Annotated in this window: 54 protein-coding genes, 1 tRNA gene and 1 pseudogene (2 of these 56 running past the window's edge); 43 read left to right on the top strand and 13 right to left on the bottom strand. The window is 35.1% G+C overall.

All coding sequences use genetic code 11. The annotated features are described in order from the left end of the window. On the bottom strand, positions 1 to 244 hold the 5' portion of the coding sequence (locus DTUR_RS02035) for an RNA recognition motif domain-containing protein (RefSeq protein ID WP_012582790.1). The gene continues 35 nt to the left of window position 1, outside the view; only the first 244 of its 279 coding nucleotides appear in the window; the start codon lies at positions 242 to 244; its stop codon lies off the left edge, out of view. 643 nt (positions 245 to 887) lie between these two features. On the opposite strand from DTUR_RS02035, the gene DTUR_RS02040 reads away from it, so the two are divergent. The 3 genes from DTUR_RS02040 to DTUR_RS02050 all read left to right on the top strand — a co-directional run bounded on the left by DTUR_RS02040 (position 888) and on the right by DTUR_RS02050 (position 4,671). Then, positions 888 to 2,216, top strand: coding sequence for a glycoside hydrolase family 140 protein (locus DTUR_RS02040; RefSeq protein ID WP_012582791.1), 1,329 nt, complete (start codon positions 888 to 890; stop codon positions 2,214 to 2,216). A 252-nt stretch (positions 2,217 to 2,468) separates the two neighbouring features. Continuing rightward, complete coding sequence (locus tag DTUR_RS02045) at positions 2,469 to 3,434, top strand: radical SAM protein (protein ID WP_242603730.1); 966 nt, start codon at positions 2,469 to 2,471, stop codon at positions 3,432 to 3,434. A 343-nt stretch (positions 3,435 to 3,777) separates the two neighbouring features. Beyond that, positions 3,778 to 4,671: a fumarylacetoacetate hydrolase family protein gene (locus DTUR_RS02050; RefSeq protein WP_012582793.1), complete on the top strand. Its 894-nt coding sequence runs from the start codon at positions 3,778 to 3,780 to the stop codon at positions 4,669 to 4,671. Here the strand turns inward: DTUR_RS02050 and bcp are convergent. The 4 genes from bcp to DTUR_RS02070 all read right to left on the bottom strand — a co-directional run bounded on the left by bcp (position 4,666) and on the right by DTUR_RS02070 (position 7,854). Next, positions 4,666 to 5,130 (bottom strand): thioredoxin-dependent thiol peroxidase, encoded by a 465-nt coding sequence (gene bcp / locus DTUR_RS02055; RefSeq protein WP_012582794.1) that lies wholly within the window; start codon positions 5,128 to 5,130, stop codon positions 4,666 to 4,668. The genes DTUR_RS02050 and bcp overlap by 6 nt on opposite strands. Positions 5,131 to 5,145: 15 nt before the next feature. Continuing rightward, complete coding sequence (locus DTUR_RS02060) at positions 5,146 to 6,219, bottom strand: NAD(P)H-dependent flavin oxidoreductase (RefSeq protein WP_012582795.1); 1,074 nt, start codon at positions 6,217 to 6,219, stop codon at positions 5,146 to 5,148. 24 nt (positions 6,220 to 6,243) lie between these two features. After that, positions 6,244 to 7,011 carry an enoyl-ACP reductase FabI gene (locus tag DTUR_RS02065; RefSeq protein WP_012582796.1) on the bottom strand — a complete coding sequence of 256 codons (768 nt, stop codon included), beginning with the start codon at positions 7,009 to 7,011 and terminating at the stop codon, positions 6,244 to 6,246. 69 nt (positions 7,012 to 7,080) lie between these two features. Then, positions 7,081 to 7,854, bottom strand: coding sequence for a DeoR/GlpR family DNA-binding transcription regulator (locus DTUR_RS02070; protein ID WP_012582797.1), 774 nt, complete (start codon positions 7,852 to 7,854; stop codon positions 7,081 to 7,083). A gap of 224 nt (positions 7,855 to 8,078) precedes the next feature. On the opposite strand from DTUR_RS02070, the gene DTUR_RS02075 reads away from it, so the two are divergent. The 17 genes from DTUR_RS02075 to DTUR_RS02155 all read left to right on the top strand — a co-directional run bounded on the left by DTUR_RS02075 (position 8,079) and on the right by DTUR_RS02155 (position 26,896). Continuing rightward, positions 8,079 to 9,107: a LacI family DNA-binding transcriptional regulator gene (locus DTUR_RS02075; RefSeq protein WP_012582798.1), complete on the top strand. Its 1,029-nt coding sequence runs from the start codon at positions 8,079 to 8,081 to the stop codon at positions 9,105 to 9,107. A gap of 22 nt (positions 9,108 to 9,129) precedes the next feature. Next, a complete protein-coding gene (locus DTUR_RS02080; protein WP_012582799.1) occupies positions 9,130 to 10,950 on the top strand; it encodes an L-fucose isomerase in 1,821 nt (606 codons plus the stop codon). Between the two features lie 43 nt (positions 10,951 to 10,993). Then, a complete protein-coding gene (locus DTUR_RS02085) occupies positions 10,994 to 12,478 on the top strand; it encodes a sugar ABC transporter ATP-binding protein (protein ID WP_012582800.1) in 1,485 nt (494 codons plus the stop codon). Positions 12,479 to 12,495: 17 nt separating this feature from the next. Then, positions 12,496 to 13,482 (top strand): ABC transporter permease, encoded by a 987-nt coding sequence (locus tag DTUR_RS02090; RefSeq protein WP_012582801.1) that lies wholly within the window; start codon positions 12,496 to 12,498, stop codon positions 13,480 to 13,482. A 73-nt stretch (positions 13,483 to 13,555) separates the two neighbouring features. Beyond that, positions 13,556 to 14,494 (top strand): ABC transporter substrate-binding protein, encoded by a 939-nt coding sequence (locus tag DTUR_RS02095; RefSeq protein ID WP_012582802.1) that lies wholly within the window; start codon positions 13,556 to 13,558, stop codon positions 14,492 to 14,494. A 230-nt stretch (positions 14,495 to 14,724) separates the two neighbouring features. Continuing rightward, the gene (rhaS, locus tag DTUR_RS02100) at positions 14,725 to 15,729 is read left to right on the top strand and encodes a rhamnose ABC transporter substrate-binding protein (RefSeq protein WP_012582803.1); all 1,005 of its coding nucleotides are present in this window, start codon (positions 14,725 to 14,727) and stop codon (positions 15,727 to 15,729) included. Between the two features lie 70 nt (positions 15,730 to 15,799). Beyond that, positions 15,800 to 17,311 carry a sugar ABC transporter ATP-binding protein gene (locus DTUR_RS02105; protein WP_012582804.1) on the top strand — a complete coding sequence of 504 codons (1,512 nt, stop codon included), beginning with the start codon at positions 15,800 to 15,802 and terminating at the stop codon, positions 17,309 to 17,311. A 15-nt stretch (positions 17,312 to 17,326) separates the two neighbouring features. Further along, complete coding sequence (locus DTUR_RS02110; protein ID WP_242603731.1) at positions 17,327 to 18,337, top strand: ABC transporter permease; 1,011 nt, start codon at positions 17,327 to 17,329, stop codon at positions 18,335 to 18,337. Continuing rightward, positions 18,334 to 19,290, top strand: coding sequence for an ABC transporter permease (locus tag DTUR_RS02115; RefSeq protein ID WP_012582806.1), 957 nt, complete (start codon positions 18,334 to 18,336; stop codon positions 19,288 to 19,290). The genes DTUR_RS02110 and DTUR_RS02115 overlap by 4 nt, the downstream gene beginning before the upstream one ends. 22 nt (positions 19,291 to 19,312) lie before the next feature. Then, a complete protein-coding gene (locus DTUR_RS02120) occupies positions 19,313 to 19,687 on the top strand; it encodes a sensory rhodopsin transducer (RefSeq protein WP_012582807.1) in 375 nt (124 codons plus the stop codon). A gap of 112 nt (positions 19,688 to 19,799) precedes the next feature. After that, on the top strand, positions 19,800 to 22,184 hold the full coding sequence (locus DTUR_RS02125) for an alpha-ketoacid dehydrogenase subunit alpha/beta (RefSeq protein ID WP_242603732.1): 2,385 nt from the start codon (positions 19,800 to 19,802) through the stop codon (positions 22,182 to 22,184). Between the two features lie 17 nt (positions 22,185 to 22,201). Next, the gene (locus DTUR_RS02130; protein WP_164930979.1) at positions 22,202 to 22,462 is read left to right on the top strand and encodes a biotin/lipoyl-containing protein; all 261 of its coding nucleotides are present in this window, start codon (positions 22,202 to 22,204) and stop codon (positions 22,460 to 22,462) included. A gap of 13 nt (positions 22,463 to 22,475) precedes the next feature. Then, on the top strand, positions 22,476 to 23,180 hold the full coding sequence (locus DTUR_RS02135) for a dihydrolipoamide acetyltransferase family protein (RefSeq protein ID WP_164930980.1): 705 nt from the start codon (positions 22,476 to 22,478) through the stop codon (positions 23,178 to 23,180). Positions 23,181 to 23,182: 2 nt separating this feature from the next. After that, entirely contained in the window at positions 23,183 to 24,454 is a 1,272-nt protein-coding gene (locus DTUR_RS02140) for a zinc-binding dehydrogenase (RefSeq protein ID WP_012582809.1), read from the top strand. Next, on the top strand, positions 24,447 to 25,244 hold the full coding sequence (srlD, locus tag DTUR_RS02145; protein WP_012582810.1) for a sorbitol-6-phosphate dehydrogenase: 798 nt from the start codon (positions 24,447 to 24,449) through the stop codon (positions 25,242 to 25,244). Before DTUR_RS02140 ends, srlD begins: the two co-directional genes overlap by 8 nt. Positions 25,245 to 25,248: 4 nt before the next feature. Then, positions 25,249 to 26,238 carry a sugar phosphate isomerase/epimerase family protein gene (locus DTUR_RS02150; protein WP_012582811.1) on the top strand — a complete coding sequence of 330 codons (990 nt, stop codon included), beginning with the start codon at positions 25,249 to 25,251 and terminating at the stop codon, positions 26,236 to 26,238. Further along, entirely contained in the window at positions 26,228 to 26,896 is a 669-nt protein-coding gene (locus tag DTUR_RS02155) for a class II aldolase/adducin family protein (protein WP_012582812.1), read from the top strand. The genes DTUR_RS02150 and DTUR_RS02155 overlap by 11 nt, the downstream gene beginning before the upstream one ends. Here the strand turns inward: DTUR_RS02155 and DTUR_RS02160 are convergent, their stop codons facing one another. Then, a complete protein-coding gene (locus tag DTUR_RS02160; protein ID WP_012582813.1) occupies positions 26,897 to 27,622 on the bottom strand; it encodes an SDR family oxidoreductase in 726 nt (241 codons plus the stop codon). It lies immediately after the preceding gene. 147 nt (positions 27,623 to 27,769) lie between these two features. On the opposite strand from DTUR_RS02160, the gene DTUR_RS02165 reads away from it, so the two are divergent. The 21 genes from DTUR_RS02165 to DTUR_RS02265 all read left to right on the top strand — a co-directional run bounded on the left by DTUR_RS02165 (position 27,770) and on the right by DTUR_RS02265 (position 51,809). Then, entirely contained in the window at positions 27,770 to 27,949 is a 180-nt protein-coding gene (locus tag DTUR_RS02165) for a hypothetical protein (protein WP_164930981.1), read from the top strand. A gap of 190 nt (positions 27,950 to 28,139) precedes the next feature. Then, positions 28,140 to 29,333, top strand: coding sequence for an L-rhamnose isomerase (gene rhaI, locus DTUR_RS02170; RefSeq protein WP_012582814.1), 1,194 nt, complete (start codon positions 28,140 to 28,142; stop codon positions 29,331 to 29,333). An 11-nt stretch (positions 29,334 to 29,344) separates the two neighbouring features. Then, positions 29,345 to 30,826 (top strand): rhamnulokinase, encoded by a 1,482-nt coding sequence (locus DTUR_RS02175; RefSeq protein WP_012582815.1) that lies wholly within the window; start codon positions 29,345 to 29,347, stop codon positions 30,824 to 30,826. 74 nt (positions 30,827 to 30,900) lie between these two features. Continuing rightward, positions 30,901 to 31,290 (top strand): class II SORL domain-containing protein, encoded by a 390-nt coding sequence (locus DTUR_RS02180; RefSeq protein WP_012582816.1) that lies wholly within the window; start codon positions 30,901 to 30,903, stop codon positions 31,288 to 31,290. Positions 31,291 to 31,429: 139 nt separating this feature from the next. Next, positions 31,430 to 32,437 (top strand): pectate lyase family protein, encoded by a 1,008-nt coding sequence (locus DTUR_RS02185; RefSeq protein WP_012582817.1) that lies wholly within the window; start codon positions 31,430 to 31,432, stop codon positions 32,435 to 32,437. Between the two features lie 233 nt (positions 32,438 to 32,670). After that, positions 32,671 to 34,251 (top strand): pectate lyase family protein, encoded by a 1,581-nt coding sequence (locus tag DTUR_RS02190; protein WP_164930982.1) that lies wholly within the window; start codon positions 32,671 to 32,673, stop codon positions 34,249 to 34,251. 75 nt (positions 34,252 to 34,326) lie between these two features. After that, the gene (locus DTUR_RS02195; RefSeq protein WP_012582819.1) at positions 34,327 to 35,349 is read left to right on the top strand and encodes a fibronectin type III domain-containing protein; all 1,023 of its coding nucleotides are present in this window, start codon (positions 34,327 to 34,329) and stop codon (positions 35,347 to 35,349) included. 65 nt (positions 35,350 to 35,414) lie between these two features. After that, a complete protein-coding gene (locus tag DTUR_RS02200) occupies positions 35,415 to 36,788 on the top strand; it encodes a pectinesterase family protein (protein WP_012582820.1) in 1,374 nt (457 codons plus the stop codon). A gap of 23 nt (positions 36,789 to 36,811) precedes the next feature. Continuing rightward, positions 36,812 to 37,795 carry a hypothetical protein gene (locus DTUR_RS02205; protein WP_012582821.1) on the top strand — a complete coding sequence of 328 codons (984 nt, stop codon included), beginning with the start codon at positions 36,812 to 36,814 and terminating at the stop codon, positions 37,793 to 37,795. Between the two features lie 58 nt (positions 37,796 to 37,853). Further along, positions 37,854 to 38,981 (top strand): pectate lyase family protein, encoded by a 1,128-nt coding sequence (locus DTUR_RS02210; RefSeq protein ID WP_012582822.1) that lies wholly within the window; start codon positions 37,854 to 37,856, stop codon positions 38,979 to 38,981. Positions 38,982 to 39,060: 79 nt separating this feature from the next. Continuing rightward, positions 39,061 to 40,236, top strand: a complete 1,176-nt coding sequence (locus tag DTUR_RS02215) for a lipoprotein (protein ID WP_012582823.1) — start codon at positions 39,061 to 39,063, stop codon at positions 40,234 to 40,236. Positions 40,237 to 40,403: 167 nt separating this feature from the next. Beyond that, positions 40,404 to 41,678, top strand: coding sequence for an ABC transporter substrate-binding protein (locus tag DTUR_RS02220; protein WP_012582824.1), 1,275 nt, complete (start codon positions 40,404 to 40,406; stop codon positions 41,676 to 41,678). Positions 41,679 to 41,739: 61 nt separating this feature from the next. Next, on the top strand, positions 41,740 to 42,648 hold the full coding sequence (locus DTUR_RS02225) for a carbohydrate ABC transporter permease (protein WP_012582825.1): 909 nt from the start codon (positions 41,740 to 41,742) through the stop codon (positions 42,646 to 42,648). Continuing rightward, positions 42,648 to 43,487: a carbohydrate ABC transporter permease gene (locus DTUR_RS02230; protein WP_012582826.1), complete on the top strand. Its 840-nt coding sequence runs from the start codon at positions 42,648 to 42,650 to the stop codon at positions 43,485 to 43,487. Before DTUR_RS02225 ends, DTUR_RS02230 begins: the two co-directional genes overlap by 1 nt. A gap of 16 nt (positions 43,488 to 43,503) precedes the next feature. Then, positions 43,504 to 44,886 carry an alpha-glucosidase/alpha-galactosidase gene (locus DTUR_RS02235; RefSeq protein ID WP_012582827.1) on the top strand — a complete coding sequence of 461 codons (1,383 nt, stop codon included), beginning with the start codon at positions 43,504 to 43,506 and terminating at the stop codon, positions 44,884 to 44,886. Positions 44,887 to 44,898: 12 nt separating this feature from the next. Beyond that, complete coding sequence (locus DTUR_RS02240) at positions 44,899 to 46,035, top strand: hypothetical protein (protein WP_012582828.1); 1,137 nt, start codon at positions 44,899 to 44,901, stop codon at positions 46,033 to 46,035. Between the two features lie 17 nt (positions 46,036 to 46,052). Beyond that, positions 46,053 to 47,012, top strand: a complete 960-nt coding sequence (locus DTUR_RS02245; RefSeq protein ID WP_164930983.1) for a sugar kinase — start codon at positions 46,053 to 46,055, stop codon at positions 47,010 to 47,012. Further along, positions 47,009 to 47,773, top strand: coding sequence for an IclR family transcriptional regulator (locus DTUR_RS02250; protein WP_012582830.1), 765 nt, complete (start codon positions 47,009 to 47,011; stop codon positions 47,771 to 47,773). The genes DTUR_RS02245 and DTUR_RS02250 overlap by 4 nt, the downstream gene beginning before the upstream one ends. Positions 47,774 to 47,786: 13 nt before the next feature. Next, positions 47,787 to 48,959 carry a 4Fe-4S binding protein gene (locus DTUR_RS02255; protein WP_012582831.1) on the top strand — a complete coding sequence of 391 codons (1,173 nt, stop codon included), beginning with the start codon at positions 47,787 to 47,789 and terminating at the stop codon, positions 48,957 to 48,959. Continuing rightward, positions 48,946 to 50,715: an FAD-binding protein gene (locus tag DTUR_RS02260; RefSeq protein WP_012582832.1), complete on the top strand. Its 1,770-nt coding sequence runs from the start codon at positions 48,946 to 48,948 to the stop codon at positions 50,713 to 50,715. Before DTUR_RS02255 ends, DTUR_RS02260 begins: the two co-directional genes overlap by 14 nt. Next, positions 50,712 to 51,809 carry a zinc-binding dehydrogenase gene (locus DTUR_RS02265; protein ID WP_012582833.1) on the top strand — a complete coding sequence of 366 codons (1,098 nt, stop codon included), beginning with the start codon at positions 50,712 to 50,714 and terminating at the stop codon, positions 51,807 to 51,809. The genes DTUR_RS02260 and DTUR_RS02265 overlap by 4 nt, the downstream gene beginning before the upstream one ends. A 126-nt stretch (positions 51,810 to 51,935) precedes the next feature. Here DTUR_RS02265 and DTUR_RS02270 read toward each other — a convergent pair. Both DTUR_RS02270 and DTUR_RS02275 read right to left on the bottom strand, forming a co-directional pair. Further along, a pseudogene (locus DTUR_RS02270) lies at positions 51,936 to 52,100 on the bottom strand (DUF996 domain-containing protein); the annotation flags it as partial. Between the two features lie 226 nt (positions 52,101 to 52,326). After that, entirely contained in the window at positions 52,327 to 52,518 is a 192-nt protein-coding gene (locus DTUR_RS02275; protein WP_012582834.1) for a YgaP family membrane protein, read from the bottom strand. A gap of 124 nt (positions 52,519 to 52,642) precedes the next feature. Between DTUR_RS02275 and ltaE the strand changes: the two genes are divergently transcribed. Both ltaE and DTUR_RS02285 read left to right on the top strand, forming a co-directional pair. Next, positions 52,643 to 53,674 (top strand): low-specificity L-threonine aldolase, encoded by a 1,032-nt coding sequence (ltaE, locus tag DTUR_RS02280; RefSeq protein ID WP_012582835.1) that lies wholly within the window; start codon positions 52,643 to 52,645, stop codon positions 53,672 to 53,674. 72 nt (positions 53,675 to 53,746) lie between these two features. Then, positions 53,747 to 54,454 carry a polysaccharide deacetylase family protein gene (locus DTUR_RS02285; RefSeq protein WP_012582836.1) on the top strand — a complete coding sequence of 236 codons (708 nt, stop codon included), beginning with the start codon at positions 53,747 to 53,749 and terminating at the stop codon, positions 54,452 to 54,454. Between the two features lie 63 nt (positions 54,455 to 54,517). Here the strand turns inward: DTUR_RS02285 and DTUR_RS02290 are convergent, their stop codons facing one another. From DTUR_RS02290 to DTUR_RS02310, 5 genes are all read right to left on the bottom strand, one after another. Continuing rightward, positions 54,518 to 56,401 carry a family 16 glycosylhydrolase gene (locus tag DTUR_RS02290; protein WP_012582837.1) on the bottom strand — a complete coding sequence of 628 codons (1,884 nt, stop codon included), beginning with the start codon at positions 56,399 to 56,401 and terminating at the stop codon, positions 54,518 to 54,520. 184 nt (positions 56,402 to 56,585) lie between these two features. Continuing rightward, positions 56,586 to 56,909, bottom strand: a complete 324-nt coding sequence (locus tag DTUR_RS02295; protein ID WP_012582838.1) for a YbjQ family protein — start codon at positions 56,907 to 56,909, stop codon at positions 56,586 to 56,588. Positions 56,910 to 56,924: 15 nt separating this feature from the next. Beyond that, positions 56,925 to 57,128: a hypothetical protein gene (locus tag DTUR_RS02300; RefSeq protein WP_012582839.1), complete on the bottom strand. Its 204-nt coding sequence runs from the start codon at positions 57,126 to 57,128 to the stop codon at positions 56,925 to 56,927. A gap of 20 nt (positions 57,129 to 57,148) precedes the next feature. Then, positions 57,149 to 57,235, bottom strand: a tRNA-Leu gene (locus DTUR_RS02305). A 22-nt stretch (positions 57,236 to 57,257) separates the two neighbouring features. Continuing rightward, on the bottom strand, positions 57,258 to 57,671 hold the end of the coding sequence (locus DTUR_RS02310) for an AEC family transporter (protein ID WP_012582840.1). Its footprint extends 534 nt past the window's final position; the window shows 414 of its 948 coding nt (coding positions 535-948); its start codon lies beyond the right edge, outside the window; the stop codon is at positions 57,258 to 57,260.

Below are 57,671 nucleotides of genomic sequence, written 5' to 3' on the forward strand. Positions count from 1 at the left end.
CCCTTGGTTTTGCCTCATTGACAATTATTCTTCTTCCTTTGACCTCTGTGTTATTAAGGGCAGAGATCATTTTCTCAGCCTCTTTTTCATCTACTTCTACAAAGCCAAATCCTTTAGATCTTCCTGTATTTCTATCAGATATGATTCTTGCAGAATATACAGTACCATGGCTTGCAAAAATATTTTTTAACTCTTCTTCTGTGGTTGACCAAGGTAAATTACCTACATACAAAGTCTTGCTCATCTTTTCACCTCATGGAAATTTTTAGAATTTCTGGGGAAGCTTTTTGGGGAGCATTCCGGAACCCTTGAGATAGGAAAATTAAGGATACTTTCGGTACACTTCACCTCTCTTTCTGGATAAATAAAAATACTTGAGAACTCTTTTAGGGGATTCCCGAGGAGTCTCAAGTATTCTTTTGACAAACCCAAATTCTCTTTTAAAAACTTAAACATAACCCAAAATAATCCTTTAGTGAGGTTATCATATCATAAAAAGTCGTGATTGTAAATATGTAAACTTAGAATTTAGCGCTTGATAGGAGTATTATGGAAAATCTGCTAAAGGGCTTAGGTGAATTTTAGGGAGATATGGCTTAAAGGTTTCAGGGTGAATAGAGAGATATTTTGGAAGTGATACATTGGAGCATGAAACTCCTAAACCTTTGGATTTAGAATCCGCAAAATTGTGCTTAGAGAAATTAAGAAGTTAAGGTAAGTATATGCTCTTTTGTATTGCCTAAATCAATGGTTTTCTCCTTCGCTTTTATGACATATGGATTTGCTACTTAATTTTTTGCCCTTTCATTACTTGAAAGTATTGCAGAAATTTTTATGATATAATCTACCTCAAGAAGGAGAAAATCTATAGTCTTTTGGAGGTTTTTATGTCTTTACCTTCTTTAAAAATCTCTCAGAACGGAAGATTTTTAATAACAGAGGATGGTAACCCCTTCTTTTACTTAGGGGATACCGCCTGGGAGTTATTCCATAGGTTAACTTTGGAAGAAGCGGAGTTGTATTTAACGGTAAGAAGTAGCCAAGGTTTCAACGTAGTTCAGGCAGTAATACTCGCAGAACTTGACGGGCTTCATACTCCTAATGCTAATGGTCATGTACCTCTTATTGGAGACGATCCTGCAAGACCTAATGAGTACTATTTTAGGCATGTGGACAGCGTTATAAAACTTGCTGAGGAAAAAGGAATTTATATGGGGATTCTTCCTACCTGGGGTGATAAAGTTCATAGTGGACTTTGGGGTGTAGGTCCTGTGATTTTTGATAAAAGTAATGCTTATATATACGGTAAATTTCTTGGAGAACGATATAGAGATTTTACTAATATAATATGGATTTTAGGTGGAGACCGCCCCGGTGAGGGTTATGAAGAGGTTTGGACGTCTATGGCAAGAGGAATCTATGATGGTTTGGGAAGAAAGCCTATTATCACTTATCATCCTTCAGGAGGACAAAGCTCTTCTCAATGGTTTCATAATGCAGAATGGTTAAGTTTTAATATGTGTCAATCAGGACACTGCCTTATAGATACTCCCAATTGGGATATGATAAGAAGTGATTACAATAAAACTCCTATAAAACCTGTTATTGATGGAGAACCTAATTATGAGGGGCATCCTATAGATCCTTATTTACGCAAATGGAAACCAGAATATGGGAGATTTACAGATTATGAGGTAAGGAAACAGGCATATAGAGCAGTATTTTCAGGAGCTTGTGGACATACATATGGACACCATTCAGTATGGCAAATGTATGATGAAAGATACAAACCAATGACATTTGCGAATGTCTATTGGTATGAAGCCATATATGCTCCAGGGGCAAAACAAATGATACATTTGAAAAATCTTCTTCTTTCCTTACCTTACTTTACTAGAATTCCTGCTCAAGATATGCTAACTGAAATAACACCTCCCCCTCCTCCAAAGGATATAGATGACAGATTGAATAATAGGAGAGCAAGTTATCCTGTTGCTACTTGCGATAAAGAAGGAAGTTATGCTTTGATATATTTCCCTTTGGCAAATCAGACCCTCAATATTGATACAAGTTCTCTTTCAGGCCATATAATAAAGGCAAGCTGGTTTGACCCGAGATCAGGTGAGCGACATTATATTGGGGAGTTTGCTAAGGGAACTTTGAGATTTACTTCTCCTTTGGGAGGCCCGGATTGGATACTGGTATTAGAGGCTTAAAATAAGGTGAAGAAATCGGTGCAAAGGTGAAAATAGGTGGATTATTATTAGGATAGAAGCATTATGATTAGGAAGATCTTGCTACCTTAGTATACTGTAGATAGAGAAAATGCTACTTTTCTCTATGGTTATGAAGTTTTTTATATTAGACCGTATTGAAGAGTGATTTCTCCTAAAGAAGGAAAATGTAAAGTATGTGGTAAAGAGTCAATTTTGATATCCTCCTTCTTAGGGGTGTGTAGGGATTGTATTTTGAATAGATTTGATGAAGCTTTACCGATTATTGAATCTGCCCATAAAAGAGCACGAACCTATTTTGACCTCTCTTATCCTGCTTATTCTCAGAAACCTTATTGCGATATATGTATTCATAAATGTGCTCTTGATTCTGAGAAGAGCTTTTGTGGACTTATAGAAAATAGTATTAGATGGGCTGGAAGCTCTGAGAAGGGGTTGTTAGAATGGTATTATGATCCCCTTCCTACAAATTGTGTGGCAACTTTTATCTGCCCTGAAAAAGAGCATTATGGTTATAAAAATTTAGCCATTTTCTATGCGAGCTGTAACTTTAATTGTCTTTTTTGCCAGAATTGGCACTTTCATGATTATTTAAAAAGAAGATCTCCTATTTATTCTGTAGAAGACTTAATAGGGAAAATAGATGATAAAACTTCTTGTATATGTTTTTTTGGAGGAGACCCTACTACTCAAATTGCTCATGCTTTAGCTTTAGCTAAAAAGGTTAAAAATAGGGTAAGGATATGTTGGGAGACTAATGGTTCTATGAACCTTAAGATTTTGAAAGAAATGTTTTATATTTCTGTAGAAAGTGAAGGAATAATAAAATTTGATTTAAAGGCCTTTGATGAAAGGATTCATATTGCATTAACGGGGGTCTCTAATAAGAATACTCTTGAGAATTTTAGATGGGTAGGAGAGAAGAGTAAGGAGATTAAAGATAGGGTGGTGGTGGTTGCTAGTACTTTGCTTATTCCCGGTTACGTGAATGAGGAAGAAGTGGAAAAGATTGTAGATTTTATTGTAAATATTAATCCTAACATTCCTTATTCTCTCCTTGGTTTTGCTCCTAATTTTTTCTTTGATAATCTTCCTACTACCTCAAAGGCTCATGCTGAAAGAAGCTTTAAACTTGCAAGGGAAAAAGGATTGAAATATGTAAATATTGGGAATAGATTTCTTCTTTCCCATTATTATTAGGCTAATCTTCTTGAAAATCTGAACTATAGTATGCTGATGTTCTCTGCGGGAAAATCCACAACCTCAACTACTAAATTTGATACAGCTAAAAGGCTTTTTTGAAAGACTATGACAATTTTCTCTTATGGGAAGACAGGTTCAAGTTAGGTTTTCAGGATATGAAGGTTTACTGTTATTTTGAAAATCGTAATACATGGGTAAAGATTCAAAATGAAAAGGGAAGAATAGGTTGATAGTGTTACAAATTTGTTTTTAATTTTTTTAAGGACTGCTACAATTTCCTTTCCCTTTACATTTGATATAATTAACTCTAAGATTTTTGCTAAAAGGGAGGAGCTATTATATGAAGATAGCTAATCTGAAATCAGGAGAGAGATTTTTTATAGGTCTCCTTTTTGAGGATAAGATTTTAAATCTTACCAAGGCTATTTTAATGTATTCTTCTATTTATGAAAAAAATTTAAGGTATGTGGAAAAAATTGATGATATTCTTTATATGGATAATCTTCAAGAGTATTTAAATAAGGTTCAGGATTTTATCTTTGAGCATAATCTTATATATAGTTTAACCGAAGAAAAATATAAATTTCTTCCCCCCATAATAAAGCCTCAAAAGATTCTTGCTCTTGGAAGAAATTATGTAGAACATGCCAAAGAGTTAGGGCATAAAGTACCTAGGGAGCCAGTGTTTTTCAGTAAGTCTCCTTCCTCCCTTATAGCCCATGAAGAGGAAATTGTTTATCCTAATTTTCTAACAAGAGTAGATCCTGAAGTTGAACTTGGAGTAATTATCAAAAAGAGAGGAAAATATATTAAAGAAGAGAATGCAATGGATTATGTTCTTGGCTATACTGTAGTGAACGATGTAACGGCAAGAGATATGCAGGCTGAAGATTTTTCCAATACCAATCCATGGTTTAGGTCAAAGAGTTTTGATACCTTCTGTCCTGTAGGTCCCTATTTAGTTTTGAAGGAAGGCATTAAGGATCCTCATAATTTAAATATAGAGCTTAGGGTAAACGGAGAAATGAGACAAAAGGATAATACTAAAAATATGATCTTCAAAATACCCCAAATAATTTCTTACATTTCTAAGCATTTAACTCTTCAGGCGGGAGATATTATTGCTACTGGCACTCCTTCTGGGATTTCTCCTATCTATCCGGGAGATACTGTAGAATGTATCGTAGAAAAAGTTGGTGTCTTGAGAAATGAAGTAGTTAATGAAGATCTATGAGGCACTTATCAGTTCGTCAAGCTTTTTGAGAACTTCTTCTACATGGCCATCCAGCTTTACATTTTTCCATTCGTGAAGAATTTCACCTTCCGGTGAGATAATAAAGGTATTTCTTAGGGTACCCTCAGTTTCCTTTCCGTACATCCTTTTCTTTCCCCAGGCTCCATACTCTTTTATTACTTTGGCATCTTTGTCAGAAAGAAGGATTATTTCTAAATTATATTTTTCTGCAAATTTTTTGTGACTTTCTACTGTATCCTTACTTATACCAATTACTACTGAATTTCTCTTTTTGAATTCATCGATTTTTTCAGAAAAACTTACTGCTTCTTTGGTACATCCTGAGGTCATATCTTTGGGGTAAAAATATAAAACTACCCATTTTCCTTTATAATCAGAAAGAGAAACTTCCTTCCCATTTTGATCAGGGAGAGTAAAATCAGGAGCTTTTTTACTCATTATTAAATATCCCTCCTATATATTTTCTTCGGCTTCCTTAACTAACTCTCTCATAAGATCTTTTACCTTTACTATCTTATCAACCCTATAGGCATTAGCTCCTGCAAAGGCAAAACCATATTTGAAATTTCCCTTTTTAGCGTTAAGAAGAGCTATGGCAATACAATAAGGAGAGTTTTGATAATCACAGGTTCTTATACAGTGGAATGGACACTTGTAGGGCTTTTTCTCTCCTCTTTCTACTGCTTCAAGGAACTCGTTTTTTATAGCCCTTCCAGGAAGTCCTACAGGACTGTCTATAATCACTATGTCTTCTTTTTTGCATTTTAAATAGGCTTCTTTAAATTTTTCGTCTGCATCGCATTCATAAGTAGCTACAAATCTTGTTGCCATTTGAACTCCTTTTGCTCCTAATTTTAGGAATTTTGCAATGTCTTTTCCGTCGTATATTCCTCCTGCTGCTATGACTGGTATCTCTTTATTATATTTTTCTTCTATAATTTTTGCCTCATCCAACACTTCTTTAAGTCTATTTTCAAGGGTGATCTCTGGATTTTGTAATTCTTCTCGTTTAAATCCAAGATGTCCCCCTGCTAAGGGACCTTCTACTACAAAGGCATCGGGCACATAGTTATATTTGTTAATCCAATTTTTTGCTATAATCCTTGCCGCTCTTCCTGAGGAAACTATAGGGATAAGTTTTGTTTTATGTACTTTTTTAAGGTATTTAGGAAGATCTAAAGGTAGTCCTGCTCCTGAAAAGATTATGTCAATTTTTTCTTCCAATGCAGTCTTTACCATATCTGCAAAATTAGAAAGTGCAACCAAAATATTTACTCCTATAATTCCTTTTGTTTTTTCTTTTGCTTTTCTGATCTCTTTTCTTAGAGCTCTAATATTCGCTTCTATGAAGTTTTCAAAAAAGTCTTCCTCTTCCATTCCTATGCCTGCTGTTCCTATCACCCCGATTCCTCCTTCTTCTGCTACTGCAGAGGCAAGACCAGAAAGGGATATCCCAACAGCCATTCCTCCTTGTACTATGGGAACTGATGCTACTAAATCTCCAATTTTTAAACTTGGTAATTTCATCTTAAGACTCCTTTTTAATTAAAATTACATACCCATTATGTTATATCCAGCATCCACGTAGATTACCTCACCTGTAATTCCTGAAGAAAGATTACTCAAAAGAAATACTGCTGTATCTCCTACTTCTCTATGCTCAATATTTCTCCTTAGTGGGGCTCTTTCTTTATGGTATTCTAACATGTCGGTAAATCTTGCTATACCTCTTGCTGCTAAAGTGCTTAAAGGACCAGCAGAAATAGCATTAACTCTTATATTTTCTCCACCAAGATCATAAGCAAGGTATCTTACTGAGGCCTCCAATGCTGCCTTTGCAACTCCCATTACATTGTAATTAGGTATGACTTTTTCAGAGCCATAATAGGTGAGGGTAATTATGCTAGAATTTGTATTTAAAATAGGCTTAAAAATTCTACTCATGGCAACAAAGGAGTAAACACTAACCTCCATAGCAGTAAGAAAAGCTTCTCTTGATGTTTCTATATAGGGGTTTTTAAGGGCATCAGAAGGTGCAAAGGCAATGGAATGAACAAATCCATCTATCTTACCCACATTATTTTCTATCTCTTTAGCTACTTTTTCAATGTTTTCGTCCTTTGAAACATCACATTCCACAATTAGAGGTTTAGGATTTAAATCAGCTATGAGTTCTTCTACATTTTCCTTAAGCCGCTCATTTTGATAGCCAATTATTACTTCTCCTCCGAACTTCATTATGGATTGGGCAATAGCCCAAGCAATACTCTTTTTATTAGCCACATTAAAAACAGCTATTTTCTTCCCTTGAAGAAGCATAAAGCGACACTCCTTTCCTTTCAGTTTTTAAAATTATACCATGTAAAGAGTTAATGAAAGAGGTAAAAATTAATCCTCTACAGGGGCTATTATTACCTCTACACCTCGTTTTTTTAACTCCTCTATATATTGAGGAGACACTTTTTCATCTACTATTATCTTACTCATCGCATTTGTTGGAGCAACAAAAGCAAAACACTCTTTTCCAAATTTACTATGATCACTAACTCCTATTATTTCTCTTCCCATTTCTATAATTAGCTTTTTAATTTGAGCTTCAGCTATACTTGCTGTGTACATTCCTTTAGAGGGAATGATCCCTGATATTCCTAAAAATACTTTGTCTACTCTAAATTCCCTTAAAACCCTTTCTGCAATAGGACCGACAAGAGCTACAGTTTCCTTTCTTAGTAGACCTCCTGTTAGAATGACTTCTACTCCTCTTGCACTTAAGAGCTCTCTTGCTACTTCTATAGAGTTTGTAACTACTGTAACATCGTGCTTGTGTTTAATATTTTTAGCAATTTGTAAAGTAGTACTTCCTGTCTCAATAAATACACTTTCTCCATCGTTTATTAATTCTGCAGCTATTTTCCCTATAGCTTGTTTTTCTTTGAGATTTTGACGCTTCTTAGTTATATATAAAGGTTCAAAGGAAAAACTATGAGGTAGAACTGCACCACCATGAGTCCTTTTAAGAAGGCCTTCTTTTTCCAAGATCTCCAAATCTCTTCTAATGGTTGCTCCTGTAACGTTAAAAATCCTTACTAAGTCAGAAACCTTAATTCCTCTTTCTTTCTCTAATAATTCTAATATTTTTGTTCTTCTTTCTTCTGGCAACATTTTTTACCTTTATTAAATCATTTTTTGTTGAAAAATAATAACATAGGATTTGGAGTTTTGTCAAAAGAGGAAAGGGGAGAAATTAAGTCTGGGTTATATAAGATTTTACTTTTATCTTTTTCATTTTTATTTATTTTTTCTTTCAAACCTGTTTACTATTTTTGATTTTTATAGTATAATGTTATCGTTAACATAAAAATAAAATTTTATAGGGGGATTTAATATTGGTTACCATAAAAGACGTAGCTAAAAGAGCAGGAGTTTCAGTAATGACTGTATCCCGAGTTATCAATGGAAGTAAGAATGTAAAGGAGAGTACTCGGGAGAAGGTTTTGAAAGCAATTGAAGAATTGGGTTATGTTCCTAATTCTGTGGCGAGGAGCCTTATTTTAAAGAAAACCTTAACTATAGGTCTTGTAATCTCAGATATAACAAACCCATTTTTTACAACTATTGCAAGAGGTGTAGAAGATACTGCAATTTCTAAACATTTTACTGTTATTCTTTGTAATACTGATGAGAATCCAGAAAAGGAAATGATGTATGCAGAGGTTTTGGCTAAGAGTAAAGTTGATGGTGTTATTTATGCTTCTGCTTCAGGAAAAAAAACTCCCCTAAAATCTTTATTTTTAAAAAATATCCCCATTGTTTTAATTGATAGAACCATAGAGGGCGTAAATGACTTGGACATTGTAAGAGGAGACAGTGTTTTAGGAGCTTATCTTCTTACTAAGCATTTAATTGACTTGGGACATAGAAGAATTGGAATTATTGTAGGAAGTCATTTTATCTCAACAGCAAGAGACAGAGTAGAAGGATATAAAAAGGCTTTAAATGAGGCAAATATACCAATAGATGAGTCATTAATTAAGATTAATAAAAATTCTAAGTTTTCTAAAGACGATGGTTATAGGTTAACTAAGGAACTTTTAGATTTGGAAAATCCTCCTACTGCTATTTTTGGGGGAAATAATCTTATGGCTGTTGGAGCTCTTCTTGCCATAAGAGAGAGAGGATTAGAGATACCTGATGATATTTCTCTTGTATCTTTTGATGATATTGAAAGTTTATCGGAAGTTTACCCCTTTTTAACTGTTGTTAAACAACCTGCTTATACTATGGGAGTTATTGCCACAGAGCTTTTAATAAGAAGAATAGAGGACAAAGATAGGATTAAGGAGAAGAGAGAGATACTTCTTACTCCTGAATTAATTATAAGGAAATCAACCGCTCCACCCAAAAGAAAAATATAGATATAGAGGGGAGGAATTTGTAATGAGTAGAATTTTTCCTATGAGAATTGGGGAGAAAAGGTTTATTGAGGATTATCCTAAGGTGGGAATACGTCCAACCATTGATGGTAGATATGGTGGAGTAAGAGAATCATTAGAAGAGCAAACCATGAATTTAGCAAAAGCTGTGGCTGAATTTATTGAAAACAACGTTTATTTACCTAATGGAGAGAGAGTTAAGTGTGTAATTCCTCAAAGGTGTATTGGGGGAGTAGCTGAAGCAAGAATGGCAGATGAGCTATTTAGAAAAGAAGGGGTAGGAGTTTCTATTACTGTTACGCCCTGCTGGTGTTATGGTGCAGAAACTATGGATATGAGCTTGGATATACCAAAGGCAGTCTGGGGTTTTAATGGGACTGAGAGACCTGGAGCTGTATATTTAGCAGCTGTTTCTGCTGCACATAATCAAAAGGGACTGCCTATATTTAAGATCTATGGAAAAGATGTACAAGATAAAGACGATTACAATATACCGTTAGATGTGAAAGAAAAGATTTTGAAATTTGTTAAAAGCGCCCTCGCAGTAGCAGTTATGAAGAATAAATCTTATCTTTCCATTGGGAGTGTTTCTATGGGAATTGCAGGGTCTATTGTAGATCCAGACTTCTTTGAAGATTATTTAGGAATGAGAGTTGAGTATGTAGATATGACTGAAATTATCAGAAGAATAGAGAGAAAAATTTACGATGAAGAAGAATTTAAGAGGGCAATGGAATGGGTGAGAAAGTATTGTAAGGAGGGAGAAGATCCAAATCCTCCTGATAAGAGGGTTGATGAAAAGAAGAAACAGGAGGTTTGGGAATTTGTAGTTAAAATGACTCTAATTATAAGAGATTTAATGGTGGGAAATAAAAAATTAGAAGAATTGGGTTATCCTGAGGAAAGCTTAGGGCATAATGCGATAGTTGCAGGTTTTCAAGGACAACGTCAATGGACAGATCACTTTCCTAATGGCGATTTTACAGAGGCAATTTTAAATACTTCCTTTGATTGGAATGGGTTAAGACAACCATATATATTGGCTACAGAAAATGATAGCCTCAATGGGGTAGTTATGCTTTTTGGGCATTTGTTAACAAATACTGCTCAGATCTTTGCTGATGTAAGAACTTACTGGAGTCCTGAAGCAATTTATAGAGTTACAGGTTGGAAACCAGAGGGATTAGCTCAAAACGGAGTAATTCATCTGATAAATTCAGGACCTGCAGCCCTTGATGGAACAGGTCAACAGGAAATTGAAGGTAAACCAGCAATAAAACCATTCTGGGAGATAAGTGATGAGGAGGTTATAAAGTGTTTGGATGCAACCAAATTCTGCTATGCCAATTTAGGCTACTTTAGGGGTGGAGGATTCTCTACTAAGTTCGTTACAAGAGGGGAAATGCCTGTAACTATAAGTAGATTAAATATAGTTAAGGGGCTTGGTCCTGTGTTACAGATTGCTGAGGGATATACAGTAGAACTCCCTCCTCATGTTCATGAAGTTCTTGATAAAAGGACAGATCCTACTTGGCCTACCACTTGGTTTGTTCCTAAATTAACAGGGAAAGGTGCTTTTAAGAGTGTCTATTCTGTAATGGAGAATTGGGGGGCTAATCATTGTGCTATAACTTATGGACATGTAGGAGATTTGTTTATTACCCTTGCTTCCATTTTAAGAATCCCAGTGAATATGCATAATGTGGAAGAAGAAAGAATTTTTAGGCCCAGTGCCTGGTCCATGTTTGGTACCGAAGAGTTAGAAAGTGCAGATTTTAGAGCTTGTATGAATTTTGGCCCTTTGTATAAGAAAGTAGCAAAATAAAAGGAAGGGGTGTGAAACTATAAGTACTGAAACCTTAGTTTTAATGGAGAATATAAACAAAAGCTTCCCTGGGGTTCAGGCTTTAAAAGATGCCTATTTTGAGCTTAATAAGGGAGAAGTGCACGCATTGGTTGGAGAGAATGGAGCAGGAAAATCTACTCTAATGAAGATTTTAGTAGGAGCTTATAGAAAAGATTCGGGAAGGATTATTTACAAAGGAAAAGAAGTAGACATTCCTAATCCTCGTGTTGCTCAAGAAATGGGAATAAGCATGGTGTTTCAGGAATTAAATTTAATGCCACATTTAACCGTAGCACAAAATATATTTATAGGAAGAGAACCTAAGAGGAAAAATCTACCTATATTCTTAGATGATGACGAGATAAACAAGAGGACAAAAGAGCTTCTTAATATGCTTCATTTAAAAGTAGAACCTAATGTTAAAGTCTCTAATTTAAGTGTAGGCAAACAACAAATGGTAGAAATTGCAAAGGCACTATCTTTTAATTCAGAAGTTATTATCTTTGATGAGCCTACTGCTGCATTGAGTGAGGCAGAAACCGAGGAACTCTTTAGTGTAATAAGAAAGCTTAAAAGTCAAGGAATAGGAATAATATATATTTCTCATAGATTAGAAGAATTGAGAGAAATAGCTGACAGAGTGACAGTTATGAGAGATGGACAATACATAGGTACTGATTATATGAAGAATCTAACCATAGAAAAGATCATAAGCATGATGGTGGGGAGAGAGATATATGAAACTTTACGGGAGAAGGAAGTAGAAGAAAATGCAGAAGTGGTATTAGAAGTAAGAAATCTTAAAAGAAGTAAGGTTTTTAGAGATATTAGTTTTAGTTTGAGAAAAGGAGAAATTTTAGGATTTGCTGGCTTGATAGGAGCAGGAAGAACAGAGGTTGCGAGGGCTATATTTGGAGCAGATCCTGTGGATTCTGGTGAAGTTTATGTGAAAGGTAAAAAAGTGCATATAAGGAATCCATGGGATGCTATCAGTCATGGAATTGCATACCTTTCCGAAGATAGAAAAAGATATGGATTAATGCCTGATCTTGATGTTAAATCTAACATTATTTTACCTTCAATGAAAGATTTTTTAAAAGCCTTAGGTTTTGTAGACGATAAGAAGGCTGAAAAGGTGAGTAATGAATATATACAAAGATTGAGAATAAGAACTCCATCGGTTAGACAAAAAGTTAAAAATCTTTCTGGTGGAAATCAACAGAAGGTAGTAGTAGCAAAATGGTTACTTAGGAACTGCGATATTCTTATTTTTGACGAACCTACCAGAGGGATAGATGTGGGGGCAAAGAATGAAATATATAAATTGTTGAATGAATTAATAGCCGAAGGTAAGTCAATAATTATGATATCTTCAGAGCTTCCTGAAATTTTGAGAATGAGTCATAGAATTGTGGTGATGTGTGAGGGAAGGATTACAGGGATACTGGATGCTGATGAGGCAACGGAAGAAAAAATCCTGAAGTATGCTACTATGTACGAGGATTAAAAGGAGGTTTAAATTAAATGGTAGGTAAATTGTCAATTTTATTTTCTAAAAGTGGTTTGAGACAAATATTAATGTTTGCAAGCCTATTTTTGCTTTTTGTTTTCTTCTCCTTAGCTTCACCTAACTTTTTAACTTATGAGAACATAATTGCAATTTTGCTTGCAACTTGTGTAAATGGACTTCTTGCCCTTGGTGTAACCTTTGTAATCATTACGGGAGGCATTGATCTATCTATTGGAACAGTAATGACTATTTCTGCTGTCATGACTGGTGTTTTTATAACTTTTTGGAGAATACCTGTTTTTATTGGAGTTCTTGGAGGAATTCTTACTGGGGTTCTGGCGGGATTTATTAATGGTACTGTGATCTCTAAGATGAAATTACCTCCCTTTATTGCTACCTTAGGTATGATGATGATAGCTAAAGGTTTAGCTTTAGTGGTTTCAGGGTGTAGACCTATTTATTTTAATGATACTCCTATCTTTAATAAGATTGCTATGGGATCCATATTGGGTAGGATCTTCCCTGGGTTAGGAGATTTTCCCAATGCAATCCTATGGTTTGTTCTCTTTATAATCATTGCACATATTCTTCTTACAAGAACAGCTCTTGGTAGGTATACCTTTGCAATTGGAAGTAATGAGGAAGCTGCGAGACTTTCAGGATTAAATGTAGATAAATGGAAGACTATAATATATTCCTTATGTGGAATGTTTGTAGGTATAGCAGGAGTTATAATGGCTTCAAGATTGAATTCAGCTCAACCTGCCTTAGGACAAGGATACGAACTTGATGCCATAGCTGCTGTAGTAATAGGAGGAACATCCTTAAGAGGTGGAGAAGGATCGGTCATTGGGACTGTTATAGGAGCTTTGATAATGAGTACTCTTACCAATGGTTTAAGAATCTTGTCTGTACCCCAGGAGTGGCAGATTGTGGTTAGTGGAATCATAGTTATTGGTGCTGTATATCTTGACATTATAAGAAGGAGTAGAGAAGCATGAATAAATTAGATAATATTTGCCAGTATTCTGGCAAATATTATAAAAAAATCTTAATTTGGGGGAGGTTTTCAAAATGAAGCGTTTTTTAATCGTAACCTTAATTTCTCTTTTCCTAATTGGTTTCTCAATCACGTCAGCACAAAGGCCATATATTGCGATGATTTCAAAAGGATTCCAACATCAATTTTGGCAAGCAGTAAAAATGGGAGCTGAAAAGGCAGCAAAAGATTTGAATGTTACTATCACTTTTGAGGGACCTGAGTCTGAAGCAATGGTGGATAAACAAATTGAGATGTTGCAAGCTGCTCTTGCTAAAAAACCTGCAGCTCTTTGTATTGCAGCTCTTGATAGTAAAGCGGTTATACCTTATCTTGAAAAGGCACATGCTATGGGGATTCCAGTAATTGGTTTTGATTCTGGAGTAGATAGCGATATTCCTGTAACCACTGTTGCAACAGACAATATTAAAGCAGCAGGATATGCCGCAGATATGATGGCAAAATTTATTAATAGGGTGGGAGAGGTGGCTTTGGTAGTTCATGACCAAGTAAGTAGGACAGGAATTGATAGAAGAGATGGTTTTGTGAATAGAATTAAAGCAAAATACCCATTAATCAAGATTGTAGATATTCAATATGGTGGAGGAGATCATCTCAAATCTACTGATTTGACAAAAGCTATCATACAAGCCCATCCAAGATTAAAAGGAATATTTGGTGCAAATGAAGGTTCGGCTATAGGAGTTATTAATGCGGTAAGAGAGATGAATAAGGTTGGAAAAATAGTAGTAATAGGCTATGATTCTGGTAAACAACAGATTGATGCTATAAAGTCTGGTTTAATGGCTGGAGCTATTACTCAAAACCCAGTAGGAATGGGCTATATGGCTGTTGAGGCAGCAGTAAAAGCCATTAAAGGCGAGAAATTACCAAAATTCATTGATAGTGGATTCTATTGGTATGATAAGACCAATATAGATGATCCTAAGATAAAGCAGTGTCTTTACGAGTAGTTGTAAATCTGATTATTAGTTAATACAAAATACTTAGGGGAGGCTAAAAAGCCTCCCCTTTTCTATTTGTTATTTTTTTGACAAGCTTGTTATTTTTATGTAAAATAAAAACAAGTGAAAATATAAAATGATCAAAAATGAAAAAACTTTGCTATGGGAGGAGGTGTGGAATAGTAGATTTTAAATTGGGTCTTGTAATTTAAAAATTTTATTTTTAAGGGGGGAATCCTATGAAGAAGTTTCTGATTGTTTTACTTCTTGTATTGTTAATTGTATTAGGAACAGAGAGTTTCGCTCAAAAGAAATATGTAATTGGATTAGTAACCAAAACAGCAGGTAATCCTTTCTTTGAAGCAGTAAATAAGGGAGCACAAGAGGCAGCAAAAGAGTTGGGTATCACTGTAATACATCAAGCTCCTGCAGCATCCAGTGTACAAGGGCAAATTGATATAATAAATTCAATGATTGCTCAAAAAGTTAGTGCAATTTGTATTTCCGCAAACGATCCTGACGCTTTAGTACCTGTATGCAGAAAGGCACAACTTAGAGGGATTCCTGTAGTAACATTTGACTCAGCAGTAAAACCACAAGGGAGAAAATTATTTGTAAACCAGGCAGATATGGAACAAATAGGAAGGATTCAGGTACAACTCTTAGCAAAGATGATTAATTATGAGGGTGAAATTGCTATATTAAGTGCTGCATCTACAATGGCAAACCAAAATACTTGGATTGCTTGGATGAAGGAAGAGTTAAAGAAACCAGAGTATAGCAAGATGAAACTGGTAGCCATAGTTTATGGGGATGACATAAGGGAGAAGAGTTATAACGAGGCAATGGGATTGTTTAAGTCTTATCCTAACTTAAAGGGCATAATTGCTCCTACTACTGTTGGTATTGCAGCGGCTGCTCGTGCTATTGAGGATGCTGGATTATCTGGTAAAGTTCAGCTTACAGGACTTGGATTACCAAGTGAAATGGCAGAGTATGTAAAAAGAGGTACCTGTAAAGCATTTGCTTTGTGGAATCCTATAGATTTAGGATACGCAACAATTTATGCAACTTATCGTTTATTAAACAGAGAAATTAAAGGGAATGTTGGAGAGAAAGTTAATTTAGGAAGACTTGGAGAAAGAACCATTGTAGACGAAGGAAACGGTGGAAGAATGATAATTCTTGGACCTCCATTTGTGTTTGATGCTGCCAACATAGATTATTGGTCTAAAGTCTACTAACAGAAATTCCTAAGGGGAGGATCAGGATCCTCCCCTTTTATTTTTGATTTTGGGAGGGGTTTTTATAATCATGGAAGATTATATTTTAGAGGTTAGAAATATATATAAATCTTTTACGGGAGCAAAACCGGTTTTAGAAGGTGTGAATTTTAATCTAAAAAAGGGCGAGATTCATGCTTTGCTTGGTGAAAATGGTGCTGGAAAGTCTACATTGATAAAAATTATAAGTGGAGTTTTACAGCCTGATCATGGGGATATTCTACTGAAGGGTAAGAAGGTGTATTTTGGTAATCCAATGGATGCTCAAAAACATGGTATTGCAGCAGTTTTTCAAGAGCTTGCTTTATTTCCTGAGTTAAGTGTAGCAGAAAATATATTTATTGGTCATTACAAATATAGGACTCTATTTAGAAGTATTGATTGGAAAGATCTTTATAAAGAAGCAAACAGTTTTTTGAATTCATTGGGTATTGAAATAGATCCTAAGGCTCTTGTTAAAGATTTAAGTATTGCGGAAAGACAAATTGTAGAAATTGCAAGAGTTTTGTCCATAAATCCCGAAATTTTGATTATGGATGAACCTACCTCCTCTTTAACCTTAGAAGAGACTCAAAGGCTCTTTAATATTGTCAGGAGTTTAAAAGAAAAAGGAACATCCATAATTTTCATATCTCATAGATTGGAGGAAGTTTTTGCAATAGCAGATAGAGTAACGGTGTTGAGAGATGGGCAATATATAGGAACAAAAAATGTGGCAGAGACAAGTGTGGACGAACTCATTCAGATGATGGTAGGAAGAAAGTTAGAGGATATGTATCCAAAGGTAGAGACAAAAAAGGGAGAACTTCTATTAAAGGTTGATGGTTTGACAAGAAATGGGGAATTTTATGATGTTTCTTTTGAGCTTTTTGAGGGTGAAGTTCTGGGTATTGCTGGTCTTGTAGGTTCTGGTAGGACCGAAGTTGCTCAGACCATATTTGGTATAAGAAGTAAAGATAAAGGAAAGATATATATAAGAGGAGAGGAAGTAAATATAAAGAATCCGAAAGATGCTATAAGTCTTGGGATTGTATACGTTCCTGAAGATAGGCATCAGCATGGTTTACTTTTACCTATGGATATAGTTTGTAATACTACTCTTCCTATTTTAGAAAGTTTGGCAAATAGGGGGATAATAGATAGGAAAGAGGAGGAAATACTTACAAAAAAATATTTTGAACTTCTTGATATTAGGGCTTCTGGAATAAGACAAAAGGTGATGAGTCTTTCTGGAGGAAATCAGCAAAAAGTTGTGCTTGCAAAATGGCTTGCTACTAAACCTAAGATCCTTATTCTTGACGAACCTACCAGAGGGATAGATGTGGGGGCAAAGGTAGCTATATATCAACTAATAAATAAGCTTGCTCAAGAGGGCTATGGAATAATTCTTATTTCTTCTGAAATGCCAGAAATTATTGGGATGAGTGATAGGATAATTATAATGCATGAGGGAAGGATAGTTGGTACTATTTCCAGAAGGGAAGCAACTCAGGAGAAGATTTTATCAATGGCTTTAGGGAGAAAAGTATATACAAAAAGTTAACAATTTGGGGAGGATATGATGGCAAAAATGGGTTCTATAAATGGGTTAAGAGAAAAAAGTTACGATATTGCAAAATTAAGAGAGATCGGAATAATCTTCCCTCTTTTCCTTTTTGGATTAATCATAGCATTGAGAAATCCTTATTTTATAAGCTGGGAAAACCTTAGATATATTTTTCTTGACGCATCCATATTAACTATTGTTGCTATAGGAGAAATGATGGTTATACTTACTGGTGGGATAGATCTTTCTGTAGGTTCTAATCTTGCTTTAACAGGAATGACCGTATCAATGATTTATAGAGATTTTCATAATTTTCCTGTAATATTAGCTCCCTTAATTGGAATTTTAATTGGAGGAGTATGTGGGGCTATAAATGGCCTTTTTGTGGCAAAGGGAAAGGTTATTCCTATAATTGCTACTCTTTCTACGATGTATATATTTAGAGGAATTGTATATATAATTAGTGGGGGTAGATGGGTTAATGCTCATGAGATGCCTGAAGGCTATAAACTTCTTACCCGAGTTGAGATATTAGGCATCCCCATATTAGTAATTTATGCTCTTATTGTTTTTCTCTTTTTTTATTATCTTTTGAATTATAAGGCTATTGGAAGAAGTATATATGCTGTTGGAAATAATCCTCAATCTGCAATATATATTGGTATTAATAAAGTAAAAGTATTATTCTTAGTTTACCTTATTTCAGGTATTCTTGCTGGACTCAGCGGTGTTTTATATACTTCTCGTTTTGCTTCTGCAGAAAGTAGTGCTGCTATAGGATTTGAACTTTCTGCTATTTCTGCCGTGGTTATTGGAGGAGTAAAAACTACAGGTGGATCCGGAAAGATAGGTGGGGTAGTTTTAGGAGCTTTACTTTTGACAATGATTGTTAATGGATTGAATGTTATGAAGATATCACCTTTTTATAAGCTCGCTCTTCAAGGCTTGATGTTCTTAATTGCTGTAATTGTAGATTCTTTAATTGCGGAGAGATATTATAAGGGACGTAGGAGGAGGGTATGAAGATAAGGTTAAGAATAACTTGGGAAATAATACTTCTCATATTAATTGTTCTGGTCTTTTTAGTAAGTAGTTTTTTCTCGCCTTACTTTTTAGATATAGTTAATCTGTTGGACAATACTACAAACTTTATGGAAAAAGGGCTTATTTCTCTTGCAATGACTTACATTATTATAAGTGGCAATATAGATATCTCAGTGGCATCTAACATGGGAATGACTTCTGCTTTTATGGGAGTTCTCCATAGAATGGGAACTAATATTTGGATCTGTGCCCTTGTGGGGCTTATAATTGCTACCTTAGGAGGTTATTTAAATGGGTATTTGATTGTAAGATTTAGGCTTCCAGCTATTGCAGTGACCTTAGGTACCTATGCTCTGTATAGGGGAATAGCTTATATTTTGCTTCAAGATACAGCTGTTGGGATTGAATCAGAGAGCTTTATGTATTTAGGACAGGGTTATATTGCAGGGACTCCTGTTCCTTTTTCCTTAGTTTTGTACGTTATTTTTGCTATCATTTTTGGTTTTGTCTTACATAAAACCACCTTTGGAAGATATGTTTATTCTATCGGAAATAATGAACAGGCTTGTAAGTTTTCAGGAATTCCAGTGGAAAAGATAAAAATAGTTCTTTTTACCATTGCTGGTTTTATGTCTGGATTAGGAGCTATTCTTCTTACCTCCCGATTGAGTAGCATAAGGCCGGATATTGGTAGTGGTTTGGAGCTTGAGGTTATTGCAACGGTAGTTCTTGGAGGGGTTAGCATTCTTGGAGGATCTGGAAATATGATTGGGGTTGTTTTGTCTTTGTTTTTAATTGGTTTCTTAACCTATAGTCTAAATTTGTTAAACATACCCAGCCAGGTAATAACCATAATTATGGGTTCACTTCTTGTAGGAACAGTAGTCATATCTAATTTGTTAGAACAAAGAAGGGCAAGGGCAGTCAAATAAAGAGAAAGGTGGTGTGAAGAATATGAATAAAGAAATAGGTGCAAAGATTTGGCTTATTCCTGATGCTTATTTGCCTGAAATTGGCGATCCTAATTTACCAAGCCATGAATCAACTTGTATTTTAAATGTTAATGATAAACCCGCTAAGGTTAAATTCACTTTTTATTTTGAAGATAGGGATCCCATAGAATCTAAAGAAATAATTGTACTTCCCGAAAGAACTTGGCATGTAAGACTGGATAAATCAGAGGAGATTCTTGGAGTTAAACTTGAAAGAAATGTGCCTTTTGCAATAAAGGTGGAGAGTGATGTAAAGATTGTAGTTCAGCATTCAAGACTGGATACTCGTCAACCTAATCTTTCTTATATGACTGCCATAGCATGGAATGTTGATTAATGTTATTTTAACTTGACATTGTGCTTATAGATGATACTATATAATGAAAAAAAATAAAAAATAAAATTGAAATAAAACGAAAATAAAAATAAAAAACTGGGTAAGATAGGAGGTGTTTAGATTGCCAAAAGAAATACCTGTACTTCCAGAATTTGAACCAGGATATATTGAGGTAGGTGGAAAGGTACCTAAGTTTCAATATAGAAAATCTTTAAAAGAAGAATTAAAAGAGGGGAGCATAACTAAAGAAGAGAGCATAGATCTTTTCAAATGTATGCTTATGATCCGAAATTTTGAAGAGATGATCTATGAGTTAAGGGTTAATAAAGGTAAATATGGGAATATTAGGTATCTATATATAGGTGCTACTCATCTTTCCATTGGACAGGAAGCAGTTCCCACAGGCGGAATTTCAGTTATTAAGAAGGATGATTATATTACTAGTACCCATAGAGGGCATGGTGATGCCATAGCTAAAAGCTATTTTGGATTAAAAGATATGAGTGAAGAGGAGCTGATAGCTTTTATTGAAAATAACAAAGAAATTGCAAATTTTTTAGGATATGATTGGAAGAACAAAAATAAAAATATTCTTTATCAATATGCCCTTGATATTGAATTATTCAAAGCAATAGGGGAGCTTTTTGGAAAAGAGTGGGGTGCTTGTAGGGGAAGAGGAGGATCCATGCATATTGCGGACTTTAGTGTAGGACATTTGGGGGCAAATGCTATTGTTGGTGGTAGTATGGGAATAGCTGTAGGGTCTGCTATGGCTTCAAGATATATGGAAGATGGTAGAGTAACTTTATGTTTTATAGGGGATGGAGCAATGAATACAGGAATAGCTCATGAGGCAATAAATATGGCATGTATGGCACAATTTACTAATGGTCTTATGAGTAAAAAATTTGGAGTTCCTGTAATATTTATGGTTATGAATAACCAATATGGTGAGTCTGGACAACAAAGGGGCGAAGTAACAGGAATAGATTTTATTGCAGAGAGAGGTTTTGCGTATAGTAAGAATGGTATGCATGCAGAAGTAGTAAATGCTATGAATGTGCTTGCAGTAAGAGATGCAGTCAAAAGAGCCGTGGAAAGGATAAGAAAAGGAGAGGGGCCAGTTCTTCTTGAATTTTGGGGATACAGATTTATGGGACATTCTTTAAGTGATACTTTGGAAAAACCAGAAAATGGTACTTATAGAACCTACAATGAGTTACAAGCATGGAAAAAATATGATCCATTGGAGATTTATGCGAAAGAGTTGATAGATGCAGGAGTACTTACTCCTCATGAGATTGAAAATCTGAAAAAAGAATATAGACAGAGAAATGAGAATATTGCTGCAAAGGTAATTGAATCTCCTAATCCCGACCCTAAGGATATGACAAAATATGTTTTTAAAGAAGACTCCATAGATAGTTTTGTGCCTGAGAAGTTTAGAAACGTTACAGTGCTTAAGGAACCAAAATTTAAGGACAGAGATCCAGAGGTAGAGATAAACTACAAAGAAGCAATTATTGAGGCATTATATCAAGAAATGAGGAGAGATGGAAGAGTACTAATGTGGGGAGAAGATATAGCTGATTATGGTGGTTCTTTTGGAGAAACAAAGGGACTCTTAGAAATATTTGGAAGGGATAGGATATTTAACACCGCAATTTCTGAAGCAGCAATAGTAGGAGCAGGAGTTGGAGCGGCAATGAGAGGTCTGAGGCCTGTGGTGGAGATAATGTATATAGACTTTATTTTAATTGCTATGGATCAAATAGCAAATCAAGCTGCTAAAATGCGCTATATGTCAGGAGGACAAGCGGAAATTCCTCTCACCATAATAACCACTATTGGTGGTGGTAAAGGATATGCAGGTCAACATTCTCAGAGTATTGAGTCAATTTTGACCCATTTCCCTGGATTAAAAGTTGTTGCTCCATCAGATGCTTATGATGCCAAAGGTTTATTGATAGCTTCTATAAGGGACAAAAATCCTGTAATTTATATAGAGCATCAAAATTTACTTCAAGATCCTTTATTACTTTCTTTGTCCAAGAGAAAAGTCCCCAAAGAAGATTATATAGTCCCTATTGGTAAAGCAGACATTAAGAGAAGAGCTAAAAATTATGATAAAAGTGTTACTGTAGTTTCGTGGTCTGCCATGATTTACGCCGTATTAAAAGCAGCAGAGGAATTGGAAAAAGAGGGTATTGAATTGGAGGTAGTAGATCTTAGAAGTCTCTATCCTTTAGATATGGATACTATTATTGATTCTGTAAAGAGGACAAGAAGGTTTGCTGTTGTTACACAAGCTGTGGAATTCATGTCTCTATCTTCCGAGATAATAACTCAACTTTATCAAAAAGCCTCATCTTTTCTTATTAGACCTCCAATAAGAATAGGCGCTCCTTTTTGTCCTCCACCAGCTTCTCCTGTTCTTGAAAAAGCATACTTACCTAATGACAAAAGAATTATAGAAGAAATTAAAAAGTTATTCTAACAAGGAGGTAAGAATTTATGGTTAAAAACATTGTTATGCCTAAGGTTAGCGATGTGATGGAAAACGGTACTGTTACTTCTTGGCTTAAAAAAGAGGGAGATAAAGTGGAAAAGGGTGAGCCTTTATTGGAGATTGAAGTGGAAAAAGCCATAATGGAGATAGAGAGTGAATACGATGGGTATTTGAGAAAGATACTTGTAAAAGAGGGAGAAACAGTACCTGTAGGAACTGTCTTAGCTTATATTACTGATACCTTAGATGAAAGTATACCTGAGTAAGGAGGTTTAAACTTTGAGTGGTAATAATGTGATAAAGAGAATCCCTTTGAATACAGTAAGAAGAACTATCGCTGAGAGGTTATTAAAAAGTAAGCAATCAATACCCCATTTTTACGCTATTGCCGAAGTTGATACTACAAACTTAGTTGAGACAAGAGCAAATTTTGTTAATGAGAAAAATATAAAAATTTCTTATGATGATTTCATAATTAAGGCTACTGCTCTTTCTATGAAAGAGTTTCCGTTAATAAATGCCCGATTTAAAGATACAGAGATAGAGCTTTTGGAAGACATAAATGTGGGTTTTGCTGTAGCTTTAGGGGAAGAAGGTGTAGTGGTACCTGTTATAAGAAATGCTGATAAAAAGCTTATAGCTCAAATATTTGAAGAAAGGATTTCTCTTGTAGAAAAAGCAAGAAATAGAAAGTTAAGAGTGGAAGATATATCTGATAGAAGCATTACTGTAAATAATGTTGGTGTGTTTGGAGTAAGATCTATACTTGCTATAATTAATCCCCCTGAAGTAGCTATTGTTACCTGTGGGGCTATTCAAGATAGAGTGGTGGTAATTAATGGAGAAATAAAAATTAGGAAGATGATGGATATAACTCTCTCCGCAGATCATAGGGTAATAGATGGGGCATACGGATCTAAGTTTCTCATGAAAATAAAGGAGTTTTTAGAGAATCCTGATTTATTATTGAGTAAGGGGGAATAAGAATGGAAACAATAGCTTTAAGAATGTATGGGAAGATGGATTTAAGACTTGAGAAATTTGAACTTCCTGAGATTAAGGAAGATGAAATACTTGCGGAGATAATTTCAGATACCAGTTGTCCTTCCACCTACAAAGAAATTGTTCAAGGTCCGGATCATCCAAGAGTTCCAAAGGATGTGGACAAAAATCCTGTTATTGTAGGGCATGAAATGGCAGGAGTAATTTTGAAAGTGGGGTCTAAATGGAAGGGAAAATATGAGGAGGGTCAAAAGTTTACAATTCAACCTGCTTTGCTGTATGAAAGGGGACCTGTAGGAGTATTAAGTGCTCCAGGATATTCATATAAATATTTGGGGGGTCTTGCCACAAAGGTTGTTATTCCTAACGAGGTTATGGAACAAGATTGTCTTTTAATTTATGAGGGTGATGCTTTTTATAAAGCATCCTTAATAGAACCTTTGTCGTGCGTGATAGGTGCTGTGAATGCTCAATATCATACTAGGGAAAATTCTTATGAGCATATCATGGGGATAAAACGTGGAGGGAAGACTGCCATTCTTGGTGGTGCAGGACCTATGGGTCTTGCTTTTCTTGCCTATCTTATTTATGGTCCTCAGAATCCAAGCTTACTTGTTATCACTGATATTGATGATGCAAAGTTGCAAAGAGCTATGAAGGCTTTTCCCAAAGAAGAAGTTAATAAAAAGGGAATAGATATTAGGTTTGTGAACCCAACAAGAGATCAATCCTATAAAGAAATAAAATATGATGATATTTTTATTTTATATCCAAGTCCTAAGCTGGTTGAGGAGGCAGACTCTCTTCTTGCAAGAGATGGTTGCTTAAACTTCTTTGCAGGACCTACTGATCATAATTTCATTGCTTGTGTTAATTTTTATAAGGTTCATTATGATAAACATCATTTTGTGGCTACATCGGGTGGTAATGCTGATGATATGAAAATAGCATTAGATCTTATACAAAGGGGAGTTATAGACCCTTCCCCTATGATTACCCATATAGGTGGACTTAATGTAGCAAGAGATGTGCTTTTAAATTTCCCTAATATCTCTGGGGGTAAAAAGTTAATCTATACCCATATAAGATTTCCATTGTCAGAAATAGAGGATTTTGAGAGATTAAGTGTAGAGGGTCCTGAGGAATTGAAAGATATATACAGAGATTTAGCTCAAATAGTGAAGGATAATAATGGCTGGTGGTGTAAAGAAGCTGAAGAATATCTACTAAAAAGGGGGGAGAAAATAGATGTGTGATTGCCAAAGATTAAAAAATAGAGTGGCAATTGTTACAGGTGCAGCTCAAGGGCTTGGAGAAGCTCTTTCTTATAGACTTGCAAAAGAAGGATGTAATGTAACTGTAGCTGATATAAAAGTAGAAAAGCTTCAAGAAGTGGCAAAAAGGATTGAAGAGGAATATGGCAGTAAGGCTCTTGCGGTCAAGTGCGATGTTACTAACGAGGAAGATGTAAAAAATATGGTAGAAAAAACTGTTGAGACTTTTGGAAAACTTGATATAATGGTAGCTAATGCTGGTATTTTAATTGCTCATGATATTACGGAATTTCCTCTTGAGGATTGGAAGAAGGTAATAGATGTTAATTTAACGGGATATTTTCTTTGCGCAAGAGAGGCTGCCAAGGTAATGGTAAAACAGAAATCCGGAGTAATAATTCAGATTAATTCAAAATCAGGAAAGAAAGGGAGTTTTAGAAATGCTGCTTATTCTGCCTCAAAATTTGGAGGAATAGGATTTACCCAAAGTATTGCATTAGATCTTGCACCGCATAATGTAAGGGTAGTGGCGGTATGTCCAGGAGATCTTTTGGATTCTCCATTATGGAAGGAAAGCCTTTATGATCAATATGCTAAAAGATTGGGAATAAGTAAAGAAGAGGTAAGAGAAAGATATTTAAAGCAGATACCTCTTGGTAGGGCATGTACTTATGATGATGTGGCAAATGTAGTGGTATTTCTTGCAAGCGATGAAGCTTCTTATATTACTGGAGATGCAGTAAATGTAAGTGGTGGGGTAGAAATGAGGTGAAGAAATGAAGGTACATATAGATATCGGTATTAATGGGGCTTTTTTGACAAGAAGGTGGGAAGATCCTGAGAATTTTATAAAACTTACTAAGGAATTAGGATATGACTATCATTCTTTTTGTAGTGATGTTTTAGACCCATTTTTTAGTGGAGATAAAATTTATCAGATAGAAACTGCAAAGAAGATAAGAGAGTATGCAGAAAAATATAATGTTAAAATATGGGACTATTACACAGGTATGGCAACTCATAGGTTTCATGGTCTATCTCACAGTGATGAAAGAGTAAGACAAAGAATGAAGGAATGGATAATATCTGCTATGGACATTGTTAAAGAAATGGGGGCAAAATATCTTGGAGGACATTGGGATGCTTTATCTGTGGAAGTTTTGCAAGATCCAGAAAAGACAAGAGAAAGGATCAAGTATGTTTATGAAACTTTTAAAGAACTTGCAAAGATAGCAAAAGAAAAAGGACTTTTAGGTATATCTAATGAACAAATGTATATACCCAGTGAAAAACCCTGGACTCTTCAAGAGGCTGAAGAATTTCTTATTGAAGTAAATAAAAAAAATGACGGTGTTCCTATATATATAACCATTGATGTGGGACATCAAGCTGGAATGCACTATGGTCTTTCTGGAGAAGATTTATCCTATGAAGAATGGTTAAAAAGGTTTGCAGTATTCTCCCCTATAATTCATTTACAACAAACTACGAGGGATGCTAGTGCGCATTGGCCCTTTACTGAAGAGTATAACGCTATAGGTCATGTAAAGATTGAGAAAGTTCTTTCTGCAATTGAATACTCTTTCAAGCATTATAAAGAAAGTCCTATTTCTCAGTATTTAAAGCCTGTGGAAGAAATTATTCTTATTGCTGAAATTATTCCTTCATCTACGAAAACTGAGGAAAAACTTTTGAAAGAACTTAAAGAAACTGCTGAATATTTGAGGAATTATATTCCCAAAGGAGGAATTTATTATGAATTCTGAAATAGAGAAGGTAAAAAGGGAACTTGTAAAAATAGGGAAAAGGATAGCACAGGAAAATTTAATTGTGGGACCTGGAGGAAATATTAGTGCAAAAGTTGGAAATAGAGTTTATATAAAGGCGAGCGGTATTTCTTTTGAAGATGCCACAGAAGATGACTATATTGGTGTTGATTTTAATTCTGGCGAAGTAATTGAAGGTGATAAAAAACCTTCTTCCGAAATATGGATGCATCTTGAATGTTATAAAGTAAGAGAGGATGTTAAGGCAGTAGTACACACCCATCCTATATATTCAATTGCTTATGCTTTTCAAGATGAACCTTTAAAATTATTCACACCTGATATGGTGGCTCTTCTTGGGGGAGAAATTCCTGTAGTAGAATATGTGGTGCCCGGTGGTAAGGAGTTTGCAGGAGTAGTTGGAGGCGTTATAAAAAATCATAATGGGGTCCTTGTTAAAAATCATGGATTGGTAACAGTAGGAAGTAATCTCAAAGAAGCGCTTTATAGAACTCTCTTAATTGAGAATTCCATAAAGACAATATTTGTAGCAAAATTGTTTGGTAAGATGGGCTTCTTTACAAAAGAACAAATTGAAGAAATTGACAGCTTAGAGGTGGAAAAATATAGGAGAAAACTACTAAAAGAAAAAGGTTGATTATCTCCAGGGGATATTATCTTTTCTTCTTACTTGTATCTCGTCAATAACAGCATTATTTCTAAATTTTAATAAGAAAACAATTATTTCTGCGATCTCGGAGGGCTGAATCAGTAATGCCTTTTCAAGATCAGGCCTTACTTTATTTACAAGATCTGTTGCTACACCCCCTGGGGAAATTAAGTGCACTCTTATTCCATATTCGTGGACTTCTTGAGCAAGGACTTTTGTAAATCCATGTAATGCATGTTTTGAGGCAGTATAAGCACTTTGATTTACATAACCCTTGTACCCTACCACCGAAGAGATATTTATAATTGTAGGAATCTCTGAATTCTTTAAATAGGGAATAGCATACTTACATAAAAAATAAGGCACTTTTGCATTAATGGTCATTATTTCATCCCATTCCTCTTCTGAAGTTTCAATAATAGGCTTAGATAAGGCTGTTCCTGCATTATTTATTAGTATATCTAACCTTTCAAAATGTCTTATTACTTCTCCTATTACAGTTTTTGGTGCATTTTTCTCTCTTAGATCTATGGATAATATGAAAACATTTATATTTTCCTTCTCTAATTTCTCTTTAAGTTCCCTTAGTCTTTTTTCATCTCTTGCTATAAGAGCAAGATTAACTTTTTCTTTTGCAAGTCTCTTTGCTATTTCTTCTCCTATCCCCCTACTTGCCCCAGTTATTAATGCTATTTTATTTTCAAGACTTCTCATGACTTTATTATAGCAAATCTATTTGTCCTCTGAAATGTATCCTTACATAAAGATAACTCCTGAATATACTTCTTGGAGCGATTATTGGACTAAACTTAACACTCAAGCTGCTGCACAGAATGGGTAAATAAAGGACTCCTTTTACCTTTGGATGATTTTGTAAAGAATAATGTTATTAATCTCAAGGATGTGGCTCCTAATTACATAAAGCCTGGAATAGTAAACGGTAAACTTTATGGTATCAATTTAGGTGTAAATGCATTAGGATTAGTATACGATCCTGAGATTTTTAAGCAAGCAGGAATTCCTATACTACGCTTTCCTTAGTTCCCATATTCTTTATCTTTGTGTTCTTTCAAAAATATATGGAAACTGGAATTGCTACTACCTCAGTTTCAAAGTTGTGAGTTCTTTTGTTGACCTTCAAGGGTTTTTGTGATACCCTTAAAGTAATAGAAAATGAAAATAAAAAATAAAAATTATAGATAAAAAATAAAAATTAATAGGGGGATTTTTTATGAAGAATTATGAAAAGAGATATGAAATTTTAAGAGGTATGTTAGAAGAAGAGGGTATCAATGTGGATGAGGTTGAGAAAAAGTTAAAAAATTTTAGGATAGAAACTCCTTCTTGGGGTTATGGTGATTCGGGAACAAGATTTGCAGTTTTTAAGCAAAAGGGATCTGCTAGGAATATAAAGGAGAAACTTCAAGATGCTGCAATAGTGCATAAATTAACAGGGATATGTCCCACTGTAGCTCTTCATATTCCATGGGATATGTATGATGATTGGGATGAACTTCTAAAATATGCTGAGTCTCTTGGAGTAAAACCAGGAGCAATTAATCCTAACCTCTTTCAAGATGACGATTATAAGTTGGGAAGTTTAACTCATCCTGATAAAAGAGTAAGAGAAAAAGCCATAAAGCATATTTTAGATTGTATTGAAATAGCGAAAAAACTTGGTTCAAGGGATATTTCTTTATGGCTTGCCGATGGGACTAACCATCCAGGTCAAGATGACTTTAGATTTAGAAAACACAGATTGGAAGAGAGTTTAAAAGAAGTATACTCTCATTTGGAACCTGACATGAGGCTTTTAATAGAGTATAAATTCTTTGAACCTGCTTTTTATCACACTGATATTCCCGATTGGGGAACCGCTATTATACTTTCTAAAAAACTTGGAGATAAAGCTTATGTTCTGGTGGATTTGGGGCATCATCCTCTTGGGACTAATATTGAGCAGATAGTTGCTATTCTTCTTGATGAAGGAAAACTTGGTGGTTTTCATTTTAATAATAAGAAATATGCAGATGACGATTTAACTACTGGTTCTATTAATCCCTATGAACTGTTTTTAATCTTTAATGAACTTGTCTCTGCTGAGCAAGATGGTTTAAAGATGGATATAGCTTATATGATAGATGAATCACACAATTTAAAGAATAAGATAGAGGAAATGATACAAAGTGTAGAGAATATATTTAGGACCTATGCTAAAGCTCTAATTGTCAATAGAAAAGCTCTTAGAAGATATCAAGAGGAGCAAGACATAGTCATGGCTGAGAACACTTTAGTTAAAGCTTTTGAAACTGATGTGATGCCTTTGATATACAAAGTTAGGGAGGAGATAGGAGTTCCTCTTGATCCCTTAAAAGCCTTTAGGGAAAGTGGATATATGGAAAAAGTGATTAAAGAGAGAGGATAAGGGGGAGGCGTATGGAAGAGAGGAAATTTCTTGCTATCGACCTTGGAGCAGAAAGTGGTAGGTTAATTGTAGGTATACTGAGAGATGGAAGATTAGCCATTGAAGAAGTTCACAGATTTATAAATAGACCTGTAGATATTTTGGGAAGATTATATTGGAATGTAACCCAAATGTTTCAAGATATAAAGGATGGTTTGGTGAAAGCATTCTCTAAGTATAAAGATATAGAGAGTATAGGAATTGATACATGGGGAGTTGATTTTGGGTTAGTAACCAAGGAGGGTTATTTTGCTGGCATACCTGTATGTTATAGAGATCATAGGACTGATGGTATCCTTGAAAAGGCTTTTGAAGTCATGCCTAAGGAAAGAATCTACGAATTAACAGGAATACAAATAATGCAGATTAATACGCTTTTTCAACTTTACAGCATGGTTCTCGAAAATTCCTCTCTTTTTAATTCTACCTATAAACTATTGTTTATGCCTGACCTTTTTAATTTTATGTTAACAGGAGAGATAAAAACGGAGTTTTCCATAGCAACTACCTCTCAAATTTATAACCCTATAAAGGATGGATGGGAGGAGGAAATATTAAGAAAATTTAGCATACCAAAGGATATCATGCCCGAAGTTGTACCACCGGGAACAGTGATAGGAAAGTTATATAAAGGTATAGAAGAAGATTTAGGAGTCAAAAATATTCATGTTATAGCTCCATGTGAGCATGATACAGGCTGTGCAGTGGTGGGAGTTCCAGGAGAAGGTGATGATTGGGCTTACATTAGTTCTGGTACTTGGTCATTAATGGGGGTTGAATTAAAATCTCCAATTATTAATAATGATTCTTTAAGAGCTAATTTTACTAACGAGGGAGGATATAATAAGACTTTTAGGTTTTTGAAAAATATTATGGGACTTTGGTTATTGCAGAGGGTAAAAAGGGAATGGGCGAAGGAGGGTGAAGATTTATCTTACACCGAGATTACGAGGCTTGCAGAAGAAGAAAAGCCCTTTAAATATTTTATAAATCCTGATGATGTTTCTTTCCTAAATCCTACCAGTATGGTTAAGGAGATACAAGATTACTGTAAGAAAACAGGGCAAAAAGTTCCCGAGAAAAAGGGTGAAATCGTAAGGTGCATATTAGAATCACTTGCTTTTAGATATAAAGATGTATTTACAGATTTGGAGAGAATATTAAATAAAAAGATTAAGGTGTTGCATATTGTAGGTGGTGGTTCGCAAAACCAATTACTCTCACAATTTACTGCTGATGTTCTTGGAATACCGGTTATTACAGGACCTAAAGAAGCCACTGCTCTTGGAAATATTGTGGTTCAAGCTATAACAAAAGGGGTTGTTAAAGATATCATAGAGGCAAGAAAGATTATAAGAGATTCTTCTGAAATGAAAGTTTATCAACCCCAAAATACTGAAGAATGGCTTAGAAATTATGAAAAATATAAAGAAATAACACAAGGAGTAAATTAAGATTCGAAGGTTGCAATCCCTCTCTAATTGGTATAAAATTAGATGAAAATAATTCTCAAAGTGGAGGGATAGAAATGGTGAACATAAAGGATCTTTTCCAAAGTGCGGATTGGGCAAAAGAAAAGCATGTTCCTGTTATTGAGATATTAGAAAAGGACAAAGAAAAAGGTGTTAGAATTAGAGTTTCTGTGGGAAAAGAAATTCCACATCCCAATACTACTGCTCATCATATTGCCTGGATAGAGGTATACTTCCAGCCAGAGGGAGATAAATACCCATATCATGTAGGAAGATTTGAATTTGTAGCCCATGGAGCCACAGTGCAAGGGCCTGACACAAGTACTGTTTATTCAGAGCCCGTAGTAGAATTTGTTTTTAAAACCCAAAAGGATGGTGTGATTTTTGCAACATCTTATTGCAATATACATGGTCTTTGGGAGAACTCAGCTGAGCTAAAGTTATAAAAGAAAAAGATTAGTTTAATTATGGATATAAATAAAAGGAGGAGGGATTAATTTCTCTCCTCCTTTTTTATTTATTATGAAAAAACAATTGCTGTGCTAAAATATGTTTCCAAAAGAGCTATAATTAAGGAGGTTAAGTATGAGGAAGTATATAATTGTTTTGATGATTCTTTTAGGGGTAATTTTAGTCCTTGGCTTTTCCCAAGAAGAACTTAAAGAAAATGTACTTACCCTAAATGACAAACCTGTAGGATTTGGAGAAGCCACCACAGGGGGTGCTGGAGGAAAAATTGTAACCGTTGATAATGTGAATGATTTTAAGAACTACGCTCAAGTTCAAGAACCCTATATAATACTTGTGAAAGGAGTAATAGATACTAGTAAAGAAACGGGACAAGTAAATATTGCATCAAATAAAACTATAATTGGAGTTACCCCTGATGCGAGTATAATAGGTTGGGGAGTATATTTAAAGGGAGTAAATAATGTGATAATAAGAAACTTGACAATAAAAAATAAAGTTGAAAATCCTAAAAATGATGCTATTACTGTTGAAGCATCTCAAAATGTCTGGATAGATCATTGTACCTTATCCAGCGATATGGTTGTAGCTCCTGAAAGAGAAAAAGATAAAGATAAGGTTGATGCACTTCTTGATATAATAAAGGGATCTAAAGGCATAACGGTGTCTTGGAATATTTTTGAAAATAGTTGGAAATGTACTCAAGTGGGAAGTAGCGATAATTCTACAATAGACGCAGAGGCAAGGGTTACTTACCATCATAATATATTTAGGAATACAAATTCAAGAAATCCCAGTGTGAGGTTTGGAACAGTACATATATTTAATAACTACTATCAAAATATACTTCTTTATGCTATTGCATCTAGAATGGGGGCAAAACTTCTTGTGGAAAATAACTATTTTGAAACTGTAGCTCTGCCTATTACAACTCAATTTGAAAGTCCTCAAGATGGGTATGTCAAAGAGTCTGGAAACCTTTATTGGGAATGTGGAGATAATAATATAACTCAGGAGTTAAAAGAATTAAGAGTTCCTTATCAATATGAATTAGACGAGGCAGATGTAGTACCTTATCTTCTTGATAAAGGTGCAGGTGCGGGGAAAGAGGTAGAGATTAAATAATCAAAGGGGAGCATATTTGCTCCCCTCTTTATTTTTAGGTGCTTTAAAATTCTCTTCTATACCTTTAAACTTAATTTTCCTCTTTTGATCTTTTAGCATAATTTATTAAAAAACCTTAAAATTTTTAACAAATTTTTAATTTTTTCTTTGACTGTAAATATTATTGGTGATATACTTCTTTTGAATAAAATATGCAATATTTTTGTATATTATGCAAGGAGGTAATAAATTTGTTGCGGAGTAAAGTAAAATGGATTATATTATTGATGTTTCTATTGCAAATAGTTTCAGGCTGTTCCTCTAAGCAGACTACTGATTCTACAAACATACCCCCAATAGCGGTGCCTACAAATTTAAAAGCAGAAATTTTAAGTGAAAAAAGAGTATTGCTAACATGGCAGGACAATTCCAATAACGAGGATGGATTTAAGGTTGAAAGAAAAGAAGAGGAAAAAGATTGGATACAAATTGCAGTTGTCGGATTCAATACAGTAAATTATATAGATTCTAACCTAACTCCCGGAAAAACTTATTCTTACAGAGTAAGAGCATATAATTCTTCTGTTAATAGTGATTATTCCAATGAAGTCAGTATAACAACTCCTTTAATTATAGCACCAGAGCTATCTTTATCTATTGACGAAAACAATCATGTTAAATTGTATTGGACAACGAAGTCAGAGGTAACGCAAGGTTATGTTATTGATAAAAAAGAAGAGAATGGAGATTGGCAAGAGCTTTTAACCTTAGATGTATCTTCTAAGTCTTATACTGATCCAGATGTGATATCTGGAAAAGTTTATTGGTATAGAATAAAGGCCTTTAGTTCTAACATTGAGAGTGATTATTCTGAGGCTTACGTATATGTTCCCTTAATAAATCCAAGTAATTCTCCTGACTTTTCTCTTGTAGGATTTGCTACTTTAAATGGCGGAACTACAGGTGGAGAAGGCGGAACAGTAGTTTATGTGAGTACGGGTGTTGAGTTGCAAAATGAGATAAATAAAGGTGGTCCAAGGATAATTTATGTAAATGGGACTATCACACCTCAAAATAACAATAATAAGTATGTTATTGAGGTAAAAAATGTTTCTAATATTTCCATTATTGGAGTTGGGACTTATGGTGAGTTAAATGGTGTGGGTATAAAAATTAATAATGCTAATAATATAGTTGTAAGAAATTTAATTATACATAATGTAAAAGACCCAGCTATTGCAACGCAAGGCCCAGACTGTATTACTATATCAGGTCCTGCAAGAAATATCTGGATAGATCATTGTGAATTGTACAACCAATTCCAAGGTATTGATAAGGATTATTATGATGGGCTTCTTGACATTAACGGCGATGTGTCCTATGTTACTGTTTCCTGGTGTTATTTCCATGATAGTTGGAAAACCAGCCTTATAGGATCTTCAGATACTGATAATTACAATAGGACTATTACTTATCACCATAATTGGTTTAGAAATTGTAATTCGAGACTTCCAAGCTATAGATTTGGAGAAGGGCATATTTTCAATAATTATTACCAAGATATTGCTGGTTCAGCAATTAACTCCAGAATGGGTGCAAAATTAAGAATTGAGCATAATTATTTTGAGAATGTAAGAAATCCTATAGGTTCTTGGGATAGCTCTCAAATTGGATATTGGGACCTTGCTGGGAATGTTTTTGTTAATTGTTCTGGCAGTATTCCTGAAACTTCCACTTGTTATTATAAGCCTTCTTATGATTATTCTCTTGATTCTGTAGAGAGAGTAAAAGAAATAGTTACCCAATATGCAGGAGTTGGAAAGATAACCAAGTAAAGTTTAGAAGGGAGGTGCTGGTTTAAATTTCTTTTTATCTCTTAAAAATTTAATTCAAAAGGGGGTTTAATTGTTATGAAAAACTCTTTAAAAATCATCTTATTAGTGTTAAGTGTAGTTTTGATTGCTCTACTGATTAGTGGATGTGCTCCTAAGGAACAGCCACCAGCAGTGACAAAGCCGTTTGCTCCTACAAATTTAGTTGCAGAAGCTTTGTCTGCTACTGAGGTGAGGTTAACATGGCAGGATAACTCCAATAATGAGGATGGATTTAAGATTGAGAGAAAGAAAGAAGGGGAAGATTGGACACAAATCGCAACAGTGGAAGCAAATGTCACTACTTTTACCGATACAGGGTTAAACTCTAATACAAAATATTACTATAGGGTAAAGGCATATAACTCTGCAGGAGATAGCGATTATTCTAATGAGGCAGAAGTAACCACTTTGGTGAATTGGAGTGTCTATGACTGGACTAACACTGTAGAGCCTCCCACTGGATGGATAGATGGAAATCTTAATTATCCAATGGCTAATTTCTGTACTCTTCAAGATGGTATATTAAAGATGGATACAACAAGTAATGCTGCTGCAACTCCCTCTTTCCGTTTTAACTTTGATTCCGCAAGCTGTCAACCAGGAAGTTTCAAAATGACTATTGTTTTTAAAGCTAAAGGTGAAGTGGGCATTACAAATGTAACAAGGGCATGGACTCTTGATATACAAACTACCCTTTATAGGGGTGGATTCGAAATACAGCCTACCCAAGTGAGAATTCTCAATGGTACTGGTACATTAGTCTCTACCACAGGTGTTACTGGTGCTGATTGGCATGTTTATTGGTTTACTATTGAATACAATTTAGATGGTTTGTATGCAAGATTGTATGTTGATGGAAATCCTACTCCTATCCTTGAAGGAAATATTAATGCTGCCCCCTCCACAATTCCTGATCCTCAATTTATGAGACTTGGTGATACTTCTACTTCTACCTCTAATCTTTACATTGGTTATATAGACTGGATACTCTGGACCTTTGATGGCGCCTTTGTGCCTGGTCAAGTTCAAATTCCAGAAGGCTTCTCCTTAAATCCTTAAAAGTAATGAGACTATAGGGAAGGGGAATATTCCCCTTCCCTAAAAGAAAACTTGGGGGTAGAAGAATGGAAATCAAAAATATAATATTGCTTTTGACTCTTATACTTTTGTTGATTATTACTGGTTGTTCTGCAAAGGAAAGTAACCTTGTTTTCAATGTTACAGTTTTGAATCCTCCATCTTCTGTAGTTATTGATAATCCCTATACTCTAAACCTGATTTCTACTCAAGATGCTTTTGTGACTGTCTACCTTAATGATAACATAGTTTTTGAGAACTATCCTATTAAAGCCAATAGTACTCAAAGTATTAACATATCTTTTTCTAAATCTCGTGGGAACAATATTAGGGTTGAAGTAAGAAACAGAAATCAAGAGAAATACGAATATGCCTATGAAAATGTTTTGTATCTCCCTAAAGTAGACATTGTGGTAGATAAAAACTATACAGGAGAAGATGGTACAGAGATCAACGGTAGAAAGTATTTCAAGAGTGTCTTAAAAGCAATGGTTTATATAACTCTGAATCAATCTGCATATTCTGGAAGAAGAGTTTATGTATTTATTAAAAGTGGAGATTATTATGAAAAAGTAAATATAATGTCTCCTAATATCAGCCTTATTGGTGAAGATGTGAATACCACAAGGATATATTACGATCTTGCAGCAGGATCTCCTGGAGCTGGTGGAACATCAGGCAGCGCCAGTGTAACTATTGCAGGTAGTGCTACTGGTTTTACTGCGGAAAATATTACTTTTGAAAATGCCTTTGATGAGATTGCTAATGCAAATATATCCAGTAAACAGGCAGTAGCAGTATTATCCCAATCTGACAAAGCTGTGTTTAAGAACTGTAGATTTATTGGTAATCAAGATACCTTGTATGTGAGGGGTGGAATTCATTACTTTGTAGATTGCTATATTGAAGGAGATGTAGATTTCATATTTGGTGATGGTAGAGCAGTTTTTGAGAAATGTGTAATATTCTCCGTAGATAGAGCAGGAATTACTCCAAAAGGTTATGTCACTGCTGCAAGTACAAAAATAGGCAATTTGGGATTCTTATTTACTAATTGTGAACTGAAAACAAATATAAATGAAGAAGGTTCAGTTTATCTTGGTCGTCCTTGGCATCCAAGCTCAGACCCTTATAGTGTGAATTCTAATGTGGTTCTTAGAAACTGTTATATGGATAAGCATATTCATCCTGATGGTTGGACTGCCATGAGCTCTAAAGATCCTAATACTGGTGAGACTATATGGTTCTATCCGGATACTGAGAGATTTTATGAGTATGAAAATTATGGACCAGGAGCAATAATAAATGATAAGAGACGTCAGCTTACAGGAGATGATGTAAACTATTACACTAAAGAAAACTATCTTGGGGGATGGGACGTGGAAAGCTTTATTAAGAATTTATATGAGGCCCCTAATTAACTTTTGAAGGGAGGGAATATAAAGTGAAGAAGATAGTTTATCTTTTTATACTTCTTTTGATAATTGTTCCTGTATATGCTCAAACTTCAATTTCTACAAAAGTTGAGTTTTCAATGAAGTATTATCCTGATTCTCAAAAAATAAACTTCAATCCTAATTACTATTTGTATTGTAATTTTAAAGATTTGAATATATCCGCCTTTATTGATATGAGAGATTCTGGTTTTAAGGGGGGATATCTATCTCTAACAAATATTGGAAATATTTTGGATATTTACTTCGCTAAATACTACATTTCAGTGGAAGGTACTAAAGCTCTTTGGGATTCTCTTTTATATAACAGGCTAAATTTAAATGGAATCCAGATTACTCTAAAAACTCCCGTTAAACTTACTCTAACTTATCTTCCATCTCTTATTGAGTCTGATGTAGCTTTTAATACCGGAAGATTAGTCTTAAAAGCCCAAACTGATGTTCTTTCAAAGTTTTTGGGGCTTAATCTTTATGGCCTTTATGATATGAATATGCAGATGACTGTGAACACTTTTTTGGTTGGGGCAGAGGTAAAACCCTTATCTTTTTTGAGTCTCTTCTTTGAATATGGAAATAACTCAAGAAATTGGGCTGTAGGAGGAACTATTAAACCAGTCAATAATATAACCTTGTCAGGGTACTATAGGGGAGATGGAGGTTATAATGTTGAAGCAAGTATTTCAGATATTATTCCAAAGCTCTCTCTTTATGGAGCATATTACTCTGCTCCTGATTCTCCTAACTATGTGTATGGACGTATAGTACTTCCTCCTCTTCCTTTTGGAAATATTGATGCATTATTTGGACAATATACTTCTTTAAGTACTTCTTACGTATGGTATGTAAGATTAAGCTCAAGCTGGGGTAAGGTCTCAAATACTCTAAGATTTTATAAAGGGTGGAGCTTTGGAGCAGGTTGGTTTGATACTACGATTCCTACTACTTTGGAGGAAGTGGTTTCGGTTAGCTTTTAATTTTTTAAACATTATATGCAAATATTTTGCATAATGATAAAGAGGGGAGGTTAAACACATGAGATTAAAAAGATATATGAGTATTTTGGTGGTAGGGTTATTTCTATTAGTTATTTCAGGTTGCAGCCCTAAAATAATAAATGTTCAACCCTCTATAGTTATAGAGGGTTATGATGAACCAATGATAGGTTTTGCTACTATTGGTGACGGTACTACTGGTGGTGCTAAGGGAGAAGTTGTAGTGGTAAAAGACTATAAAGAGTTCTTCAATGCGGTTTATCATAGTGATGATACTCCAAGGATTGTTCTTGTGGATGGAACCATAACCTATACTATCTCCTATTATTTAGAAGATCCAAAATATGTGAATACTATAAATATTGCGTCAAATAAAACGATTATTGGGCTTGGTAACGGTGCTACTATTGATGGGATATCTTTGAGGATTGGAAGGCAGGGCGATCCTGAAAGTAACATTATTATAAGAAATATTACTTTTGATAATGCTCCAGATGACAATATATCCATATGGTGGGGTTCACACCATATTTGGATAGATCATTGTACCTTTAGGAGAGCAGTTGATAGTAATGTGGATATAACAAGACAAGGAAACTATGTTACTTTGTCTTGGAACATATTCGAAAAATTTGCAGGGGAAGGGTCAAAAGGTGTAAGTATTGTAGGTGGTTCAGATACTTTGCCTGAGGATGCAGATTACTTAAGAGTTACTTACCATCACAATTGGTTTAATGGAACCGCAGGAAGAAATCCTAGAATGAGATATGGAATTGTTCATATATTTAACAACTACTATACCGATGTTCAACTTGGGCCAAATGGTACTTGTGCAGTAAGAGCTCTTGTAGAGCATAATTATTTTGAAAGGGTACTTACCCCAACTCAGATTTCTACCCCTCCAGGGTTTATAGTACTTTCTAAGGAAGATCCAGAGAATGGAGATACAAATGTTTATGTGGATAGTGGCACTCCTACAAGAAATCTTCCTACTTATGATCAGTTAACTGATGGAGTTAATTATGATTTTAGAGATAGAGCTAATGAGTGGCTAAATATTTCTAACTGGATACCCTATTCTTATACTCCTGATTTAGCAGCAAGTGTGCCACAGATTGTCCAAGAAAAAGCTGGAGCGGGAAAGATTATTGTAAATTATAGCAAGTAAGATGCATTATGGGGGCTTTTCTGAAATTAATAGGAAAAGCCCCCATTTTTTTATTGAATTAAAAGGAGGGAAGAGGTAAATGAGAAGATATTTAAAAATTCTGTTCTTATTACTATTTGTACTTTTCGTAGCAGGCTGTGCTAATTTTTCTCCTAAAACTACTTGGAAACTTATTCATGGGTATGCAAAAAATGATTCTGTAAATGCTGGAATTGTGTCAAAAGATGGAAATTTTATTTTTGCAGGATATAGCAATTCAAAGAATCCTAACGGAGAAGATGATGTTTATGTTTTAAAGATTGATAAGTGGGGAAATGTTTTGGGAGAATTATTTCCTTTTGGAGAAAGGGACGACAATGCTCAATGTATTATAGAGACTAGTGATGGAGGATTTTTAGTAGTTGGAGAAAGCTATTCTTATGCCACAGGGATATCTAAGGATCTTTATGTTATGAAATATGATTCCTTAGGTAATCTTTCTTGGGCAAAAAATTTTGGTGGCATGGATATGGATGGTGGAAGATGGGCTATTGAGGATTCTGAAGGTAATTATGTAATTGTTGGATGGACCAGATCCTTTGGAGCAGGAAATTCAGACTTTTATGTATTGAAGCTCTCTCCCAATGGAACAGTAATATGGACTAAAACTTGGGGTGGAGGTAATTTTGATGAAGCTAATTCAATTTTGGAGGTTAGTGATGGATATTTAGTGGTTGGGTTTACTCTTTCTTACAGTGCTGGAGGAAAAGATGTAGCTTTGGTGAAGTTTGATAAAAATGGGAATGTTCTTTGGTATAAGACTTATGGTGGAAGTAAAGATGATGTGGGAAGTAAAATAATTGAGACTTCTGATGGAAACTTTTTAATTATTGGAAGTACCCTTTCCTACGGAACTTCAGGTGATATTTATGTGTTGAAGATAGATGGGAATGGGAATCTTTTGTGGCAAGCAAATTATGGGGGAGAAAAAGAAGATTATGCAAATGATGTTAAGGAGACATTAGATAGGGGATTTATTATAGTGGGAGCTACAAGATCCTTTAGTTGTCTTGGACTTGGGATTTTCTTAGTTAAAATTGATTCTAAAGGTGAATTAGTATGGCAGAAGGTATATGATGGAGAGGGAGACGATGAGGCAAATACTGTGATTTTGATGAATGATGGAGGATTTTTAGTAGGGGGTTATACTAGATCCTGGGGAGCAGAGCAGTCTGATGTAATTATCATGAGGTTAAATTCAAAGGGTGAGTTATAAATTTTTCACTTGAAGAAAATTTTAAAGTTAGTGTATAATATACAAAAGTATTTCATAATATACAAAGGAGGTGGAAATAAGGCAGAAATAACGTTTAGATTTCTTTTAGGACTCTTTTTCAATTTTTCTTTTTTAAAATTCATTTTTTGGGGGAGGTTTAAAAAGTTATGAAAAAGTACTTTAAGTTAACAATTTTAGTATTAGTTTTAGTTAGTTTTATCCTTGCTATTTCTCCAGCTCAACAGCAGATTACATTAAGAATTATCTGGTGGGGTTCTCAGGATAGACATAACAGAACTTTGAAAGTAATAGAGCTTTTCCAAAAGAAATACCCCAACATTAAGATTGTATCAGAATATACAGGATGGTCTGAGTATTATACAAAACTTACCACTATGGCTGCAGGTGGAAACCTTCCAGATATTATGCAACAGGACCACGCATATATTAGGGGATGGGTAGAGAAAGGCTTACTTTTACCTCTTGATGATTTAGTAGCACAAGGTATTATAAATCTTAAAGATGTAGCAAAAAGCATAGTCGATTCTGGAAGATTAAGTGGAAAACTTTATGCCATAAACTTAGGAAATAACTCTCAAGCCTTTGCTATTGATCCGGAGGTATTTAGAAAGGCAGGAGTTCCTCTTCCACCTACTTTATGGACATGGGATGATTTCAAGAGAATTGCAAGGATAATTCATAGAAAACTTGGCATATATGGAGCAGCGGAGAACCTTGGCGATCATAACATATTCAGAGTATGGACTATTGAAAACGGTGGATATCTTTTCAGCGAAGATGGTAAATCCTTGGGATACGAAGATGATAACGTATACGCAAGCTTCTACAAGATGCTTCTTGAACTTCAAGACGAAGGTGTAATTCCTTCAAGAGATGTAGAAGTTGCAAGGGGTAGTGTAAGTCCAGAGCAAAGATTTATATGTCTTGGAAAGTCTGCAATGCAATTTACTTGGAGTAACCAGCTTACAGCTATGAGCAAAGCTCTTAAAGATAAACCTTTGAAACTTTATATGATTCCAACACTAAATGGAAAGGTTGGAAACTTCTTAAAGCCATCAATGTTTTTTGCAATCAATGCTAAGACTAAATATCCCAAGGAAGCAGCAATGTTTATAAACTTCTTTATTAATGATATTGAGGCTGGAAAGATACTAATGGCAGAGAGAGGAGTGCCGGTATCCAAGAAAGTACAGCTTGCTCTAAAGCCAATTTTAACTCCTGTGGAGAAAGAAATATTTAACTTCATAGCTACAGTAGAAAAATATGGAGCTCCAACTCCTGCTCCAGACCCAGAAAGATGGCAAGAAATTTATAACAATGTCTATACTCCCCTTTATGACCAAATAATGTATAAGAAGATTACTCCAGAAGAAGCTGCAAAGAGATTTAGAGAACAAGTGACTCAAATACTTAGAAAGTAGAGGGAAAACAAGGGGAGGGATTATTCCCTCCCCAAATTATGTTATGGGAGGTTAACCCTAAATGAAGAAACTTACCAAGAAAAGAAAGCACGATATTTTTATGGGATATCTTTTTACCAGCCCTTGGATATTAGGCTTTCTGTTTTTCATCGTATTTCCTTTAATAACTTCTTTTTATCTTTCTTTTACAAGATATGATATCCTTTCTGCTCCAAGATGGATAGGACTTCAAAACTGGATAAGGATGTTTACTCAGGATCCCAGGTTTTGGAATGCCACTAAAGCCACCTTTAAATATGTGATATTTGAGGTACCTTTGAGGCTTCTTTTTGCTTTTATTGTTGCTCTTATCTTTAGTCAAAGAGAAAGCAAAATCTTAAACTTATATCGTGCTATTTATTATATTCCTTCTCTTATTGGTGGAAGTGTGGCGATTGCGGTAGTTTGGAGGCAAATATGGGGATATCCTGACGGTATAGTCAATGCCATATTGTCTATTTTGGGACTTAAAGGTATGAATTGGCTTGGAGACACGCGTACTGCCATATGGACCCTTATTTTACTTGCAGTATGGCAATTTGGATCTCCCATGCTTATATTTTTAGCAGCTTTAAAGCAGGTTCCTACTGAGCTTTATGAGGCAGCAACCATTGATGGTGCAAATTTCTGGGGAAGACTATTTAAAATTACTATTCCTATGGTTACTCCAGTGATTCTTTTTAATCTCATAAACCAAATGATACATGCATTTATGGCATTTACACAATCTTACATCATCACTCAAGGTGGACCTTTAGATTCTACACTCTTTTATGCGGTTTATATGTATAGGAAAGCCTTTAATGATTTTGAGATGGGATATGCATCTGCTCTTGCCTGGTTTATGCTTACTCTTGTAGGGATATTTACCATCATTATATTTAAGACCTCCAACCGTTGGGTCTATTATGAAGCAGAGGAGGGAGTATAGTGAGAAAGAAAACTTTAAATACCATAATTTATTATACCTTTGTTACTATAATTGCTTTTTTTATGGTTTATCCTGCTCTTTGGATGCTAAGTAGTTCTTTTAAACAACCCTGGGAGATATTTGGGAATATTTTAAGCCTTATTCCTAAGGAACCTACCTTACACAATTACAAAGAGGGTTGGCAGGGATTCGGCGGAATAACTTTTGCGACTTTTTTTAAAAACTCCTTTATAATTGCAGGTTTAAATACCATTGGAACAGTACTTTCTTCCACTATTGTTGCTTATGGACTTTCAAGAATTCCTTTTCCAGGAAGAAGAATGATTTTTACCACAGTCATATTAACCCTTATGCTTCCTATGCAGGTGCAAATTGTCCCAAGGTACATACTCTTTTCTAAACTTGGTTGGATAAATACCTTTTATCCTTTAATTGTACCTGCTTTTTTGGGGGGTCCATTCTTTATATTTATGGTCATGCAATTTATAAGGGGAATACCAAAGGAGCTTGATGAATCTGCCTTTATTGATGGTGCGGATAGGATTAAGATTTTTTATTATGTTATTCTTCCTAATTTAAAACCTGTGGTAACTACCGCTGCAATCTTTGCCTTCTATTGGGCATGGAATGACTTTATGGGTCCTCTTGTATATCTGAATAGCCCCGAAAAATATCCTGTATCAGTAGCGCTTAGGGCTTTCTCAGATCCTTCTGCTGTAACTAACTGGGGTGCAGTATTTGCTATGTCTACATTATCTCTTATTCCAGTTTTGGTTATATTTGTATTATTCCAAAAATACATTGTTCAAGGTGTTACAACTACTGGATTAAGAGGCTAAGAAAGGAGGAAAAAAAATGAATAATGTAAAGATTGCATATATTGGTGGGGGTTCAAAAGGTTGGGCGTGGAAATTTATGGCAGATCTTGCTTTAGAGGAGAGCTTTAGTGGAGAAGTAAGGCTATATGACATAAATTTTGAGGCGGCAAAAACCAATGAGATTATTGGAAATAGGATCAGCATGCAGAAAGACGCTAAAAGTAAGTGGAGATATAGGGCGGTAAAAGAGATAGGAGAGGCTTTAGAAGGGGCAGATTTTATAATTATATCTATACTTCCTGGAACCTTCGATGAGATGGAAGTAGACGTTCATCTCCCTGAGAAATATGGAATTTATCAGGCAGTAGGAGATACTCCAGGACCTGGTGGGGTAATAAGAAGTCTAAGAACCATTCCTATTTATATGGAATTTGCAGAGGCTATTAAAAAGTATGCACCATCTGCTTGGGTGATCAATTATACTAATCCTATGGCTCTATGTGTCAGAACTCTTTATGTTACTTTTCCTAAAGTAAAAGCCATCGGATGTTGTCATGAAGTTTTTAAAATTCCTAAGATTTTATCTCTCATGCTAAAGGAGAAAGAGGGAATAGATGTAGATCCATCGGAGATAAAGCAAAACGTCCTTGGTATAAATCATTTCACATGGGTGGATAAAATCTCATATAAAAATAAAGATCTTTTTCCCATTTATGGAGAGTTTGCAGAAAAATATTACGAAGAGGGTTTTGAAGAAGAGAAAGATAGATGGAAGAGAGATTACTTTGCATCAGCCAATAGGGTTAAATTTGATTTGTACCGAAGATATAAGCTAATAGCTGCAGCAGGAGATAGGCATCTTGCTGAATTTTTCCCCGCTAACTGGTATTTAGAAAATCCTGAAAAGGTAAGAAAATGGAAGTTCTCTCTAACTCCTGTTTCTTTTAGAAAAGAACAAGCAAAAGAGCTATATGAGATGAGTCAGAAACTTGCAAAGGGAGAAATGGAGTTCCCTATAAAACCTTCAGGTGAGGTTGGGGTACAAATAATGAAGGCACTTTTAGGGCTCTCTGATTTTATAACCAATGTTAACTATCCTAATGTGGGACAGATGGATGGAGTACCAAGAGATGTGATAGTAGAAACCAATGTTTGCATTACAAGAGATAATATAAGGCCTATATATGCAGGAAAACTACCCAATGATGTTAATTCTTGGGTTTTGAGACACATAATGAATCAGGAAATGATTCTTGAGGCAGTGTTAAATAAAGATTTGGAACTCGCTTTCAGAGCCTTTTACAATGACCCAATAGTAGAGTCCAAATTAGATTTTGATACTGCGAGAGAGCTATTCAAGGAAATGATAGAGGGAACTAAAAGGTACCTTCCCAAATATTTTGGAGGAGAAAAAGATTAGAGGGTGAATCTTATGAGAAAGGTATTAATTTTCTTGTTTTTAGTCTCATTAACATTTACTCCCATCTTCTCCCAGGATAAGTTCCTGGGAGGATGGGAGAAGGTTTATGGTGGGCCAAAAAGTGAAAAGGGATATGGAATTGTAAAGGTTGAGGATGGATATTTATTGGGGGGAGAGACTACATCTTTGGGAAGTGGTGGAAAAGATATTTATCTTTTAAAGATTGATAAGGAAGGAAATAAAGTATTTGAAAAGGCTATAGGAGGGCCAAAAGACGATTACTCCTTTTCTATGATTGAAGGGAAAGATGGATATTTTATTGTGGGAGCTACAAGATCTTTTGGAGCAGGAAACAGTGATGTATATGTGGTTAAGGTTAATGGAAATGGAGATATTCTTTGGCAAAAAACCTATGGAGGCAGGGGATTTGAGGAGGGATGGAGAATAGTAAAAGATAATGAAGGAAATTATATTATAGTGGGAAGGACTAATTCCTTTGGAAGCGGACAATATGATCTTTATCTTATAAAGATAGATGAAAACGGAAACCTTCTATGGGAGAGAGCTTATGGAAGAGAAATGAGTGAATACGGATATGGAGTATGTAATGATGAAGATGGATATGTAGCAGTAGGAATTACAAATTCTTTCTCTGAAGGACAAGATATTTATGTGATTAAGGTTGATAAAAATGGAAATCTTTTATGGGAAAAAATATATGGTGGTAAAGGGTATGATTATGCCTATGACATTACAAATGGTGATGATGGATACTTAATTGTGGGAAATTCTAATTCTTTTTCTGATTCAGTAGATCTATATGTATTAAAAACTAACAAAAATGGGGATAAAGTCTGGGAAAAAACCTATGGTGGTAAGGGATATGATACAGGGTTTTCTGTGCTACGAACTGATACTAAGTATTTAATTGTAGGTGGATCTAATTCACAAGGTGCGGGAAATAGTGATTTATATGTGGTTAAGTTAGACGAAAAAGGAAATTTAATTTGGGAAAAATATTTTGGTGGTGCAGATCTTGATGAAGGTTGGGGATTAGTTTTAGAGAATTCTTGGTTTATAGCCATAGGAAGATCAGAATCCTTTAGTACTGCCAATAGTGAGCTTTATGTGGTAAAGTTTAAAGAATGATGATTGAGGGAGGTAATATGATTGATGTAATTTCTTATGGTGAGGTAATGTTAAGATTTACCCCTGAAAGGTATCGCACTTTTTTAAGTAGTAATACCTGGAATGTGGAGGTGGGAGGAACTGAGGCAAATGTCTTAGTAGCCCTTTCTCTTTTAGGCTTAAAAACTGAATTTATATCCTTTTTTCCTGACAATTTCCTTGGCTTTAAGGCGATTAGTGAATTAAAAAAGTATGGAGTTGGAGTAGAAAAGGTAAGACTTATACCAGAAGGAAGGATGGGGCTTTATTTTGTGGAATTACACCATCGCTCAAAAGGAATCAGAGTTCTTTATGATCGGAGGGACTCGTCCTTTTCAATAGGCGTTCTTTCAGATACTGATCTTGAATTTATAAGAAAGGCAAAACTCATACATCTTACAGGAGTTACTCCAAGCTTAAGTGAAGTTTGTAAGAGTAATGTAATTAAAATATGCACTTCTAAAAAAGATAGCCAAATTTTGTCTTTTGATATAAACTATAGAAAAAAACTATGGGGTGAAAAGGAGTGTAGGAGGTTTCTGGATATTATACTACCCTTTGTAGATATTCTTTTTGTTAAAAAAGAAGATTACAACCTCCTTTTTGAAGAAGAGAATAATGAAGAAAAAATTCTTTATAAACTTCAAAAGACTTATGGAAAGGATAAAATTTATGTCTTGACCCAAGGAGAAGAGGGATGTTCGGTACTTTATAAGGATGAATATTTTTCTCAGCAGGCATATAACACTGATGTGGTAGATAGGATTGGAGCAGGAGACGCTTTTGTGGCTGGATTTTTGTATGGTTATCTAAAGGGAAAAGATTTGAAAAATTCTGCAAAATATGGCAGTTTACTTGCTTCAATTAAAATGAGCATCTTTGGAGACTTTCCTGCTTTGGATAGAAAGACCCTTTTGGATCTCTTAGAGTCAGAAAATAATAGGAGTGTGGAGAGATGAAATCAAAAGTAGGTATAAGTTCTGCAAATCAGACTCTTGAGATTCTTGAATATATTGTTCTTTCGGGAAGGGAAGTGTCTTTAAAAGAGATTGCAGAGGAAATTGGACTTCATGTCTCTACGGTGCATCGTTATCTTTCCTCTCTTTTAGAAAAGGGATATGTGAGGAAGACTCAAAATGGTCTTTATAAGCCTGGATTTAGGATATTAGAACTTTCTTCTTACATTCTTCAAGGTTTTGACTTGAGGGAGATTGCTCGCCCTTTTCTTATAGAGCTTATGGAAAATACAAAACAAACTGTTCATTTGACCATTAGGGATGCCTACGAAGGGGTTTATATAGACAAAGTTGAAGGTCCTGGTACACTTCCTATGATGTCCCGCATAGGTATGAGAATGCCTTTATACTCTACCAGCTTTGGCAAAGTACTTCTTGCATACAGTCCAGAAAGTTTTATCAATGAATATTTGAGAAAAGTACCCCTTATTCCGAGAACTGAAAACACCATAACTGATCCTGAAAAGCTAAAGGAAGAACTTTTAAAAGTAAAAAAGCAGGGTTATGCCTTTGATAATGAAGAGAATGAGAGGGGGATTAAATGTATAGGAGCCCCCATATTTGATTATTCGGGAAATGTGGTTGCAGCAGTTTCCATATCTGGGTATTACAAAGATTTTGAAGGGGAAAATAGGGAAAAGCTTCTTAAAGAACTTTTAAGTGCGTGTGATAGGATAAGTTCCGTACTAAGAAGCAAAGCTTAAGGAGGTTATTTTCATGGACTTATCCTGTAGTTATGTGGGGCTTAGGCTTAAAAATCCCATTATTATTGCCTCTTCAGGACTTACAGAAAACTTAAAAAACATGAAAAAATGTGAAGAAAATGGTGCAGGCGCCTTAGTAGTTAAATCTTTATTTGAAGAAGAAATTTGTAGGGTTTCACCAACTCCACGTTTTGAAATAATAAGTCGCAGTATGGGACCATTAAGATCTCAGACCTTTTATTCCTTTGAGCAGGCAAGTCCTTTTGAGCCTGAAGAATACTTCAAAGAAATAAGCAAGGCTCTTAGTGTTTTATCTATTCCTGTTATTCCAAGTATAAACTGTATTACCGATGATGGATGGCTAAAATATTCAAAGATGGCAGAAGAAGTAGGGGCTCCTGCATTGGAATTAAATGTTTCTTGTCCTCATGCTTCTATATCCTTTCGTGGACAAGATGTGGATGAAACAATTCTTCATGTAGCAAGAATTGTGAGAGAAAATGTGAAGATTCCAATTGTTGTAAAACTACCTATGCAACTTTCCTCTCCCCTTGCTGTGGCAAAAGCCCTTGAAAACATTGGTGTAGATGGAGTTGTCATGTTTAATAGACTTACAGGGCTTGACATAAATTTGGATACAGAAAAACCAATCCTTCATGGAGGTTATGCAGGACACGGAGGTCCTTGGGCTTTTAATTATGTGTTAAGGTGGATCTCCACTTCTCGTCCTCATTTAAAGCTCTCCATAGCTGGCTCTGGAGGAGTGGGAAGTGGAGATGATGTGGCAAAGTATATACTTACTGGGGCAGATGTGGTCCAGATATGTAGCATTGTATATCTTATGGGGTATGAAATCATTCCAAGAATAATTGATGGGCTAAAGAAATTTATGGAAAACAAAAAATATAGTACTTTAAGTGATTTTAGAGGAAAAGTATCAGGTAAAGTTATTCTTGGAAATTATGAGATTGATAGAAGACATCTATATGAAGCCTATATAAATTCTGATTTATGTACCTCTTGCGGAATATGTAAAAAAGTCTGTATTTATGATGCGCCAATAGAAAAAGATGGTAAGTATTTTATAACTGACCTTTGTGATGGATGTGGACTTTGTGTGAGGCTTTGTCCTACCAAAGCTATAAGTATGGTTTTTGTGGGAGGAAGAGAGAATGCAAAAAATTAAAGGAGATGTGATCGTAATTGGGGGTGGAGGTGCGGGTCTAAAATCTGCTATTTCTGCTTATGAAAAAAATCCTTCTTTGAAAATTGTGCTTATCTCCAAAAAGCCCATTGGAACCGGCGGAGTTACTGCTAATGCTTTCTCTGATAGGATGGCTTTTCATGCAACTTTGTCCTATACATTACCTCCTGAAAATAATTACCTATACCATGCCCTGGACATATACAAAATAGGCGGGGAAGTTTCCGATTATAACCTTGCAGAAATTCTTGCAAGAAGAAGCGAAGAAGAAATTAGTTATCTTATCTCTCTTGGAGTACCCTTTGTAAGGAAAAAAGATGGGAAGATAGATCAATTCTTAACTGATGGCTCTGAATATCCTAGAGCTTGCTATGTGGGACCTAATACCGCTATTGAAATTGCAAAAGCATTAAAAAGAAGACTGAAGGAAACAAAAGTAGAAGTTTATGAAAATATAATGGTTTATGATTTTATTGTTAAAGAAAATAGAGTGATTGGAGCAAAGGCAATAAATGTGGTATCTCAAGAGAGATATTTAATTCAAGGAAAGGCATTTATTTTAGCAACAGGAGGAGCGGGAGAGCTTTATTATCAAAATGTCTTTACCTCGGAGATGACAGGGGATGGTTATGCAGCAGCATTAAGAGCAGGAGCAGAACTGGTTAATATGGAGTTTATGCAAATAGGAATATGTCATCCTACTATTCTTTTTGCTGAGTCGGGAAGTATGTTCCGGGCTCTCCCTAAGATTGTAGATGAAAATAGAAAAGAATTTTTGCCGGATTATCTTTCCGAGGAAGATAAGAGAAACTTATGTGTGCTTGAATTTAAAAAAGGAGCTCATTGGCCTATTTCTTATGAATCTCCTACAAAGGTAATAGACTTAGCAGTTTATTACCACATAAAGAATGGACATAAGGTATTTATGAACTTTATGGAAAATCCATCATATTTAGATTATGAAAATATCCCTGAAGAAATTCTTTTGTGGAGTGAAAAGACAGGAAAAGAAATCTTTAAGGGCACTACTCCTTATGAGAGGCTTCAAAAAATTAATCCCCAAATCATTGATTGGTTAAAACAATATAACATTGATCTTTCTAAGGAGCTTCTTCCTATTCAAAATGCCCTACAACACTTCCAAGGAGGAGTAAAAATAGGGGAAAATGCAAACACATCTCTTGAAGGTCTTTTTGCTGCAGGAGAAGTAGCGGGGGGTCAGCATGGAGCTAACAGACCTGGTGGTAATTCTCTTCTGGATACTCAAGTTTTTGGAAGAATTGCAGGTGAAAATGCAGTACTTTATGCAGAAAGGAATGATTTTGTGGAGTTTGAAATAGAGGAGGAAAGAGTTAATGGAGAAATCTCAGCAACCTTAGCAAGAAAGAAGGTAAAAGATGTAATATCGGAATATGGGTTTTTAGTAAGGATTGAGGAGGATATAAAGAATGGTCTTTTAGAACTTAAGGAAATTAGGAGGAAAGGGATATATCCTGACGAAAAGGGTCTTTCCTATTATTATGAGACTATAAATATGCTAGACACAGCCGAATTAATTCTCAACGCAATTTTAATAAGAGATGAGAGTAGAGGTCCTCATTTAAGGTTTTATAGGTTTTCTCCTCCCATTATGGAATTTGTTCCTAAAAGACCAGAATGGAATAAATATATTGTTTTTTATAAAAGGAATGGAGAATTAAAATTTGAGATAAGGGAACCTGTGAGGCCTAAGGTATGATTATGAAAGCGAAAATTGCAGTTCTTGAAGGATTTAAAAAACCCCTTGTAATAAAACATTTTGATATTCCTCCTCTTCCCCAAGGTAGTATTTTAGTAAAAATGGTTGCTTCAGGTATCTGTGGCTCGGATCTTCACATGGTTGATGGAGAGGATCCAAGGGTACCTTTGCCTATAATATTAGGACATGAGGGGGTAGGGGAGATAGTAGAGATAAATGGAGAGAAAAAGGATTTAAATGGGGATACTCTTAAAAAGGGAGACCTTATCATATGGGATAGGGGAGTAGTCTGTGGCGAGTGTTATTTTTGCAAAGTTTTAAAAACTCCTTATCTTTGTGAAAATAGGAAAATTTATGGAATTAATAGATCTTTTAAAGATTATCCTTATCTTACTGGTGCCTATGCGGAATATATAATTCTTGAGAAGAAGACTGAAATTTTAAAATTGTCTTCTAAGACAGATCCTACGGTACTTGTTATGGCAGGATGTTCTGGAGCAACTGCTGTTCATGCTATTGACTCCCTTGAAGATAATCTTCTTGATAAAACAGTAGTGGTTCAAGGAGGAGGACCCCTTGGTATTTTTGCTTTAGCTCTTTCCAAGTTTCAAGGAGCTAAAAATACTATTCTTATTACAGGAAGTAGTTTTAGAAAAGAAATCGCAGAAAAGATAGGAGTAGATGTAGTTCTTGATAGAACTATATTAAAAGAAGAGGAAAGAATAAATAAAATCCTTGATATGACCTATGGAAAAGGTGCAGATGTAGTTATAGAGGCGACAGGAACTAATAAGGCTATACCAGAAGGTTTAAGAATTTTAAGAAAGGGTGGCACATATATTGTAGTGGGGGTTGCGTCTCCTCAAGAGAAGGTTCCTGTAGATTTTTATGATGTCTCTTCAAAAAACATTACCATAAAAGGTGTATGGGTAAGCGATGCAGAGCACTTTAAAAAGGCAGTTTCTTTTCTTGAAAAGAATCAAGATTTGTTTGCTCCTGTGGTTACCCATAAAATTTCTTTGGATGAGATAAACCATGGATTAGATCTTGTAAGGGAAAGGAAAGCAGGCAAGGTGGTTATAGAAAAATTTTAGGGAGGATTTCGATTATGAATGATGAATCTTTAAGTGGAGAGAACTTAATAACTATATTTAAGGCAGGAAGACGTGCTCTTAAAGTAGGGAACTTTTCTCCTGCTTAGATAAAATAAAAATTATTTTTTATGTGGTCTCTTGCAAAGCAAAAAATGCAACAGCAAGAAGTATTTCAGCTATCACAATCATTATGACTCCTATGAGTAGTATTAAAGTAATAGTTCCATAAAGATAAAGATTTCCTGCTGTTTTAAAAGTACTAATGTTAGTCAGTTGAGACACTTCTAAGAGGCAATTCCTTAAATGTAGCTATAATCTTAATTATGTAAGAGAGAATTAACAATAATATTCCAAAACCAATTAATCTATCCCCAAAAGTAGAACTTAAGGAGAAGACACTAATCCCAATATTACCTATTGCAATAAATACAATAATTAAGCTTACGATTGTTAAAATAAACCAAACTTTTTCACTCCTTAGAACTTTATAGAGGGGAGAAGGTTCTCCCCTCCCTTTTTAAGCTGTAGATTTATTTATGAGTTTGTAAAGTGGGCAATATCTTAAAGCAGCGGTTAATACAAGAATTGTCCCAATTATATGGAGAATTACACCCCAAGCAGTCCCTGATACTACTCCCCATTTAGTCAAGTGAGGAAGAACTATACCAATGATAACTCTTATTACTGCATCAGTTTTTCCTACATTCACTTTTTTCACCCCCTTTTAAATTTGTAATAAGTATACATATAAATATAAAAAAATTCAATATGTTATTAAAAAATTATGGTTTATAATTTTAACTAGTATCTCTATGAGAAGGGAGTGAGCTTTAATGAGATTTATAGATCTAAGAAGTGATACTGTTACAAAACCAACAGAAGAAATGCGTAAGGCCATGTATGAGGCAGAAGTTGGAGATGATGGATATGGAGAAGATCCTACAGTAAATTTATTAGAACAAAAAGCGGCAGAACTTTTAGGGAAAGAGGCAGGACTTTTTGTGGTATCGGGGACTATGGGAAATCAAGTAGCTTTATTAACTTGGACTCGTCCTGGAGATGAAGTTATACTCGAATCAGAATCTCATATTTATTATTATGAGGCAGGAGGAATGGCAGGAAATTCTGGGGTTCAACCATTTTTAATTGATGGGGAAGAGGGGGTAATGCCAATAGAAGAGATCGAAAAAGCCATAAGACCTAAGGGGAGGGTTTTTCCTAAAACATCCCTTATAGTTCTTGAAAATACTCATAATAGAGCTGGTGGGAAAGTTTTACCTCTTGAATATATGAAAGAGGTTTATGAAATAAGTAGAAAACATGATATTCCTATTCATCTTGATGGAGCAAGGATATTTAATGCGGCTATTTATTTAGGGATTCCTGCTAAGGAAATTGCAAAATATGCGGATTCAGTCATGTTTTGTCTTTCTAAGGGGCTTTCTTGTCCTATGGGATCAGTTCTTGTAGGGTCTAAGGAATTTATAGAGGAAGCAAGAAGAAAGAGGCAAAGGCTTGGTGGTGGATTAAGACAGGCTGGAGTAGTTGCTGCATGTGGGATTGTTGCTCTTGAGAGGATGATTGACAGATTAGTAGAGGATCATGAAAAAGCTCAAAATTTGTATAACTTTTTAAAGGATATAGAAATTTTTAGTGTTAAAAAGCCTGATACTAATATTTTAAAGGTGAGAATTAAAATTAATAAAAAAGCAAGAGAATTTTTAGAAGAGTTTAAAAAATATGGACTTCTTGCCACAAGTTTTGATGATGAAACTTTAAGGTTTGTAACTCACAAAGATGTATCCTTTGAGGATATAGAAAAGGCAAAGGAAATCATTTATAAAGTATGGGAAAGTATTAGTTGACAGATAGCATTTTTAGTAGTATAGTTTTATAAAAACGTTTTTATATACGTTTTTAAAAAGGGGAGGCTTGTTATGAAAGGTCTTGTTGTGATTTTACTTTTTTCCTTGTTCTTTGTACCCTCTTTTGCTATCCAGGAATATCCCAAACCAGACAAGCTTTGTGCTTTAACCTTTGATGATGGGCCTGACGCAAGACTTACTCCAAGGGTACTTGACAAGCTTGAGAAATACAATGTGGTTGCCACCTTTTTCTTAGTAGGACAAAGGATAAACAGTAGTGTAAAACCTGTCCTTGACAGAATGGTAGCCATGGGATGTGAGTTTGGAAACCATTCTTGGGACTATAACCCCATGGACAAAATGGATCCTGAGATGATTAAAGAGTACATAAAAAGGACTAATGAAACTATACAGGCATATACAGGAAAGGTTCCTCAGTTTTTCCGTCCCCCAAATCTTGCCGTATCAAGGACCATGTTTGATGTGATTGACATGCCTTTTGTAAGTGGAGTTCTTGGTTTTGATTGGGCAGGTTGCGATAGAACTCCTGAAAATATTGCCAATAATGTTTTAAAAGGCATAAAAGATGGTGCCATCATACTTTTACATGACGTACAGCCAGAGCCCCATCCAACGCCTGAGGCTTTAGACATCTTAATCCCAGCTCTCAAGAAAATGGGTTATGAATTTGTCACTTTAACTGAGCTTTTTAAGAGGAAAGGAGTAGATCCTAAAGATCCAAAATATAAATATAAGCTTTGGGTCTATGTAGAGCCATAAAGGCAAGGTAGGGGAAATTTAGGAAAGGGAGGGAGAGAGGTTTTATCCTCTCTCCCTATATTTTTATTTTACTTCTTCTAACTTAACTTCTTTTAAGTAAACTTTTCCTATAGCGGGATTTGCTGTTTTTCCAAGCTCAAAGGAGAGATTTGCCCTTGGATCTTGAGTGTTGTTGAAAGTGAATTCAAGAGTAAAGGTTTGCCAATCAGTAGTGAGATTATAACTTTGGTTAGCATATAGAGCATAAGTTGTTGGATTCAAGAATTTTACATTTATATCTCTTGGATTTTCTGCCTTTGCCTGGAAGGTTAATCTATAAGTCTTTCCTGCAGAAAGTCCTACCCATTGGTTAAACTGGACATGCCAAGACTCCCATCCTGTATCTTGCACATCTACTATTGCCATCTTATTTGTGGTATCAATATTTGCGGATGCGGTTCCACCCATGCCATAAGGTGATCCATACCATAAGAACCAATCGTCGGGCCAATTTTGTTGATCGTTTGTGAATGGATATTCAAAGCTTCCATTATTTACTTCTTCCATGGTTACCCCTTTGTATACCTTGATGTAGTCTACGTACATTTTCTGTGGAAATACAGTGGTGTCATCAGGATATCCAGGCCAATAACCACCCACTGCTACATTCATTATTATGAAGAATGGGTGATCAAATACCCAATTTCCATAAAGTTCAATTTCTGGTCTTGTAATGGTGAAGAATTTCTGATCATCCACATACCATGATATTCCAATGGGATCCCATTCTATTGCAAAGATGTGGAAATCCTGGGAGAAATCTCCAGAAGGAAGAGTATAATTACTTCCTTTTCCACTTGCTCCAGAATATCCTGGACCATGTACTGTGCCATAGACTTTGTTAGGTTCGTGACCTAAAAGCTCCATTACATCTATCTCACCACAATTGGGCCAACCTACAGTGGTGATATCCTCACCAAGAAGCCATAAAGCAGGCCATATTCCTTTTCCTTTTGGAAGTTTTGCTCTAAATTCTATCCTTCCAAATTTCACATTAAACTTTCCTTGGGTTTTCATTCTTGCGGAGGTGTAATTGTATGAGCCATATTGGTCAGTGACACTTTCCTGTTTTGCTTCTATAACCAATACTCCGTTATCCACATATGCATTTTCTTGCTTGTAATATTCAAGTTCTCCGTTGCCCCATCCGGGAATGCCATTTGCCTGTCCGTTTCCAATCTCAAAGCTCCATATATTTTCATTTATTGATGTACTGTCAAAGTTCTCTTCCCAAACTGTCGCATACCAATACTTTTGTCCTAAGGCTGGTGGAGGTGCAGGAGGTTCTGCAGTACCAACCTTTATAAGTTTTACGTTATCAATATAAATAGTTCCATCATCTTGACCAAGTTGAAATTCAAACCTTGCGTTTTCGTCAGTTTCATAAACCATCTTAAATTGGAAAGTATAGGTTTGTCTTGTAGTAGTAATATTTATGGCATAGCCTCCCGATTGATCTACTTGCCCTGATGGACCTGGATTGTATGGGGTCCATCCTTTATATCCGTTTGCTCCTACCTTAACTCCAATCTTTCTATTTTTACTTGCCCATGCATCGAAGCTTACCTCATAGATCCCTAAGTACTCAACTTTAATTGGGGATTGCAATACTTGTACCGACCAACTATTGGGTCCTCCATTAGTTATGTCAACCTTTAATACTCCATTTTCTACTTTTCCTGTGGCTTGCGCACCATCTCCAATCCTAAAAAGCCATGTTCCTTGTGTATCAAAATCACCATTGGGAAGTTCTGGATAGCTCTCACTTATATAAATTAATGGTTTTGAAAAATCTCCATTTTGAAGAATGTTTTGTTCTGTGACAGGTGGAGTTTGGGGCTTTGGGGCGCAGCCTGTAATAAATAATATCATTAAGGTAAGAAGGAGAAAAGAGAAATATTTTCTCATTTTTTATTCCCCCTTTACTTAAAGTTTGGGAGTCAAATAAGAGCTAATTTGTTTTAGTGAATTCTGTTTACCTTATCCCTCCTTTCTTTGTTTGATTTCAGAAAATAACAAATTCTTTTAATATTAGTTTAAAACTAAGTAAATATTGTTGTCAATAAGGGGTTAAACCGATTACAGTATAGGTTTATTCTTTTTTTCTAAGTTTTACCGCAGTTCCATATGCCAAAATTTCTGCAACTCCTTGCATAATTTGAGTTGTACCAAACCTCACCCCTATTACTGCGTCAGCGCCTAATCTTTTTGCCTCCTCAATCATCCTATCTAATGCCTGTTCTCTTGCCTCTCCAATTAATTTTGTGTATTCTACAACCTCACCACCTACTAAATTCCTAAAACTTGCCAATATATCCTTTCCCACATTTCTTGCTCTTGCAGTGCTTCCTCTCGCAATTCCTAAAATTTCAGATACCTCGTATCCAGGAATATAATCAGTTGTAGTAATAATCATCTATCTTCAACCCCCTTACCATTTTATGTCTTTATACTTTTCTTCTTCTCTCTTACTTTTAATTCTCTCTTTTAAAACTTTTATGAAGAGGAGACCAAAGGCTAAAATCAAAAGGAGGCTAATCATACCTACTGGAAATGCCATTATAGAACCAACGATTATTAAGAGAAGCCATACTATCACAATGATAGAAAGAATAATGTAAGCAATTTTCTCCATCTCTGAACCCCCATGAAAATTGGTGCGGATGGGGGGACTTGAACCCCCACGGGGTTTTACCCCACAAGATCCTGAATCTTGCGCGTCTGCCATTCCGCCACATCCGCAAAATTTTTCTTTTATATTTTATCAAATTTTAGAAAGAAGTACCATGTATAAAGGCATTATCACAACACTAAATAAAGTAGTGTATGTAATCATGCTTACTGCAAACTCATAGTCTCCCCCATACATTCTTGCCACAATAGAAGAGTTTACCATAACAGGCATTGCAGACATAATTATGAATACATCCCTCATAAGCTTAGGAATAGGGATAAAAAATTCTAAAATTATTACAAGAACTGGAGTAATTAAAAATCTTCCTAAAAAGGTTAGAATAGCATCCTTATCAAGTTTAAATTTCTCAAAGCCCATGTGGTACATTGTTATACCCACATAAAATAAAGAGAGAGGAGTAGTAAGGTTGCCAATTAGTTTGAAGCTATCAAATAAAAATTTGGGAGGTTTAAAATCTATTAAAACTATTACAACACCTATTAA

This window comes from Dictyoglomus turgidum DSM 6724 (assembly GCF_000021645.1).
Classification (GTDB): Bacteria; Dictyoglomota; Dictyoglomia; order Dictyoglomales; family Dictyoglomaceae; genus Dictyoglomus; species Dictyoglomus turgidum.

Coding starts and splice junctions, on each gene's coding strand:
- DTUR_RS02040 (WP_012582791.1), top strand. CDS start 888: ATGTCTTTACCTTCTTTAAAAATCTCTCAGAACGGAAGATTTTTAATA.
- DTUR_RS02050 (WP_012582793.1), top strand. CDS start 3,778: ATGAAGATAGCTAATCTGAAATCAGGAGAGAGATTTTTTATAGGTCTC.
- bcp (WP_012582794.1), bottom strand. CDS start 5,130: ATGAGTAAAAAAGCTCCTGATTTTACTCTCCCTGATCAAAATGGGAAG.
- DTUR_RS02060 (WP_012582795.1), bottom strand. CDS start 6,219: ATGAAATTACCAAGTTTAAAAATTGGAGATTTAGTAGCATCAGTTCCC.
- DTUR_RS02065 (WP_012582796.1), bottom strand. CDS start 7,011: ATGCTTCTTCAAGGGAAGAAAATAGCTGTTTTTAATGTGGCTAATAAA.
- DTUR_RS02070 (WP_012582797.1), bottom strand. CDS start 7,854: ATGTTGCCAGAAGAAAGAAGAACAAAAATATTAGAATTATTAGAGAAA.
- DTUR_RS02080 (WP_012582799.1), top strand. CDS start 9,130: ATGAGTAGAATTTTTCCTATGAGAATTGGGGAGAAAAGGTTTATTGAG.
- DTUR_RS02085 (WP_012582800.1), top strand. CDS start 10,994: ATGGAGAATATAAACAAAAGCTTCCCTGGGGTTCAGGCTTTAAAAGAT.
- DTUR_RS02090 (WP_012582801.1), top strand. CDS start 12,496: ATGGTAGGTAAATTGTCAATTTTATTTTCTAAAAGTGGTTTGAGACAA.
- DTUR_RS02095 (WP_012582802.1), top strand. CDS start 13,556: ATGAAGCGTTTTTTAATCGTAACCTTAATTTCTCTTTTCCTAATTGGT.
- rhaS (WP_012582803.1), top strand. CDS start 14,725: ATGAAGAAGTTTCTGATTGTTTTACTTCTTGTATTGTTAATTGTATTA.
- DTUR_RS02105 (WP_012582804.1), top strand. CDS start 15,800: ATGGAAGATTATATTTTAGAGGTTAGAAATATATATAAATCTTTTACG.
- DTUR_RS02110 (WP_242603731.1), top strand. CDS start 17,327: ATGATGGCAAAAATGGGTTCTATAAATGGGTTAAGAGAAAAAAGTTAC.
- DTUR_RS02115 (WP_012582806.1), top strand. CDS start 18,334: ATGAAGATAAGGTTAAGAATAACTTGGGAAATAATACTTCTCATATTA.
- DTUR_RS02120 (WP_012582807.1), top strand. CDS start 19,313: ATGAATAAAGAAATAGGTGCAAAGATTTGGCTTATTCCTGATGCTTAT.
- DTUR_RS02130 (WP_164930979.1), top strand. CDS start 22,202: ATGGTTAAAAACATTGTTATGCCTAAGGTTAGCGATGTGATGGAAAAC.
- DTUR_RS02140 (WP_012582809.1), top strand. CDS start 23,183: ATGGAAACAATAGCTTTAAGAATGTATGGGAAGATGGATTTAAGACTT.
- srlD (WP_012582810.1), top strand. CDS start 24,447: ATGTGTGATTGCCAAAGATTAAAAAATAGAGTGGCAATTGTTACAGGT.
- DTUR_RS02150 (WP_012582811.1), top strand. CDS start 25,249: ATGAAGGTACATATAGATATCGGTATTAATGGGGCTTTTTTGACAAGA.
- DTUR_RS02155 (WP_012582812.1), top strand. CDS start 26,228: ATGAATTCTGAAATAGAGAAGGTAAAAAGGGAACTTGTAAAAATAGGG.
- DTUR_RS02160 (WP_012582813.1), bottom strand. CDS start 27,622: ATGAGAAGTCTTGAAAATAAAATAGCATTAATAACTGGGGCAAGTAGG.
- rhaI (WP_012582814.1), top strand. CDS start 28,140: ATGAAGAATTATGAAAAGAGATATGAAATTTTAAGAGGTATGTTAGAA.
- DTUR_RS02175 (WP_012582815.1), top strand. CDS start 29,345: ATGGAAGAGAGGAAATTTCTTGCTATCGACCTTGGAGCAGAAAGTGGT.
- DTUR_RS02180 (WP_012582816.1), top strand. CDS start 30,901: ATGGTGAACATAAAGGATCTTTTCCAAAGTGCGGATTGGGCAAAAGAA.
- DTUR_RS02185 (WP_012582817.1), top strand. CDS start 31,430: ATGAGGAAGTATATAATTGTTTTGATGATTCTTTTAGGGGTAATTTTA.
- DTUR_RS02195 (WP_012582819.1), top strand. CDS start 34,327: ATGAAAAACTCTTTAAAAATCATCTTATTAGTGTTAAGTGTAGTTTTG.
- DTUR_RS02200 (WP_012582820.1), top strand. CDS start 35,415: ATGGAAATCAAAAATATAATATTGCTTTTGACTCTTATACTTTTGTTG.
- DTUR_RS02210 (WP_012582822.1), top strand. CDS start 37,854: ATGAGATTAAAAAGATATATGAGTATTTTGGTGGTAGGGTTATTTCTA.
- DTUR_RS02215 (WP_012582823.1), top strand. CDS start 39,061: ATGAGAAGATATTTAAAAATTCTGTTCTTATTACTATTTGTACTTTTC.
- DTUR_RS02220 (WP_012582824.1), top strand. CDS start 40,404: ATGAAAAAGTACTTTAAGTTAACAATTTTAGTATTAGTTTTAGTTAGT.
- DTUR_RS02225 (WP_012582825.1), top strand. CDS start 41,740: ATGAAGAAACTTACCAAGAAAAGAAAGCACGATATTTTTATGGGATAT.
- DTUR_RS02235 (WP_012582827.1), top strand. CDS start 43,504: ATGAATAATGTAAAGATTGCATATATTGGTGGGGGTTCAAAAGGTTGG.
- DTUR_RS02240 (WP_012582828.1), top strand. CDS start 44,899: ATGAGAAAGGTATTAATTTTCTTGTTTTTAGTCTCATTAACATTTACT.
- DTUR_RS02245 (WP_164930983.1), top strand. CDS start 46,053: ATGATTGATGTAATTTCTTATGGTGAGGTAATGTTAAGATTTACCCCT.
- DTUR_RS02250 (WP_012582830.1), top strand. CDS start 47,009: ATGAAATCAAAAGTAGGTATAAGTTCTGCAAATCAGACTCTTGAGATT.
- DTUR_RS02255 (WP_012582831.1), top strand. CDS start 47,787: ATGGACTTATCCTGTAGTTATGTGGGGCTTAGGCTTAAAAATCCCATT.
- DTUR_RS02260 (WP_012582832.1), top strand. CDS start 48,946: ATGCAAAAAATTAAAGGAGATGTGATCGTAATTGGGGGTGGAGGTGCG.
- DTUR_RS02265 (WP_012582833.1), top strand. CDS start 50,712: ATGATTATGAAAGCGAAAATTGCAGTTCTTGAAGGATTTAAAAAACCC.
- ltaE (WP_012582835.1), top strand. CDS start 52,643: ATGAGATTTATAGATCTAAGAAGTGATACTGTTACAAAACCAACAGAA.
- DTUR_RS02285 (WP_012582836.1), top strand. CDS start 53,747: ATGAAAGGTCTTGTTGTGATTTTACTTTTTTCCTTGTTCTTTGTACCC.
- DTUR_RS02290 (WP_012582837.1), bottom strand. CDS start 56,401: ATGAGAAAATATTTCTCTTTTCTCCTTCTTACCTTAATGATATTATTT.
- DTUR_RS02295 (WP_012582838.1), bottom strand. CDS start 56,909: ATGATTATTACTACAACTGATTATATTCCTGGATACGAGGTATCTGAA.
- DTUR_RS02300 (WP_012582839.1), bottom strand. CDS start 57,128: ATGGAGAAAATTGCTTACATTATTCTTTCTATCATTGTGATAGTATGG.